Genomic DNA, 56,594 nt, shown 5'->3' on the forward strand with positions numbered 1-56,594 from the left:
ACGGCCACCGGCAGTTCGCGTTTCAACGAGATCAAGCAGATTCTGCGCGAACACAATCTGCATACGGTTTGCGAAGAAGCGAGCTGCCCGAATATCGGCGAGTGCTTCGGCAAGGGCACGGCCACGTTCATGATCATGGGCGACAAATGCACGCGCCGTTGCCCGTTCTGCGACGTGGGCCACGGCCGTCCAGACCCGCTCGATGCGGAGGAGCCGTTGAATCTCGCGCGCACCATCGGCGCGCTGAAGCTGAAGTACGTGGTGATCACGAGCGTGGATCGCGACGATCTGCGTGACGGCGGGGCGGCGCACTTCGTCGAGTGCATTCGGCAGGTGCGCGAGCATTCGCCGGAAACGCGCATCGAAATCTTGACGCCGGACTTCCGTGGCCGGCTGGATCGCGCGATCGGCATTTTGACCGCCGCGCCTCCCGACGTGATGAACCACAATCTGGAAACCGTGCCGCGTCTCTACAAGGAAGCGCGTCCGGGCTCGGATTATCATCATTCGCTCAAGCTCTTGAAGGACTTCAAGGCGCTGCATCCGGAAGTCGCGACCAAGTCCGGGCTGATGGTCGGCCTTGGCGAAACCGAGGAAGAAATTCTTCAGGTGATGCGCGATTTGCGCGCGCACGACGTCGACATGCTGACGATCGGCCAGTACCTGCAACCGTCGGAGCATCATCTGCCGGTGCGGGCTTACGTGCATCCGGACACGTTCAAGATGTACGAGGAAGAAGCGTACAAGATGGGCTTCACGCACGCGGCAGTCGGCGCGATGGTCCGTTCGAGCTATCACGCGGATTTGCAGGCGCATGGCGCTGGCGTGGTTTAAAGCTACTTACTGCCTTTTCTGCATTTCGCACGAAGAAGAAAGCCCACGGAGACCGTGGGTTTTTTTTGGCCGACAGCGCGCAAATGGCGTGAACTTCGCCCACACGAAGACGTCTTGCCAAACGGCACCGAATAGTCCGAACTCCCGGACAAGCATTTTCCGGATTTCCGGAAAGCTGGATTGGCAATCGCCAAGGTCCTAAAAATATTCAGCTAAATCAGCAGGTTACGCAGCAAAAAAACTGGCATTGCCCTTGCAATAGAAGAGTTACGGCCCGCGAAGCCGTCTATAAAAGTCAAGGAGACAAGCTGATGAATCCCTTCGCATCCATCCGTTCCTGAATCCGTCGACGTAGCGGCTCTCGCTCGAACGACGCGTTTCCGATGCTCGTCGCCAACACAACCGACACGCATCAAGCGTCAAAGCCCGCCGCTGGCTCTTTTTTCGCCAACTGCCTGACCTTTGCCTGGAACTATCGTGAAGAAACCTTTCTATAAAGTCCTGTACGTGCAGGTGCTCTTGGCCATCGCCATCGGTATCGCGCTCGGGCATTTCTATCCCGCTCTCGCCACCGACATGAAGCCGCTCGGCGATGGCTTCATCAAACTCATCAAGATGGTGATCGGGCCGATCATCTTCTGTACCGTCGTGACCGGTATTGCCGGCATGGAGGACATGAAGAAGGTCGGACGCGTCGGCGGCAAGGCGCTGCTGTATTTCGAAGTCGTCTCGACCTTCGCGCTCGTCCTCGGCCTCATCGCCACGCACGTGCTCAAGCCCGGCGTCGGCTTCAACGTCGATCCCGCGACGCTCGACCACAAGGCCGTCGAGTCGTTCGCGACCAAGGCGCACGGCCAAAGCACGGTCGATTTCTTCCTGCATATCATCCCCGACACGCTGATCTCCGCGTTCGCGCAAGGTGAAATCCTGCAGATTCTATTGATCGCGCTTCTGTTCGGCTCGGTGCTCGCGCATCTCGGCGAACGCGGCCGCGTGGTGACGAGCTTCATCGAAGGGCTGTCGAGCGTGCTGTTCGGCATGGTCGGCATCATCACGAAACTCGCGCCCATCGGTGCGTTCGGCGCGATGGCGTTCACCATCGGCAAGTACGGGATCGGCTCGCTGCTGCCCATGCTCAAGCTAATCGGCACGTTCTATCTGACGTCGATCGTCTTCGTGCTCGTGGTGCTCGGCACCATCGCGCGAATGGTGGGCTTCTCGATCCTGCGCTTCGTCGCTTACATCAAGGAAGAGATGCTGATCGTGCTCGGCACGAGTTCGTCCGAAGCCGCGTTGCCGCAACTGATGCTCAAGCTCGAAAAGCTCGGCTGCTCGCGCTCGGTCGTAGGTCTCGTCGTGCCGACGGGCTACTCGTTCAATCTCGACGGCACCAACATCTACATGACGATGGCGGTGCTGTTTATCGCGCAGGCAACCAACACGGACTTAAGCTGGGGCCAGCAGTTGACGCTGCTCGCGGTGACCATGCTCACGTCCAAGGGCGCAAGCGGCGTGACCGGCGCGGGCTTCATCACGCTGGCGGCAACCCTTGCAGTCGTGCCGACTATTCCGCTCGCCGGCATGGTGCTGATTCTCGGCATCGACCGCTTCATGAGCGAATGCCGCGCGCTGACGAATATCGTCGGCAACGGCGTGGCGACGGTGGTGGTGTCGGCGTGGGAGAACGAGCTCGATCGCAACAAGCTGCGCGACGCGCTTAAGCACGGCGCGGCCGAGCACGAACCCGAAACCGTCGCTTAAAGCCGCGGAAAGCAGCCATGCACGCGGCGAAGCATCAGCCAACCGGCGCTTCGCCGCGGCCTTACATCGAAGGCGCGTATGCCACAATGCCAGATACTCATTTGCGGGAATCTGCTCACGTGTCGCGCCGCATCCTCGTGTTCTTCGCGCTCGCCGCTCTGCTTGCGGCGTGTTGCGCGCTCACCTGGCAGATCGCGTGGCGGCGGGGTATCGACGAGCTTCGGCTCAATGCCGCGGTGCGCGTGGATCGCACTACGAACACGCTCAAAAGCACGCTCGACCGCTACGAATATCTGCCGTATCTGCTGTCGCGCCATCCGCTCGTGCAGAACGTGCTCGACACGCCCGACCGCAACAACGTCGATCGCGCGAACCAGTATCTCGAAGACCTCAACCAGCGCGCGCACGCCACCGCGACTTATCTGATCCGCAAGGACGGCTTCTGCGTCGCCGCTAGCAACTGGCGCGGACCGGACAGTTTTGTCGGCGTCGAATATCTTTTCAGACCTTATTTCGTCGATGCCGCGAAGGGCGGCGTCGGACGCTTTTTCGGGCTCGGCACCGTTTCGCTGGAACCGGGCTATTACATCTCGCAGCCGGTGTTCAAGGAAGGCACGCGCGAACTGATCGGCGTGGCGGTCGTGAAGCTCAATCTCGAATGGCTGCAAGGCGCGGATGCCACGGAGCCGCTACTCGTCACCGACGACCACGGCGTGATCTTTCTTTCCTCGGTGCCTTCGTGGAAATATCACACCGTGAGGCCGTTGCCGCAAAGCGTCGAGGCGTCCGTCTATCAGACGCGCCAGTACGCGCAACAGCCCATCACGCCCTTGCCGATGACCATCGCAAAGACGCTCGAAGGCGGCGCGCAGATCGTGCGCGTCGGCGGCGGGCGAAATGCGCCGAGCTTTCTGGCGACGCGGCGTTCTATCGGCGAACCCGACTGGCAGTTGATCACGATGGCGCCGCTCGATCCGGTCGAGAGCGCCGCGCAAAACGCGGTGGTCGTGACGGCCCTCGTATTCGTGTCGCTGTGTCTGCTGGCGTTTTACTGGCGCATGCGGCGCGCGCGCGTGCGCGAGATGATCCGCAGCCGCGAGATGCTGCAGACCGCGTATGCCGAACTGAATCAACGCGTCGCGGAACGCACAGCGGATCTGTCTGAGGCCAACGAGCAACTGACGAAGGAAGTCAACGAACGCACGCGCGCCGAACAGGACCTGCGCGCGGCGCACGACGAACTCATCCAGGCAAGCAAGCTCGCCGCGCTCGGGCAAATGGCGGCCGGCATCACGCATGAATTGAATCAGCCGCTTGCGGCTCTGCGCAGCTTTTCGGACAACACGCGCGTGTTGATCGAGCGCGGCGATCAGGCGGCGGCGCGCGAGAATCTCGAAGCGATTGCGTCGCTCACCGAGCGCATGGGCAAGATCACGAATCAGCTCAAGCTCTTCGTCGCGAAGGCGCGGCCGAAGAACGCGCGCACTGACGTCGCACGGGCGCTGCACAACACGCTCGCCATGCTGCGGCCGCGCATGAAGAACGTCGCGCTCGATATCGCGCCGGAGATCGAAGGCGAATGCGCGTCGGTCTTCGTGCGTTGCGAGGACTTGCGGCTGGAGCAAGTGCTCATCAACCTGATCGGCAACGCGCTCGATGCCGTCGCGTCCTGCGATGCCCCGCGCATCGTCATGGAACTCGACGCGCGCGAAACCGTGGTCGAGATCGTGGTGCGCGACAACGGCCCCGGCATTCCCGCCGACGTGCTCCCGCGCCTTTTCGAGCCGTTCTTCACGACGAAGGAAACGGGTCACGGGCTCGGTTTGGGACTCGCCATTTCGTCGGCGATCGCGCGAGATTATGGCGGTACGCTGATCGCGCGCAATCGCGTGGCGCCGATCGTCGCGGCCGGTCCCGAAGGCGGCACGCAAGCCGACGCCGACGGTTCCTACGGCGCCGAATTCGTACTGACGTTGCGCCGCGCCTGAAGGCCGGCGTGCATGAGGCAACACAAGGGGCAAGACCATGAGCACCGGTTCGCAGGTGATCTATATCGAAGACGACGAACTCGTGCGGCGCGCGAGCGTGCAGAGCCTGCAGCTCGCGGGCTTCGACGTGATCGGCCACGGCAGCGTCGAAGCGGCGGCGCGCGCCATCGACGCGAGTTATACGGGCGTGATCGTGAGCGATATCCGTTTGCCGGGCGCGAGCGGTCTCGACCTGCTCGCGCAATGCCGGGAGCGCGCACCCGAAGTGCCGGTGATACTCGTCACCGGGCACGGCGACATTTCGATGGCCGTACAAGCCATGCGCGACGGCGCGTACGACTTCATCGAAAAGCCGTTTGCCTCTGAGCGGCTGATCGAAGCGGTACGCCGCGCGCTGGAGCGACGCACGCTGGTGCTCGAGAACCAGGCGCTGCGGCGCGAACTGGCGGGGCAGAGCCGCATCATCGGGCGCAGTCCGGCTATCGAACAAGTGCGGCGGCTGATCGCCAACGTGGCGCCGACGGATGCGTCCGTGCTCATCAACGGCGATACCGGCGCGGGCAAGGAACTGATCGCGCGCAGTCTGCACGATCTTTCGGCGCGCCGCGACAAGCCGTTCATCGCGGTGAATTGCGGCGCGTTGCCGGAGCAGATGTTCGAATCGGAGATGTTCGGCTACGAGGCCGGCGCCTTCACCGGCGCGCAGAAACGGCGCATCGGTAGGCTGGAGGCGGCATCGGGCGGCACGCTGTTCCTCGATGAAATCGAGAGCATGCCGCTCTCGCTTCAAGTGAAACTGCTGCGGGTGCTGCAGGACGGCGTGCTGGAGCGGCTCGGCTCGAATCAGCCGGTACGCGCGAATCTGCGCGTGGTGGCCGCCGCGAAAGGCGACATGAACGAACACGTCGCGGACGGCACGTTTCGCCGCGACTTGCTGTACCGGCTCAACGTCGTAACCATTTCACTGCCGCCGCTCAACGAGCGTCGCGAGGACATCGTGCCGCTCTTCGAACACTTTTTGCTCGATGCCGCCGTGCGCTACGAACGGCCTGCGCCGCTCATCACGGACCGTCAGCGCGCCGAACTCATGCAGCGCGAATGGCCTGGCAACGTGCGCGAGCTGCGCAATGCGGCGGATCGCATGGTGCTCGGTGTCATCGACGATACGGGAGCCGCGATCGATACGTCCACGCAGCCGCTCAAGGAACGCACGGAGCAATTCGAGCGCGCGGTGATTGCACAGACGCTGGAGCAGTGCGGCGGGGCGGTGGCGGTGGCGGCTGATCGCCTGCAGCTAGGCAAGGCGACGCTCTACGAGAAGATCAAGCGATACGGGATTGCAGTGAAGGGGGATGCTGAGCGGTAGGGTGCTGGCGCGTATTGGCTGGCCGGTTCGGGCTGGCCTTTAAGCCGGGCGAAAGTCGAACGGCGGATGAACGGTTCAACGCCCGTTCCTTGAATCGCTTTTTGCGCCGCGTTACTACCTAGATCCACCGTTGAGCGCTGCTAGCCATCCTGAGCGCCTCGGTACGCCGCACGCTCAAGCCAGTCGTAAGTTGTTCCCCAACCCGACGCTGCTCAACGCGCCCGTTCCTTCAAGCCGCTCCAAGCGCCTTGTTGAGCAATGCATCCAGCTCGGCAAAAGTCGGTTCGCCGACATAGCGCTTGAGAATCTTGCCGTCCTTGTCGACCACGAACGTCGTCGGCGTCAGTTGGACGTTGCCGAACTGTTTGGCGGCGCTGCCGTCGTCCATGGCGACCTTGAACGGCAGATTGCGCGTCTGCGCATAATTGCTGACGTACATCGGCGCGTCGTAATTCATGGCGACGGCCACGAATTCGAGCCCGCGACCCTTGAACTTGTTGTACGTGTCGATCATCTGGGGCATTTCCTTCATGCAAGTCTCGCAACTCGTCGCCCAGAAGTTGATGAGATAGACCTTGCCCTTGAGATCGTTCGATGTCGAAATCTTCTGCCCTGAAAGCAGCGTGAAGGTTGCATCGGGCACCTTCTGTTGTCCGCCGAACGCGAAATACCCCGTGCACGCGATCACGCCGGCGACGAGCGCCGTTACAACGTAGCGCAACGGACTCTTGGTACGAGTCTGAGTATCTTGAGTGGCTTGGGACATGGCAACCTCGAACGGCTCGTAGTCGAGCGAAGCGCCTTGTAAGGCGCAACTGCAATGGGAAAGTGCTGGTTATTTTAGCGCCAAACGTGCGGCGCAGTCGTGACGCATCCGGTCCGCCGAACGAAATCCGGGTATCGCGGCGCGATAATGATGCTTTTCACGCAACGGTCAGCCATGAAGCGAGTTCTTTCTGCGAATACGGCCAGTCTGCGCCGGTTTCTCGTGCGCAATGTTCCGAGTCGTTCCATGCGCGCACGTTCACTGAGCGCGATGGTGTGCGCATGTGTCGCATGCGGCGCGTTGATAGCGTGCACGCCGTCGTATGACTGGCGCACGATCATGAACAACGACGACGGCTACGAAGTCACGCTGCCCGCCAAGCCGCACGCCGAGGAGCGCAAGATTCAGATCGCCGGCCAGCCGATGACCATGCGCATGCAGACCGCCGAAGCCAATGACGCGGTGTTCGCAATCGGCACGGTTGTCCTGCCCAGCGCCGATCCCGCGTTGCAACGCGCCGCGCTCGATTTCCTCCAGCAAGGCCTCGCTCGTAATGTGAATGCCCAGCCGGCCGCGCGCGCGACGCAGATCGACCTCGCTGTCGGCGGTCGAGTGCTCGGCAGCGAGATGGAAGTCAAGGGACCAAGCGGGAATCAGCGCGAGAGCCGGACGATTCACGCGCGTTTCGTGGCGCATGGCATGCATGTCTACCAAGTCGCGATTGTCTCGGACAAAGCGCCGCCTTCTGAACAGTCCGACCAATTCTTTTCTTCCTTCAAATTGTTTTAGAGGGAAACCTCGGTTTTCTGCGACTGCTCACTTAAGAGTGCTGCTCGTGAGGTTTACAAAGCCGAAGTTCATTCACAGCTTTGACGTCTAATGCCCGGATTTGTCAGGACTTTTTTCGCTATCCACAGAGTCTGTGGATAACTTTGTGGAAAACAGTGTCGGTGAGTCGCTTGAAGCCCGCTTCGTGCGGTCGGCCTTACTTTGCCTCCCTTCATGGCAAGTTAAATAGTTCAATAAAATCAATGGTCTGTGAAATACCTTCTGTCATGTAGGTTGATAGTAGGAAAAAGAAGGGCGGATCGGCTTGGTGTGCATAAGTCAAGTCTTGACAGGCAATATTTCGCGCCCGATGACCTTGAGGCTCATGCCGCAGGAAACGCGCGACGGTATTGCACGGCTTCCGCGACATGCGCCGCGGTCGGAATGTGCGCGCCGGACAGATCGGCAATGGTCCGTGTGACTTTCAAAACGCGGTAATAGCCGCGCGCCGACCAACCGAAGCGCTCGCTCGCGGCGCGCAGGAGCGCGGCGCCTTCGGCATTGGGTCGGCAGAGCGTGTCGGCATCGCGGCCATCGAGTTCGCGATTGGTCTTGCCTTGCCGCGCGAGCTGGACAGCGCGCGCCGCCTCGACGCGTGAAGCCACCGTTGCGCTGGATTCGCCATGCTTGGCGCCGCGCGCCGAGAGTTCAGCGGGCGAGAGCGCAGGCAACTCGATCTGAATATCGATGCGATCGAGCAGCGGTCCGGACAACTTGCGCAGATAGCGCGCGGCGACGTCGGGTGAGCATCGGCAACGTCCGCCTGGATCGCCACGCCATCCACACGGACACGGATTCATCGCGGCGACGAGCTGACACGCGGCAGGAAACTCCGCCTGTTGCGCCGCCCGGGACACGGTGATGCAACCCGCTTCGAGCGGCTCGCGCAGCGTTTCGAGTACCTTGCGATCGAATTCGGGCAACTCGTCGAGAAAAAGCACGCCGAGATGCGCAAGCGTGATCTCGCCCGGCTGCGGCGGATTTCTACCGCCAACCAGCGCCACCGCGCTCGATGAATGATGTGGCGCGCGAAACGGCCGCCGCCTCCATTGCGCGGGCGTAAATCCGAGCGAGCTTGCCGACAGAATGGCGGCGGAGGCGAGCGCTTCGTCGTCGGTCATTGGCGGAAGCAGGCCGGGCAAGCGCGCGGCGAGCATGGATTTGCCCGCGCCGGGCGGCCCGACCATCAGCATGGCATGTCGATAGGACCCGGGTTATACTCGGTGCCGTGGCAATCCGATAACGGCATCGCATTGAAAGCATACAGCTACCTTCGATTCTCGACCCCCGAGCAAGCCCAGGGTGATTCATTCCGCCGCCAGACTGTTCTGGCTGAGGCATACGCCCGCCAACACGGGCTTGAGCTCGACACAACGCTCCGCTTTGCGGATGAGGGCGTCTCGGCATTTCGAGGAAAAAACGCGGCGACAGGCGCGCTTTCTCGGTTCATTTCGGCTGTGCAGGTGGGAGAGATCGAGGAGGGGAGCTACCTGCTTGTCGAGTCGCTCGACCGTATATCCCGAAATGCGGTTACTCACGCTCAGGGGCTGTTTCTCCAGCTCATTGGACTTGGCATCACCCTAGTGACCCTGCAGGATGGCAAGGTGTATAGCAATGACGCTATCAACGCCAACCCTGTCGACCTTATTGTCTCCTTGCTGGTGATGATCCGCGCTCACGAAGAATCCGCCACCAAGTCCAAACGGCTGAAGCAGGCCTGGGTCGGTAAGCGGGAAAGGGTCGCAGCGGGAACTGCGATCTTGACCTCCAAGGCTCCTGGGTGGCTCCGGGTGGTCGACGGTGCCGAGGGCGGTGGCGCTCGCTGCTTCGAAGTGATCGAGGACCGCGCCGATGTGGTCCGAAGAGTCTTCGCGCTGACCCTAAAGGGCCAGGGGAAGGAGAGCATCGCACGCGGTCTTACGGAGGAAGGCGTACCCCCTTTCGGTAGGGCGGCGCAGTGGCATCCCTCGTATGTCCAAAAGGTACTGACCAATCCGGCCGTTATCGGCACGCTTGCCACGGGCACGCTGGAGCACGTCGACGGCAGGGCACAGCGCCAGCGTCTCGGCACGGTCCCGGACTACTACCCGGCTATCGTTGACGTAGAGACCTTCAACCGAGTACAGGCGCTGAAGACCACCAGCACCAAGACCAAAGGCAGGGCACCCGTCCAGAACGTCCTGGCGGGGCTTGCCGTGTGTCCCCTGTGCGGCGCTCGGATGACTCGGGTGATGAAGGGTACTGGCGCTAAGGCGGGGAAGCCTTATCTGGTCTGCTCCAAGGCCAAGGGCGGCGCAGGTTGCACGTATAAGGCGGTGCATCTCGACAATGTGGAGGCGGCCGTGCGGAGCGCCTATCCGGATATTTCCCAGGCGCTGACTTCCTACGGGTTCGAGGGGGCAGCAAGCGACCTAGCACGGCTTGAGGGGAATGAGTTGGCACTGGTCGACCAGATCGAGGAGGTGGTATCCGCCATTGCCGATTTGGGCAAGTCCAACGCCCTGACGCGGCGTCTCCGCGAGTTGGAGACTGGGCTAGCGGCCTTGCAGGCGGACATCAAGGCCAAGCGGTCGACGATGGGCACGCGGAGCCTTGCGGCTCGGCTAACAGATCTGAAGGGGGCCGTGGACGGCGAGGCGGGGACACTCAACACCGCTATGCGGGAGCTGTTTGCTTCGGTCGTGGTCGAGTACAGGGCGGGCGAATTGGAAATGCATGCCCATAGCGGGGCAGTGCTGCGGGTGACCTACCAGTGGCCTGAAGAGCGGCACTCGGCATAAACGCCTGAGGCATCGCCACCGCCAATGAATGTGAATACAATACGGGCCAATTACAATCAAGATCGCCGCAAGCGCTCAATGAGACATCCTCTTGCATTTGCCAGCCTAGCCCTAGCGGCATACTGCGTGGTGGCACCAGCTATCGCTGCGGGCACTGGCACGCTACCTACCGAAAGTGTGTTCAATCTTGTGGCTGATACAGCATCGAAGATCTGCGGTGACGTGCCTGATTCGGGCTGGAATGTTGACGCATCCGCCAATGCCGGTGTTGATGCCCCTCTCGGCGAGTTTTTTAAGAAATTGTTTGACGCGCGGGTGACGGGGAAGGTTGGCGTGGACGGGGGGAAATACGCGGGTCCGCTGCGCGACCAGCTAAAGGAAGTCCGACGCGACACACAGGACTGTAAGAAGGTGGTTGCGGACGAATTGCTGCAGTACGTGAGACAGACGCAAAAAACGGAAAACGTGCCGGAAAGCAAGCGGGTTCAGATCGGCAGCATGCGGTTGGTGCCTAATGTCGTGCGCTATCCAAAAGAGAGCGCCGAAGAGTTTGCCAACAGATTTATCAAGCTGGTCGACGCAGGAAATTACTCCGAGGCGTATCAAAATCTGGACCCCTCGGTACGCGCCATGCAGAGCCGGGAGACGTTCATAGGGAGTTTGCAGGCGCGTGGTTCGCGTTGTTACCCGGCGCAGTTTCGACGAGAGCTGGTTTCACAAGTACGAATGATCCCGGCCAATCAGAGTCTATTTCGCCGCGACGAGTACGGCTATTCATTCCGGACCAGGTTCAAGGATAGCGGCCAATCCGGAGGACGGGACCCAGACGAATTGGTCGGAGTCGTTCTTTCGGACAGCGGACTCTGGCAAGTGTTGGAATTCACCTCAACTTGCCTAGCCGAGGGCGGTGCCGATCAGTAGGGCTCTACGTACGCGGGTTGCGAGAAGCGCCATTCTATTAAGCTACGAGTATCGCCTGCCGGTATTCTGCAATGCTCGCCGCTTCCCGCGCGGACCCGAAAATCAAGCGGGTAAGCGACCCATGCACCTTGAGGTCGCGCATGTGCTTTTCGACCGCTCCCACCTGATCGCGCAGTGTGTTCACCGCGCTCCCTGTTTCGTGCTTCCATGCCTCCTGGGCTTCGCTGACGGCTTCCTCACACGCGCCGGCGACGCGTTCCTCCAGATCCGCATGGAGGGCCTCATAGCTGTCTGTCTCTTCTACAAGGTCGCGGGCCAGCTCGCCAGCACGCTCGGATGCGTAACGGATGGCCTTAGCGGCTTTCCGAAGTTTCCCGGGGGTATCCAAGGGTCCGAGGATCTCCTTCAGCTTATCGCCCATCTCACGCACCGATTTGCTGAATTCCTCTGCGTTGTGCTCATGCAGCGTAGCAATAACGTCGATCCACCGCGCTGGGACGGGCAGGTTTGCGTCGAGGAATTTTCGCCGCTGCTTTTCTATCTTCTCCGCTTTGCTGAGCGAGCACTTCGCGGCTTCTGCGCACTGCGCCAACGTCCACCGCTTTCCCGTCAGGGTGTCGGAGGGCCGTTCGCATAGCATTGTCCATAGGTACTCGGATTTCTCGGTGTTCGTAAGCTCCTTCTTCACTTTGTCGTTCTCCTTTGCTGCTTCCATCTTTGCCTCGGACGGCGTGCCGCCGAAGACATCTGCCGGGACAGTCTCGCGCCCTTCAAGCTTGTATGCGTGCGCTCGGTGGAACCCGTCGAAGACCACGAATCGACCATAGCTAATCGGTAAGACCCGAATGGGATCGAGAGCCCCTTCACGCCCTAGACGCTCGCGCAGCTTGGTAACGTGCGCAGGGTCGGAAACCCCCGTACGGCTGCGAGGATCCACGCGCCGCATCTGAAATGCCTTTGGGCAGACGACCAGCTTAGACACCGGAATCTCGCGGATGCCTGTCTCAGAAATTTTGGGTTTAGACCAGTGGAATTTAAGGGTCTCGATAGTCTCCTCTTTTGGGCGCAGGCCCGTGCCAGGATTGGGTTTCATCGATATTCGCCTCTCTCTCAGTGTTCTGGGGAAACCGTAATTACGGCCCCCTATGTGTACGGGTTCAGGGTGCAAAGGCCTTGCGGCCCCTGCGGTCCCTTGGGTCCTACGATTTCCGTCGAATGCTGCCGTCCGGGGCCTTGAACACGGTCCCCGAGGGCAGGGCGTCATAGCTCGCCTTGTCCGAGACCGCTACAGGCTGGTACGAACCGGAGCCGGTCGACTGGCCTCGGGGCATGCTGCCTGTGTTGCTGGTGCCACCGGTCGCGAAGCCCTGAGGTGCCGTGGGGTTAGCCTTGCCAACCTGGGACGCTTGGAAATTTCGGACCTTCTGCAAAATCTCTTGCTGTTGCTCCAGCCACGGAATAGTCACCTTCTCGCGGTCGGCGCTCGCGGAGGGGATATCCGAGTTGAGGAATCCTGCTTGCTCGTCTGTGATGGCCCCTTTCTTCAGGGCATCTTGGACAAGCGCCGCGTCGATGTGCGCACGTTGAATAACCAGGTTGGGAGCGGCATCATCCCATCCCAAGGTCTGTGCAATCCCCGGGACCGCGCCCGCAATCCGGGACATATTCGGCGAGTTCTGCGCCTGTCCCCTAGCTGCATCGAGCGCCCGCTGGTTTGCCGCCAGTGCCGTATCCGTCTGCGTCAGCTTGGCCTGGTACTCGTCGGCGTTCTTACGGTCATCCTTCGCCTGGTCCCTCTGGGCTTGCAGGTTCACCGTCGCGATTTCCTTCTGCATGGCGAGCTGCCCCGCGAGGACCTTCTGCCCCTGGAGGAACCCAGCGACTTGCCCATTTGGGATGACTTGGGCCTGCTGCCCTGGGAGCTGGACCATGGTGAACGCGCCATCTGCAATCGGTGTCACCTTCGGTGTGTTGAGGTCCCGCTGTTGATTCAAGGTCGCGTCAAATGTGTTGCTGAACGCGGGGCCGGCGGCCGCAAGCCCGTCCTTGAGGTCCCTACCGCCCATGAGGGCCGAGCCTGCTGCAATCATGCCGTTCGCCATGGACTGGTTAGGGTCGGTGGCTTGGATCTCAAACATCTTCATCGCTCGCGAGATGGGGGTGTCGGAGGGCGGCGGGTTCATCGCATCCGAGATGGGCGTGCGCACCCTCGGTGGATTCATGGCTTCCTCCATGGGCGACTGAAGCGGAGCTCCGCCTCCGAACATCGATTGACCAGGCTGGTTGTTCAGCGGGTAACTGAGGAAGCTAGGGAGCGGGCTGGAGTTGCCGGTGCCGTAATACTGAAGCGCCTGCCCCAGGTACGTTGGGAGACTATGGGAGCCATCGTCTCGGGGGTCGATTCCGGGGGGCATGTCGAAAGAGAAACTATCGTTGGTCATTGCTGGTTTATGTCTTGAAAGGTTAAGGGTGGTGCTACGCGGGTTAGATACGCTCGGAGAGCGCCGCCTGGTGCTGGCGGGCAATCTGGGCTTGGATGGTGCGGACGGCGGTCTCCCGGTCTTCGCCGTAGCGGAGGACCACCAAGGCGACTTGTGACCATTCCTGCTCGGTTAGCTCGGGGTCCCAAGCGCCCCCGGGGAACGCGTTGGCGGGCCGCTGGTCCCGGAAGTTGTCGGGGTCGAAGAAGGACGCCTTTTTCAGATTCAGGCGCTGGGGGACAGCTCGGATGTTGGCAAGGCTATGGAGACCGACCGCTACCAAGTTGCCGCCGATGTCTTTCGCTACCCGGGGGATTAGGTGATCGACGTGGTGACCCTCGGGACACTCGGCATACACGCGCCGAATTGCTGACTGCTCTGCGGCGTACCCAGCAGGCATTGCCTTCGCGCCGGTCATCTTTCGCCATTGGTGCGCAATCACGTGTTCCCTGGCGGCTCCTAGGAACGAAGGGTCATTGGCCTTTCGGCTTCGTTCGTAATCGCGGTGGTAGGCGTTCACAGCGTCACGAACCTCAGGATTGCTGCGGCGTTCCCGCTGCTTCTTGTTGCGGGCTTCTGGGCCTCCAGGGGTCGCCATGCGTCGCGCGTGGCCTAGCCGGTTCCGCTCGGCGCAGCACTCGACACACGCTTCGCGGGCGTTGCTGTAGTGGGCTGTTTCGCCGTGCTGCTCGCAGGCCCACATGAACCGTTTCTCGCCGGCTGCACGGGCCTGCGCGGCTGCTTCTTTCTTGGTCATCTTCATTCGTTCTCGTCAAAAGTGGCTGCGGTCGCGTCAATGGTCTGCACCACCAAGCCGGTGACGGCGTCTACAAGGCGACTGGCGGCCCAACCTGCGGCCACGGTGCCGGCCATGGATGCCGCTCCGAGTGCCAACATCAGCGCCAAGACTGCGGCCATTTGGAAGTCGCTCATTGCACGGCTCCTCGGTCCGCGAGGAGGCCACAAAGGAACGCTTCGGCCTTGGCAATGATTGCCAGCTCGTCGATGGTGGAGGCTGCGGTTCCCTTGGTGCCCTTGGGGTCTCGCCGTGCTTTCAGGCGGGCCGCGCGGTCTTTCTTGAAACGGGCGACACAGAGCCGGCATTGGCCGGATCCTGCGGTCCCGTGGAGGGTCTCGCCGTGGTGAGGGCACCGCCAGATCAGGGTCTTGAAACCGGCTTTCCGGGCTGCGGTTAGCGCTGCTGCTTTCGTGCCGCGTTTGGCGCGGGTCTTGGGCGAAGGGGGGAGAATATTGAACGTGGTCATGGTGATCGTGTGAACATGGTATTTGTTGGGCTAAAAAATTTTTCACCCATACCTGTAGGAATCCTAAGGGCGTGAATGGGCCGTGCGACTTGTCTATGGACGCCTAGAACGGGCTGCAATGAAGAGGTGAATAGGAAGGTGGCTTGAGGGGCGCCGAGGGGCTGCTAGGATGCTACGGGAGGGTGCGGTGCTGCCGGACTGGGGAGTACGAATGCGTGGGTCTTCTTTCTTAAGCGTCGACTAATTGAAATACTGCCTTCTCTAAAGCGCGGGGTAATTTGCAAAGCCCGTGCAGACATAGCGCCGGCATGGGGCGACCCGCGTGTTTCTTTCTAAAGCGTCGACTAATTGAAATACCGGTTCTTTCTAGAGGTACGGCGTAATCGTGACCTACCAGCAAGCCAGGGCGCCGTCGAGGGGGTGTCACTAGGGTTCCCATGCACACCTAGAACGGGCTGGCGGGGGAGGACTAAGGGGTTGGTAGCCTGATGAGGGCAGAGAGGCTAAACGATGTTACAGGAAAGGGTGCTTGAGATACTGCGAGATATTGCGGAGCCGCGCGGTGTTGTGCTGGACTGTGTTGTACAAAAAGTTGAGGCAGCTTCTTCATAGAGAAGTGTCGACTAAGTCAGGGCTTTTTCTTCCATGGTGTAGACCTATCCGATCTTCTTGATTTCTAAGGAGCACCGCCCCTTCCTTCGCTAGTACGGGTTAATCAGGCTCTTCTATGGGAAGGATTTCGACGATGTGCTTGATTTGTAGGCCATTAGCGGTCGGGGCACCGCGCGGCATTCTTAGGATGGTGTCGATTAATTTATCTCGCCCCTAGGGAAGGAAAAACTTTTTCCCTCACGCGTGACCCTTCTCTTCATTCGGACGTAATAATTCGAAAGCCGCGCCCAGCAAGGGTTCAAGATGGGGGCGGAGTGAAACCGTCGTTTTCTCTGTATCCAGTGATCCGGGGAATCATCTACTGAAGCGGGCAGCTCGGAGAACAAGGCTGTTTTTGCCGCTGGGCTCGTCTACCTGAGGGATGCTCGTCCCGTCCGCCTGTTGAAAAGAGTACCCGTGAAACATGCTCAACTATTTGTTCCACGGAGCAAACTGCGTTGCTGGCCTGATCCAACTCAGTCCAAGATAAACGCGACCTGGTTCTCCCATGCGGCTTCGTTGGCCTCGTCGATGATCCAAACTAGGTCGTCGTCCTGTTCCCATCCGCTCCCCGCGTCAATGACATAGGCGATTTCTTCGTTTTGGCTGGTCTCGTTCGCTGCTTTGTTCGGCATTTGCTACTTCCTCGTATGGCGGCTGCCCTCGGTGCAGGGCTTCGCGTTTGATTTGGCTATCGGCTATTTGCCGTTTTTCTGTAGTGTTGTTTGACTGCTTGCGAGACCGCCAGACCTTGAATTGCAGTATCAATGCGTCGGCCCAGCGCAGCTTGTCCTGTACGGTCCCTTGCTGCTCTTAGGCTGCCTTTGGGAAGGCTCGCCGTGCTCTGCTGACGGTGGCCTCGCTGACCCCGAAATGCTCCGCAGCCTTAGTGATGCTGCCGTTCTCCCAGGACCATGCGGCAATTGCAGCTGCGTCATGTTGGACCGGGCGGCCTAGGCTGGCCTTGCCTCGGTGGGTCCGACCAGTGGCAGCAAGGGAGCGCCTTGCCGTCTCTCTGCCAACGTCCGTCCGCGCGATGATCCGGTTCTTTTCCATCTGAGCGATCTGGGCTAGGAGCGTCACGATCAACTCGCCCGCTTCGCCGACGATAGGCCCTAGGCCATGAATGTCGACAACCACACCCTTGGCCCGAAGGTCGCGAACCGTGGTCTGCACATCAATACTGTCGCGTCCTAGGCGGTCGACTGCATACACCTGCAGGGTGTCTCCTTCGCGGAGATAGTCAGCGCAGGCCCTAAACCCGGGTCGCTCCATAGCGAGGACGGATCCGCTAATGCCTTGGTCGGAGAACTCCTTGTCGAATCCACCCCCCATAGCGGTGCGTTGGGATTCGATGGATTGGTCCCGAGTCGAGACTCGGTAGTAAGCGATGCGTGCCATGGTTGCCCCCCGTTAGGCCTTGTCATATGTTGGATCGAATAATGACAGTACTATCGCAATCCGTCAACAGGAGATTTGACAGGGGCGTTGCATCGGTTCCACGGTGCTGTCGCTACTTACACCTTGTGAGATAGCGAAGCGTGCTACGGAGAAAAGGTAGAGCTCTTTTCTTGCGGTGAGGAAGCTATCGAAAATGCTCGAACCTAGCCATTAGAAGACCCCCTGCATACCCCGGGGTCCGTGACTTCAAAAACTCCGGTAAAGCCTCGATGCCCACGTTGTTGTTGAGCCTGTGTTGTGAGAGAGGCCGCTAGAAAATTTAGATCGATCTGGCAACAGTACCCCCATCCCCCACGGGACCCTCAGCAAATCAAGGGGGCCTTCCGTTTGCGCGGATGTAACCCCCGGGGTGGGCTGCGGTTCGATACAGGCGCAGGTGCAAATCGCTACAACTACCTGTAGCAGAGAGACGGCTTTATACCTAGCAAAAATAGTCATACGAACGCAATACGTGGCAAACCTAGCAACTACGCACGGAGAGTGTTGGACTTAGGAAGTCTCTCTGACACACACTGGCAGCCGGCCTATTTACTTTGGCATCAATTGCCCCACAGCAGGAGGTACATTCGGCGCAACAATCCCCGCTGATTCGCGAGAAAGCCTTACTGAATATAAATCTTTAGAATTGCCGAAACCTGCGAAAGATTATCATTTTGGTCGCGGCAGTTAAACGTGTGCTTCAATTGCACCACGTTTTGCCCTTTCGCCTTGGCAAGCGCTGCAATATTCGGGGGTAAATAGATATTATTATGATAAGTTTCGCTGCTAGAGCCAGATACTGGAAATGAGCCACCTAGAATTCTTTGATTCCGTGAAATTGGTGTCAGCGGCTCGCCGTTAATAAGAAACCATTGGGTGTCTTCGCTATCGATCTGCACATCGATCCCCTTCGTCTCCTTGAATGGATAATCGACCGCACTGAAGCCGTTAATCGGAATTGACACGGTGTCAGGGACGGCAGCCACGCGTAACGCTGCTCTGGAAGACAAAGGTCTCGGCTTGCTACCTCCGCAATCGTCAAAACCATGTCGAGCTGCATCCAGACTTTGAGTCCTAGTAGGATAGCCGTTTCCTCCATCAACAGACCGTATGCGGCTTAGCAAATTTTCAAGGGTCGTCCAATCACCGGAGAGACGTGCAACAGCGCATCCCGCGAAACCATCTGCTTCTGTTTCTTTCTGTATGCCGGGAATTCCAGAGCGGCTTTCGAAATGCCGTCCTAGATAATGGCCCAATTCATGTCCGAGTAGAGCAATTGCCTGAACTCTATCGTTTCCGATAACTTCTTGAAACCAGATTGGATTGACTTCGATGAAGTCGCCGTCCGGTATTCCGTCTTCGCCCTTTGCAGGCCAAGCTAGGGCTTTTGTGACATAGTCACAGTAGATCACTTTAATACTTTGTTGAAATGCGATTGATCTCGCAACTTCCGCAACCATTGCTTCTGCATCGGAGGGAGCAAAGCCCAGCGAGGAGCCCTCGTTCTTAAGATTTTCTGCATACATGCGAGCGCAACGCTTGGGCGAATCAGCTCTTGCAATGGAGGAAAGGCACATTAGCGCGAGCAGAAGCACCAAGGAAGTAAGTTTCACTTTAATCCCCTATTTTTTCTCGCCTACGTCTATATCGATGAGCGATTGCGTCGACGGAGCTGCCCCAAGACTGACACATTCAACTCGTTCAAATTTTCCTTGGCGCCCCTCTAGACCGTTTGAAAACAGGGCGGCTTCGCAAGCACGACGGTCCTGTAATCCTTTGTACACTCTACCTTTAGACATTACCCACTTCGCAAATTCATTTCTAGCAATTTGCAAATCACCATCATTTATTAATTGCAACAAAGTGGATCCGGCAAAATTCTCCTTTCCAACGTTAAAAACAAAAGAAGAAAGCGCACTGAATTGGTAGTCCTCAAGTTCCCGCGTAACTAACCTTTGGACAGCTGCTCGCGATGTTCGAGTATCGATTTCTAAACGATCATTTCCTTTGTCCAACGACCATGTTCCGCGAAACTCGTCTTCTAAGGAGACTTGGGAGCATTTTTGCTTAGCGATCAAATGACCGTACCCGATTGTGCAATAACCAGCCGGGTCGTCGTATGCAATTGGTTGCCATCCTTCAAAATCTTTGATCAGCCCAATGCCCAATGGGCTTATGGGAGGTGGAGGAGATAAAGGTGCTGCGCCCAGTGGCGCTCCAAAATCTTCGACTTGGCTTCTTGGAACGAAAAACTGAGCCCTACTGCTAGCAGACTGCAAAAAAAGAATAGCAACTAAGCACGTGCCTAATACACGTGATCCCCAATGTATAACTTGCATAGATGCATCCGTGAAGAGCTGTTGACATGGGATTAGCAAACGTTGTCGTGACTCGGTAAGTGTAGGAATAATGCAATTTACACGCAAGGAAATGCATGTAGCTTTGTGTGCTTGCGCACGCTCCGATAAACTCTTGTCATCGGACCTTTAACTCGTTAAGGCGAAGTGAACATTTCTCGCAATTTCAAAAGATTTGAGCGTAGTCGCGGGATTTCGCCGATCGTCTAACCGTTTGCTTGAAAATTGAAAATGAATGTTGCGGCCAGAACGGGAACTTTTTTGCTGCAATGGCCGCCGCCGTCAAGCGTTCAAAGGTTGGATTTCCCGATGTTGGGAAAGCCAACGACGCGGCTTTAAAACCCATGGCATAGCTCAAACCGTCAAAGCGGCGCGTATTGCGCACATTTTCGTCTGATTTATTTCGAGTTGTGGTTTTGATAGTACCGGGTATGCCAGCTTTTCGAGGGCTTCAAAAAGACCGCTAAAACATATCCTGTTGTTGGTTGTTGTGACCTTGTGCATGAGAGATGCCCGCCAAAAATCTTCGAAAGTTTAAATCCGAATCCAGGTTTCACCATAGGTCCCACGGAAACAGGGCGCCTCTTTTCTAGATGGGTGACCCCCGGTGGGGGCCGGGGCTATTTTGGGAAGTTGGGCTGATTAGCGCGCGTGGGGAGACGACTATGTCCCCAGAGTTTTAAATGGAGCGCTCTGGCGTGCTTTTAAGGGTCCATCGGAGGAGGAAATAGGTTAGGAAGGAGATACGACGCTCTTCCCAAGCGCGGAGCAAAGTGGCACGTGATCTGCAGCGTTAGTTGTAACAACATGGGAGCCGGGGGGGCACATAGCAGCGAAGTAAGCGTCCCCTAGTGCACGACACCGCTTCTTAGAGAACCTTTCTGGCCCTTGGGACTTCAGTTCCTTCAACGCTACCCGTCTTTGCTTATTTTCATTCTTTTCGGCGAGAGCTCCCAGACTTGTCGGGTGAAGCGCGTTCACCATGCTTCCTAACGCAGCTTGGTCATCGTATATGTAGGCAGCAGCAGCACATCGCTCACTTGGATCGCACCCGAACGAGTCCCCCGGTCCTCGCAGCGCGTTGGCCGCATCCCGAGTAAGTTTGCCACCGCTGAAACAGGCTAAATGCTGGATGACTGAGTATTGCTTTGACTTACGGGCGTTGTTCCACAGACGTGCAATGCGAAGTGCTAGCGACTGCAACATTTCGCGCTTTAATTCGTCAAGGGTGGCTCCGGGATTACCGGGGTACACGTTGGTCAATTCGTCGATCAGCGCTTGTAACGGCACGTCTCTCCGTCGCCCCACGACCGAAGGCATCCTAGAAAAAGCGCGCAACGCCTCGGGCAATGTCTCAGCTGCTTGCAACCGATTGTGCGCGTCACATAGGTAACTCACCTTGCCCGCAAGGAGCTCCCGTAAAGCGTAAAAGGGGGCTTCTGCAGGTGTGTGTTCTTTGAGATGATCGTCGCCCCAATCAGCTGCTAGGGAGCTTTTCTCTGCAAATTCCACCACAAGTGTAGTGTCCAAAAAGCAACCTGCCACGCGAGACCCTCTCGACCCGGTTAATTTATTCTTCCGCCTTCGCGGTGTCGGCGGGCAGCTCAAGCACCTTGTCGTCCTTGTCTAGACTCAGCGCTGCCAATATTGCTTCTACGGCGGGGTGTTCGCCTCGCCAGCCTGCATCTTCGAGTCGGTCAACCATTTCGCTCGCATCATCGAGATCGATTGCTGGCGATTTTTTCAGCGCGACCAGGACTTGCACTTGGGCGTTGAGCATCGGTCGAGTGACTTCGACAGGGTCCGCCATAAGGCTTGCTCGCCGTATGAACGAAACGACAGCTCCAAAATCCTCGTTGAACGTAGTGAGCTTATGCGCTTTTTGCATCGCAACGGCGATTTGAGCCAAGCGCGAGCCCACCGCTTGCAGGTCCGATTCGCCAAAAGCAATCAGCGCATCTCGCGCATCATCGAGCGCCCCGCCCACAAGATCGAGCGCCTGTCCTGCTGTTTCCTTCGGGTCGAATAAATGCGGATAAACCTGCTCAGGCTCTGGAGCGACGGAACGCAATGGACTCGATGTTCCCCGCTCAGGTCGGACATTAGCAGTTGTGTAGACGGTCGTCGCATCTACTGCGCGATTTACCGGCACCGTCTTCCGAAAAATCACGGTTGTCGCAATATCCACGCTTGAACTGGCATGCGGCGCTGCCTCTGCGTCAGTTTGTGCGCTAGTACTGTAATTCATTTGGCCGGCCTCAAGACTTTGTCGATATCGCGGCGTAACACGTGTGAATAGCCTTTGAGCCAATCATCCATTCTAAACTTCTGTGCGTTGATGGCACCAAGGTTCCCCCTGTCGAAGTCAATGATCATCCTGAACTGGCTGCGGTTGATAGGCTCGTCAAAAAATTCGGGATCAAGCTCCGTCTCCAATTTCAACTCCTCGGCTTTCAGCCGCAGCAGCGTGAAAGACGCCTTGTCTTCGAATCGATACAGAAGCTCCGATCCGTTTCTGTCCGCCTCCATAGGCTGATCAAAAACGCGCTCGTTGGGCCACTTCACCAGCCCCAAATCAAAGACGGCTGCGTTGGCTTCTTTCAAACTTTCAAACTTGCGCACATACAACGAGCGAGCGGACACCCGTGTGAGTTCAGGAATTTCGAGTCGATCCCTAAGTAGCGCATAGGACTCTGTGAATTGGCGTATCCGTGACTGATCCAGCGCCTTCGGTCCTCGCACCGTAAAGGTGCTTGCCCGGAATCCAGTCTGGATCTGAATACCCGGCGCTCCCAAGGTCTGCTGATTCGGTTGCCCCTCAGCGACCTTCAGCCCCGGCCATATCTCGGACATTCGACGGGCAATCTCTCCAGCGCGGTCCCACAGAACGAAGGCATCCGCGTATACCGTTTGGACAATGACACTATTCAGTGTGAACTTATCCAGGATCATGTGTATTCCGCAGCTATATTCGAAGTAGGTTGAATGGCGCGATCGGTCGAGACGCTCCTTGCAACATAAACGGCCTGAGGCGACGAATCTTAACCCAGTAGGAAAAAAGGATCCATGCGCCGCGTCTCCTTTTGTAGCGATACCCTTCGCCTGGATTAGGGCAGGCGGGACTTGCGTCGCACCATGTTGGTACGCTTAATTGCTCCAGTGCGGGTCGCTACAACCTTTTTCTGCTGAAAAGTCTTCGTGATCCGTTTCGTTGGTGGTTCCGTCTGGATAAAAGAGATCGATGATCAAAATCAAAACGCCAAAAGGTACGGCTAGCGCTGTTTTTCTGACCTCCCCAGACACTCGATTCGATTCGAGGGGCACATATCGATTGGACGTTACTTTGAAGATCGACGAAGGGCGTCCGATACTCGACGTTTGCAAGAGGGAAGCGGTTAAAACACTCGGTCCTAGCAAGGCGGCAATAGCAACCTTGCCATGCCTTGAGAGCAGGGACGGCACAGTTACCCTGAAGTTCAGGAGCCGTGCTAAGCCGAAGGTGTACGACTCGCGGTCCCGCTTGCTTGCGTTAGAGACGTTTCACGCTCTGCAAATCGATACTGCCGCGACGGTTCGCGTTATCGCAGGTGCGGAGGCGTACAAGGGTTTCGGTGGCGGTGTAGCTCTTCACCTGTTCGAGGTACAGATAATTCACCTAACAAAGCACTTGAGCTTCGAGCCAGATTTAGGCGGTACATTTGTCGGTATGTAAAGAGGTAACAAGGAATACATTGGCTACATGCTGTCGGGTCCTATAGAGACACCATCAGCAGATGATGACCACCCGCCGCCGCAACCTCCAGCGCGCGACGCGCAGCCGGATGCCCGATGACATCCGCGAGATCGGGCGCGGTCGGCCGCGATGACGCATTCAATTGCGCAAAAGCCCGCGCGGGACGAAGCCGCGCATCCGGAACGCCGTTCAGATGCGCGCAGAGCGTCGGCAAATCCGCCGCGCCGAACACTTCGATGCCGGGCACCAGCGCGGCTTCGGCAGCACTTGCGAGCGGCACATAGATTTCCGGCGCACGCCCGCTCTCCGAACCGGTCGATGCATGGTGCCGCGCCGCTCCGCACACCATCGCGAATGCTCCGCGCATGGGCCGCAGCGCGCCGGTCAGCGACAGCTCCCCAGCGAACTCACGATTTTCGAGCGACGCAGCCGGAATCTGTCCGCTCGCCGCCAGAATGCCGAGCGCGATAGGCAAGTCGAAACGTCCCGACTCCTTTGGCAAATCTGCCGGAGCGAGATTGACGGTGATGCGGTTGACGGGGAATTCCAGTCCGCAATTCTGCAGCGCGGCGCGCACGCGCTCGCGGCTTTCGCGAACTTCGAGATCGGGTAAGCCGACGATGGAGAACGACGGCAATCCGTTTGCGAGATGAACTTCGACGACCACTTCCGGCGCGCGCCCAGGGGCGGGCGCGCGGCTCTTGACCACGGCAAGCGACATGATTTCACCTGAAACGGCGCGCGCTCGAAGGCGGCGCCGGCAATGAGACTAGGACTTCACGGCTCGCCGGCCGAGGTCGACAGTAGTTGAAGCAGTCAGTCCTGCGACGAGGAGCCGCCCGGCTGGTGCTGCTCCAGTTGCGCGACGCGTTTTTCCAGCTCTTCCAGCCGGGCGCGCGTACGCACGAGCACCTGAGTCTGCGTGTCGAATTCTTCGCGGGTCACGAGATCGAGCTTCGAGAAGCCCTGCGAAAGCATGGCTTTCACATTTTTCTCAACGTCTTTAGCAGGCGAATTCTTGAAGAGCTCGCTCATCTTCTGCTGCAGGTCATTGAAAACGTCGTTGGGCTGCTTCATCGTTTCTCCCTTTGCACAAAAAAAGTGCATTCATTGTTAGGTCAGTGCCCCGGCCGGTTGCATGATCGATTTTGGTGCATTCGTCACGCACTGCCGGGCACATTCGAGGCGCCGCGATTTTAGCGCTCCCGCGCTCCCGCGTTTTCCGCCTTTGCCCCTTTTTACGGGACCTTGCGAGCACTCTAGCAACGAACCCACCCCGGCGCCAGCAGGTACGGCGCGCGTTAGCCATTCGGCAGATCCCTTGCGCGCGCCTTTCGTGAAATCGTGCAAAGCCCCGTGAGCACTCGATTGGCATACGAGTTGCATAAGTGGCGCGGACCTTTTCTGCACGCTTCTTTCAGCGGCCCGACAGGATGGACGTGGGCTTGCAACCGAGGCATCCCGCTTTAGAAGGCATCGAAGGATCAGAGGCACACCACAGCGAGGGATACATGAAGCTCATTACCGCAATCATCAAGCCGTTCAAGCTCGACGAAGCGCGCGAAGCGCTCTCGGCGATCGGCGTCTCGGGCATCACGGTGACCGAGGTAAAAGGCTTCGGCCGCCAGAAAGGTCACACCGAACTTTATCGGGGCGCGGAATACGTCGTCGATTTCCTGCCGAAGGTGAAGATCGAAGCGGCCGTGTCGGACGACATCGTCGATCAGGCGATCGAAGCGGTCGAACGCGCGGCGCGCACGGGAAAAATCGGCGACGGCAAGATCTTCGTCACGGCAATCGAACAGGTCATTCGTATTCGTACCGGTGAGACCGGCGCGGACGCGCTCTAAGAAAAGAAATCGGCGATAAGAGGAAACCGAAGAATGCGTAACTTTTTGATGTCATTGCTGGTGGCGGGCGCCCTGGTCGGCGCCAATGTCGGCACCGCACTCGCCCAGGACGCGTCCGCTCCGGCCGCTGCCTCGGCACCCGCGGCCGACGCCGCATCGGCGCCTGCAAGCGCACCGGCCAGCGCCAACACGGCGATGGCTTCGTCGGCGGAAGGCGCTTCCGCAGCGGCGGCAGCTTCCGACGCCGCTCCCGCCGCGCCGACCGAACCATTCTCGGTCGATTCGTCGAAGATCAGCTCGGGTGACACCGCGTGGATGCTCACCTCGACCGCACTCGTGCTGTTCATGACGGTTCCGGGCCTCGCGCTGTTCTACGCAGGCATGGTTCGCAAGAAGAACGTGCTGGCAACGGTAATGCAGAGCTTCGCGATCTGCTGTCTCGTCACGATCATCTGGACGGTCGTGGGCTACAGCATCGCGTTCACGCCGGGCAATTCGTTCCTGGGTGGCTTCTCGCGCGTGTTCCTGCACGGCATGAACTACATCAAGGGCGACAAGGCCACGACGCTGACCGTCAGCCATCTGGCATCGACGATTCCGGAATCGGTCTACTTCGTCTACCAGATGACGTTCGCGATCATCACCCCGGCGCTCATCACCGGCGCGTTCGCCGACCGGATGAAGTTTTCCGCGATGCTCGTGTTCATGACGCTGTGGTCGATCATCGTCTACTCGCCGATCGCGCACATGGTCTGGGAACCGACCGGCTGGCTGGCAGGCGCGGGCGTGCTCGACTTCGCGGGCGGCACGGTGGTTCACATCAACGCCGGTATCGCGGGCCTGATGTGCTGTCTGGTGCTCGGCAAGCGCGTTGGCTACGGCCGTGAAGTGATGGCGCCGCACAACCTCGTGCTCTCGCTGATCGGTGCATCGATGCTGTGGGTGGGCTGGTTCGGCTTCAACGCGGGTTCGGCAGTCGCGGCTGACGGCCGTGCCGGCTTCGCCATGCTCACGACGCAGATCGCCACCGCATTCGCCGCCTTCGGCTGGATGTTCGCGGAATGGATTTCGAAGGGTAAGCCTTCGGTGCTCGGCATCATCTCGGGCGCGGTTGCAGGTCTCGTTGCAGTGACGCCGGCTTCGGGCTTCGTGGGCGTGACGGGCGCTATCGTGATCGGCATCGTGGCGGGCGTGGTCTGCTTCTGGTCGGCGACGTGGCTCAAGCACAAGTTCGGTTACGACGATTCGCTCGATGCGTTCGGCGTGCACGGCGTGGGCGGGATCATCGGCGCTTTGCTGACGGGCGTGTTCGCAGTGAAGGACATCGGCGGCTTCGATGGCAATGTCATCGTGCAGGCGAAGGGCGTGCTGGTCACGCTGGTCTATAGCGGCGTCGTCAGCTTCGTGCTGCTCAAGATCATCGACATGGTCATGGGTCTGCGCGTGACGGAAGAAGAGGAACGCGAAGGTCTCGACGTCACGCTGCATGGCGAGCACGTCGAATAAGGGATTTGAGCCGCGATCCGGCGTGCCGCGAGAGGGCGCGCCGGTTCTCCTCCGCTCGGCGCATGTCGCCGGGGCGACGGCAAACGAACGAGCGCAGCGACTTGGCCCGCCTTCATGGCGGGTTTTTTTTCGTCCGCGCGTTACGTCGGGTTTTCGTCCAGCGCGGCTCGCGCCGCAAATGCCCGGATTGCCTGTGTAGATTGCCGCGATGGGCCGCAAAGCCTTGCTAAATGGCGGTCCATACCCAGTTAGGCAGGGCAATTGCTCTACAATCTTTCGTCCCTGTATCGGCTGGAACGATCGCCTTGGCGGTTGCCCAGTCCCACGCAAAACGCTGTCCACGAGAAATCAATGGTTCCGCACTTAGTTACGGCGTTAAGTGGCCCGCTGCTCGACCTCGAGCGGAGAATTCTCGAGGCTACGCCTTCCATCGAACGGTGGTTCCGTCTCGAATGGCAGGAGCACACGCCGCCGTTTTACTGTTCCGTCGACCTGCGTAACGCCGGTTTCAAGCTCGCGCCCGTCGACACCAATCTCTTTCCCGGCGGCTTCAACAATCTGCCGCACGAAGTGCTTCCGCTTGCCGTGCAGGCGGCGATGGCGTCCATCGAAAAAATTTGTCCAGACGCGAAGAATCTGCTCGTGATTCCGGAGCGGCACACGCGTAACGCGTTTTATCTGGAGAACGTTGCGCGGCTCGCGACCATCATGCGTCAGGCGGGACTCAACGTCCGCTTCGGCACGCTCGATGAAAACATCCACGGGCCCGTGACCATTCCGCTCGCCGATGGCCAAAAGGTCGTGCTCGAACCGCTCGAACGCACGCCGCGCCGTCTCGGCCTGAAAAATTTCGATCCGTGCTCGATCCTGCTCAACAACGATCTTTCCGCCGGCATTCCGCCCGTGCTCGAAAATCTGCACGAGCAATACATCCTGCCGCCGTTGCATGCGGGCTGGGCGGTGCGCCGCAAGTCGACGCACTTCTCCTGCTATGACGATGTCGCGAAAAAGTTCGCGAAGCTCGTCGAGATCGATCCGTGGATGGTGAACCCGTACTTCGCGCACGTCGAAGGCGTGGATTACGAGGCGCGCACGGGCGAGGAAGCGCTGGCCGAGGCAATCGACGGCGTCATCAAGAAGATCGCGAAGAAGTACCGCGAGTACGGCATCAGCGAGAAGCCGTATGTCGTCATCAAGGCCGATGCCGGCACGTACGGCAAGGGCGTGATGACCGTGCACGACGCAAGCGAGGTCGCCGCATTGACCAAGCGCGAGCGCACGCGCATGAACGACGCGAAGGAAGGCCTGCAGGTGCACGATGTGATTGTGCAGGAAGGCGTGCACACATTCGAGCGCGTGGAGAATGCGGTGGCGGAGCCGGTCGTGTATATGATCGACCGGTACGTGGTCGGCGGGTTTTATCGCGTGCACGACTCGCGCGAACGCGACCAGAACCTCAACGCGCCCGGCATGCATTTCGTGCCGCTCGGCTTCGAGCACACCGCGCTGCCGGATGCGCATGCGAAGCCCGGCGCCGCGCCGCCGAACCGCTTTTACATGTATGGCGTGGTGGCCAGGCTTGGGTTGCTGGCGGCATCGGTGGAACTCGAGAAGACCGACCCGGAAGCGATTCAGGTCTGAGTGCATAATGCCCTGCTCTCGTGGCCAATACTCATGGCCACGGTCACTAGCTCAAGCGAATACACATGGACATTCTCTTCATCGCCGATCCGCTCGATCGTTTCAAGATCTATAAAGACACGACCTACGCGATGATGGCCGAAGCCGCGCGGCGCGGTCACGTGCTGTACGCATGCGAGCCGCAGCATCTGGCGTGGACTGGCACGACGGTCGACGCGAGCGTGCGACGCATTGCGATTGTCGGCGACGAAGCGAACAGCGACCGCTGGCCGTGGTTCGCGGCGGAACAGGCGGAGCATTTGCCGCTCACGCGTTTCGGCGCGGTGCTGATGCGCAAAGACCCGCCGTTCGATCTCGAATATGTCAACGCAACCTGGCTGCTCGAAATCGCGGAACGCGCCGGCGCGCGCGTTTTCAACAAGCCGCAAGCCATTCGCGATCATTCGGAGAAGCTGGCTATTGCCGAATGGCCGCAGTACGTGGCGCCCACGCTCGTCACGCGCGATGCGGCTCGCCTGCGCGGCTTTCACGCGGAACATGGCGATGTCATTCTGAAACCGCTCGATGGCATGGGCGGCATGGGCGTGTTCCGCGTGAAAGCGGACGGCATGAACCTCGGGTCCATCATCGAGATGCTGAGCGAGGACGGCGCGCGTACGGTGATGGCGCAGAAGTTCATCCCGCAGATCACGGACGGCGACAAGCGCATTCTGGTGATCGGCGGTCAGCCGGTGCCGTATTCGCTGGCGCGTGTTCCCCAGGGCAACGAGGTGCGCGGCAATCTGGCGGCGGGCGGTCTTGGCCGTGCGCAACCGCTGTCGGCGCGCGATCGCGAGATTGCCGAAACGCTCGGGCCAATTCTTGAAGCACGCGGGCTTTTGCTGGCCGGCCTCGATGCCATCGGCGATTACCTGACCGAAGTCAACGTGACGAGCCCGACATGCTTCCGCGAAATCATGGATCAGACAGGCTTCGACGTTGCTGGAATGTTCATCGACGCGCTCGAACGCGCGGTCGGCTAAACGGCCTTTCGAGCGCTAGCCAACGCTCGAATTGGCGCACTGCAAAAACATAATCGCCGACGCTGTTACAATTATTTCCCGGTTGCTTGCAAGTTTTAGGGTTGGAACGTGCTTTTTCCGGTCTTAAACTGTGTTTAAGAGTGCAAGCGTAAGCTGTGGTAATGGTGGAACGGTGTCTGGCGTAAGGCGGGTTGATTTTCGGCCCGCGTACGACCATATAGGCATCGATCCCGCGCCGCTCGCGCGTTTTCGAGCGATCTCTAGATGCCGGCAACCCTGGCGTCATTACAGAGGCAGCAATCCTTACATGGCTGGCATTCTGATCATCGCGCATGCTCCGTTCGCTACCGCGCTACGCGAGTGTGTCGCGCACATTTACGGCGGCTTGCCCGCACGCATCGGCGTTGTCGACGTAACGCCCGACTGCGATCCCGTCGAAGTCCGCGCGTTCGCGCGCTCGGAACTCGACCGTCTGCGAGAAGACAATGGCGCCATCGTGCTCACCGACGTCTTCGGCGCGACGCCCGCGAACATCGCGGCGAGTCTCGCGGAAACGGACGTGCGCGTGCTCGCAGGCGTCAATTTGCCGATGCTCGTGCGCGCCGTGTGTTATCGCGCGACTCCCATCGACACGCTTACCGAAAAAATTCTGCAAGGCGGCTCGAAAGGCATCCAGGAACTGGATTCCTCCACGCCGCTGAATCCTTGCGCGCTCGCGACGAAGGCTGCCGGTTCGCAAGATCCGGCGTGCTCCGCGAGTGCCGATCTCGTCGCCGCGAAAGCCGCGAGTCACTGACGCCGCTCAATTCATCCACTAGCGCCCGGAGCATCATGCTGCAACAGGAAACAACGATCGTAAACAAGCTGGGACTCCACGCGCGGGCATCGGCGAAGCTCACGCAACTGGCCGGTAGCTATCAGTCGGAAATCTGGATGAGCCGTAACGGTCGCCGGATCAACGCCAAGAGCATCATGGGCGTGATGATGCTGGCAGCGGGTATCGGCAGCACGGTGACCATCGAAACCGAAGGCGCCGACGAAGCCGATGCGATGAAAGCGATCCTCGCGCTTATCGCCGACAAGTTCGGGGAAGGGCAGTAAGCGCTTCATCCCGCATCGGAAGTAGCCAACGAAAAGCCGCGCTTCGACGCGGCTTTTTTGCGTCCGCGTTCTTTGCAGGACAAACGGCCGCGCCTCGCTGCGACGGCCGTTCGGCGACCGCAGCCTCATTCGAACTTATAATGCTAGCGCGGTCCTAAGCGCCTGCCGCAGGCCCCTAGAGACCGCGCAGAAACTACAGAGGAGGTGCGCGTGTCCTTCACGCTGCATGGAATTCCCGTCTCACGAGGCATCGCCATTGGGCGAGCGTATCTGATCGCGCCTGCGGCGCTCGATGTCGCTCACTATCTCATCGATCCCGACCAGATCGACGCTGAAATCGCGCGGTTTTATGCCGCGCAAGCGGGCGTGCTCGCCGAACTCGAAACGCTTCGCAACGACCTCGCCGCGGACGCGCCTGGCGAAATGACAGCGTTCATCAACGTTCACATGATGATCCTGAACGACGCCATGCTCGTGCAGGAAGTCATCGATCTGATTCGCACGCGGCGCTACAACGTCGAATGGGCGCTCACCGAACAACTCGAAATCCTGAGCCGCTACTTCGACGAAATCGAAGACGAGTATCTGCGCGAACGGAAGGCGGATATCGAGCAAGTGGTGGAACGGCTGCTCAAGGCGCTTGCAGGCGCGCCGACCACTGCATCGATGGTGGCGCATACGGTTGCGAGCAACGGCCACAACGAGATGATCGTCGTGGCGCACGACATCGCGCCGGCCGACATGCTGCAGTTCAAGACGCAAGCATTCAAAGGTTTTGTCACCGATCTCGGCGGCCGCACGTCGCATACGGCGATCGTCGCGCGTAGTCTCGGCATTCCCGCGTCGGTCGGGGTGCAGCAGGCGAGCGTGCTGATTCGTCAGAACGATCTCATCATCGTGGACGGCGATCACGGCATTGTCATCGTCGATCCCGCGCCGATCGTGCTCGAAGAGTATTCGTACCGGCAAAGCGAAAAGGTGCTGGAGCAGCGCAAGCTGCAGCGCCTCAAGTTTTCGCCGACGCAAACCTTATGCGGCACGAAGATCGAGCTGTGCGCGAACATCGAACTGCCCGAGGATGCGAAGGTCGCGGTGGAAGCGGGCGCGATGGGCGTCGGCCTCTTTCGCACCGAGTTTCTCTTTATGAATCATAAAAACCAGTTGCCGGAGGAAGAGGAGCAGTTCGAGGCCTACAAGCGCGCGATCGAACTGATGAACGGCAAGCCGGTGACCATTCGCACGATCGATGTCGGCGCGGACAAGCCACTCGATTCGATGAGCGCCGGCGACGGCTACGAAGTCGCGCCGAACCCGGCGCTCGGGCTGCGCGCCATTCGCTGGAGTCTGTCCGAGCCGCAAATGTTCATGACGCAACTGCGCGCCATCTTGCGCGCGTCCGCGTTCGGTCCGACCAAGATTCTGATTCCAATGCTCGCGCACGCGCAGGAGATCGATCAGACGCTCGATCTGATCCGCGAGGCGAAGCGTCAACTCGACGACGCGGGCATCGCCTACGACCGCCAGATTCAGGTCGGCGCGATGATCGAAATTCCCGCCGCCGCCATCGCTGTGCGGCTCTTCCTGAGCCGGCTGGATTTTCTGTCGATCGGCACCAACGATCTGATTCAATACACGCTCGCCATCGACCGCGCGGATAACGCGGTCGCGCATCTGTACGATCCGCTGCATCCGGCCGTGCTGAATCTGATCGCGTTCACGCTGCGCGAAGCGAAGCGCGCCGGCGTGCCGGTTTCGGTGTGCGGTGAGATGGCGGGCGATCCGACGGTTACGCGCTTGTTGCTCGGGCTCGGTCTGACCGAGTTTTCGATGCATCCGAGCCAGTTGCTTGTCGTGAAGCAGGAAATCTTGCGCTCGAATCTCAAGGCATTCGATAAGCCCGTAGCGGACGTGCTCGCGGCTTACGAGCCGGATGAATTGCAAGCAGCGTTGGCGCGGCTTCAGAAGATTTGAGGCTTACGAAGCACGCGCATGCCGCTCGCCGCAGACCACGCAATCGGCCTGGCGCGCGATCTTCATCGTGTTCCACTCCATGCGCAGTGAATCCAGCATCATCAGCCGGCCGGCGAGCGTTTCGCCGAAGCCGCCGATCACGCGTAGCGCCTCCGCCGCTTGCATTGCGCCAATGATGCCCACGGTCGGCGAGAACACGCCCATCGTCGAACACGCGACTTCCTCGAACGCCTGATCCGGCGGAAACACGCATGCATAACACGGCGATTGCTCCGAGCGGAAATCGAATGTGCTGATCTGCCCGTCGAAACGCAAGGCCGCGCCCGACACAAGCGGGACGCCATGCGCGACGCACGCGGCGTTGATTGCGTGACGCGTGGCGAAGTTGTCGCTGCAATCCAGCACGACCGACGCGCCCGGCACGTTGGCATCGAGCCAGGCCGCGTCGGCACGCGCGTTGACCGCTTCGATCTCGACATCCGGATTCAGCGCGTTGAGCGTCGCGCGCGCGGATTCCACTTTGGCCTCTCCGACCGAACGCGTTGCGTGCACGATCTGCCGTTGCAGATTCGTGAGGTCGACGGTATCGGCATCGACGAGGGTCAGCTTGCCGATTCCCGCTGCCGTGAGATACATCGCGGCAGGCGCGCCTAGGCCGCCCGCGCCGACGATGATCGCGTGAGCATCGAGAAAGCGCTGCTGCGCTTCGATGCCGATTTCATCGACGAGAATATGGCGGGAATAGCGGAGAAGTTGGTCGTCGTTCATCGAGCGGGCGCGTGGCAACGCGCTGTCTGTGCTGCGAAGGGAACGCCGTGGAAGCGGCGCGCTTGAGGCGGATATTCTAAGCGCGCGCGGGAGGAAAGGCTTCGCGGCGCGTGACCGCGAAGCCGTACTACTGATGTTGCCCTGCCTTTTACTTCGACTGAGCCGTGGGCGACGAAGCCGGTTCCGCGCCCGATGCCGGCGCCGAACCCGGCGTGGCCGGCAGTGCGGGCGCCGCAACCACCGGCGCCGAAGCCGAACGTCCGGGCTTGTTCTGCGCGAGCTTGCGTTCGCTGTACGACTTCGATTCGACGACCGTCTTGCCTTCCAGCTTGTTCAACGCCTGCGCAAGCATGAAGTCGTCCGAACTGCCGAACTCCACCGGCTTGCGTTCGCGATCCTTGCGACGCTGCTCCGGCGTTTTCTTGTCGTTCTGCTCTTCGAGAATGCGCAGTTGTTCCAGGCGGTCCTGCTCGCGCTGTTCGGATTCCTTCTTCTCGTTCGGGTCTTGCGTGTTGGCGAGGTGATTCGAATAATCGACTTCGCGCGTGACGAGCGCGTCGTCGGGGTCGCCATCCGCGTATTGATCCACCGGCACATCGGGGCGCACGCCCTGGTTCTGGATCGACTTGCCGCTCGGCGTGTAGTAGTACGCCGTTGTCAGACGCAGCGCGGTGTCCGCGGTCATCGGGCGAACCGTCTGCACCGAGCCCTTGCCGAAGGTCGTCTTACCGACGATCAGCGCGCGGTGATGATCCTGCAATGCGCCTGCCACGATTTCCGATGCCGACGCCGAGTAGGCGTTGGTCAGCACGACCATCGGCACCTTCTTGAAAATGTCCGGCACGCTCTTCAGCGGATCGGAATCGAAGGAGGGCAAACGATAGTTGTCGTAGGTGTCGCGGAAAGTCTGCTTCGCGTCCGCGATCTGGCCGTTGGTCGACACGACCACCGAGTTGTCCGGCAGGAATGCGCCCGCCACGCCGACCGCGCTCTGCAACAGACCGCCGCCGTTATTGCGCAGGTCGAGCACGAGGCCCTTCAGGTTCGGTTGTTGACGCGCGAGATCCTGCAGCTTGGCCGCGAGGTCCGGCACCGTGCGTTCCTGGAAGCTCGTGATGCGGATATAGCCATAGCCCGGCTCAGGCACCTTCATCTTGACCGACTGCACGCGGATGAGCGCACGCGTGACGGTGAGCGGGAACGTGCGGTCGTCGCTCTTGCGGAAGATGGTGAGCGTGACCTTGGTGCCCGGTTCGCCGCGCATTTGCTTGACGGCCTTGTCGAGCGTCATGCCGCGCACCGGCTTGTCGTTGATGCGCGTGATGAGGTCGCCCGGACGAATGCCGGCACGGAACGCAGGAGTGTCTTCGATAGGCGAGATGACCTTGATGAGACCGTCTTCCGAGGAAATCTCGATGCCGAGGCCCGCGAAACGGCCCTTGGTCTGTTCCTGAAGCTCTTCGTAATCGGTCTTGTCGAGATACGACGAGTGCGGATCGAGGCTCGACACCATGCCCTTGATGGCGGCGGTGAGGAGCTTCTTGTCATCGACGGGTTCGACGTATTCGTGCTTGATCTGCCCGAAGACTTCGGCGAAGAGCCGCAACTGATCGAGCGGCAGCGGCGATGAGGCCGCTTGCTGGGCGGACGCGGAAATCTGCAGAGTTGCAAGTGCGCCGGCAGCAACGCCCGCGGCTATGAGACCGAAGTTTTTCAGGTTCTTTCGCATAGAGGAGTGCGTTTGGAAAACGAATGGGCTGCATCGTGGGTGACGGGCCAGTATACCCGCTCACCTTCAATGACGACTTAAACGCAACTTAAATGCCCGGGCACGCAGCGCTTGAAACAGCGGGCCCTGCGACGAATGTGTCGGGCGCGACGGAAGACTGTCAGCGAGCGGACATGGGCGCGCGGACCACCGTGGTCCGCGCATGCAAAGCGCTTGTCGTGCTTATCCCGCCTTGCCCTGCTTGGCGACAGCCGCCTGCGCCGCCGCGATGGCGTCCGGATCGCCCAGGTAGTAATGCTGGATGGGCTTCAGGTTCTCGTCCAGTTCATATACGAGCGGGACGCCGTTCGGGATGTTCAGTCCGACGATGTTGTCGTCCGAAATATTGTCCAGATACTTCACGAGCGCACGGATGGAATTGCCATGCGCCGAGATCACGACCTGTTTGCCCGACTTGATGGCCGGCGCGATTGACTCGTTCCACATGGGCAGCACGCGCGCGACCGTGTCTTTCAGGCACTCGGTAAGCGGCAGTTGTTCACGCGGCACGCGGGCATAGCGCGGGTCGTTGAAGGAAGCGCGTTCGTCGTCCGGATTCAGCGCGGGCGGCGGCGTGTCGTAGCTGCGGCGCCAGACGAGCACCTGGTCATCACCGTACTTCTTCGCGGTCTCGGCCTTGTTCAGCCCGGCAAGCGCGCCATAGTGACGCTCGTTCAGACGCCACGAATGAACGACCGGAATGTACATCTGGTCCATTTCGTCCTGCACGTGCCAGAGCGTGCGGATGGCGCGCTTGAGCACGGAGGTATAAGCGATGTCGAAGGTATAGCCCGCTTCCTTCAGCAGCACGCCTGCCTGGCGTGCCTCGCGATTGCCCTGCTCGGTCAGGTCGACATCCACCCAGCCGGTGAAGCGGTTTTCCTTGTTCCACGTCGATTCGCCGTGGCGGATGAGCACTAGCTTGTACATGTTTGTAGGTCGGTCAGTTAGGAAGCGGTGCGCCGATCGCACCCCCGATATCCTGCCCACGCGCGCGGGGTGCCGCCATCGGCCGGATGGACAAGGCCATCGCGGTAGACGGTTATTTTATAATGTTCGGATTGCCCTCATTTCCCTTTCTTCCTTCATTACTACCTTTCGGCGGCCCTCGACGTGAAGTTTTTCACTGATTACACGAATCTCGCACTCATCGCGATTGCGCTCATCTCCGGCGCGCTGCTGCTTTGGCCTGTCCTCATGCGGCGCGGCCGTGGCGGCATTTCGGCCGCTGAAGCCGTCACGCTCATCAACCGGCGCAACGCGGTGGTTGTCGATTTGCGGCCCGCGTCCGAGTTCGCGCAGGGCCACTTGCCGTCGGCCCGCAATATCGAGCAGACGGAGCTCCAAGCAAAAATTGGCCAGATCGCCAAAAATAAAGGCAATCCGGTCGTGCTCGTGTGCCAGACCGGTCAACAATCGCAGCGTGCCAGCCGCGCCGTTTCGGAGGCTGGCTACGCTGAGGTCCATGTTTTGCAAGGCGGTGTGGATGCCTGGCAAAAGGCCGGAATGCCGGTCGTGAAACAAGGAGCAGTCAAGTGAACAAAGTCCTCATGTACAGCACCCAAGTGTGCCCGTATTGCCAGATGGCCGAACGTCTTTTAAAGTCCCGCGGGGTCGAAAACATCGAGAAGGTGCTGATCGACCGTGAGCCGGGCCGTCGCGAGGAAATGATGACGCGCACCGGCCGCCGGACCGTGCCGCAGGTTTATATCGGCGACACGCACGTCGGCGGATATGACGATCTTTCGGCGCTGGACCGCAAGGGCGGTCTCGTGCCGCTTCTCGAGTCGGCCTGACACCACCGCGCGCCGCTCGCGCATTGCGCCGGCGGCGAAGGCGCGCACGCCGAGAGACTGGCGCGCCGAACTTCGAATCATCTAGGAAACCATTATGTCCGACGAGAATAACCAACCGTTTTTCAACATCCAGCGCATTTATCTGAAGGATATGTCGCTCGAGCAGCCGAACTCGCCCGCCATCTTCCTCGAACAGGACATGCCCGCGGTTGAGGTCGAAGTCGATGTCAAGGCCGACCGTCTGGCTGAAAGTGTCTTCGAAGTGCTGGTAACAGGCACGGTTACGGCCAAAGTCACGGACAAGGTGGCATTCCTGATCGAAGCAAAGCAAGCAGGTATCTTCGACATTCGCAATATTCCGGCTGAACAGATCGACCCGCTCGTCGGCATTGCGTGCCCGACCATCCTGTTCCCGTATCTGCGCTCGAATATCGCCGATGCGATCACCCGCGCCGGTTTCCCGCCGATCCACCTCGCCGAAATCAACTTCCAGGCCTTGTACGAGCAGCGCCTGTCGCAACTTGCGGGCTCGCAGGAAGGCGCGGCGAACGGCGCGACGCACTGACGCTTAACGTATCAACCAGTCTGGTCTCACTCTGCCTAACCGGAGCCGAGCATGAAAGTAGCCGTCCTCGGCGCCGGCGCGTGGGGCACCGCATTAGCGGGCCACCTCGCGGCACGGCACGACACGTTGCTCTGGGCGCGCGATGGCGCGCTCATCGAATCGCTTACCCAAACGCATGAAAACGCGCGATATCTCGCGGGCGTAGGCCTGCCAGAAGCGCTGGCGTATTCCGCCGATTTCGACGCGGCCCTCGCACACGCCGCCGCTGACGACGCGTTGTGCGTCGTCGCGACGCCCGTCGCGGGCCTGCGCGCCATGTGCCGCTCGATGCGCCAGGCGGGCATCGTTCCCGCGCATATTCTCTGGCTATGCAAGGGCTTCGAAGCGGATACGCAGTGCCTTCCGAACGAGGTCGTCGCGGCCGAATTGCCTGACCATGTCAGTAACGGCACGCTGTCGGGTCCGAGTTTCGCGCGCGAAGTCGGGCGTGGTTTGCCAGTTGCGTTGACGGTCGCGAGCGCATCGGCGGCCTTGGGCACGCGCACGGTGACCGCGTTCCATCATGGCGCCATGCGCATCTATACCGGCGACGATATCGTCGGCGTCGAAGTGGGCGGCGCGGTGAAGAACGTGCTCGCCATCGCGACCGGCATCTCCGATGGCCTCGGCCTCGGCCTCAACGCGCGCGCGGCGCTCATCACGCGCGGTCTCGCGGAAATGTCGCGGCTCGGTGTCGCGTTGGGCGGGCGCGCGGAGACTTTCACCGGTCTCACGGGCCTCGGCGACCTGATTCTTACCGCAACCGGCGACCTTTCGCGCAACCGCACGGTCGGCGTGCAACTGGCGAGCGGCCGCACGCTCGACGAGATTCTCGCGGCGCTCGGGCATGTAGCTGAAGGCGTGCGCTGCGCGCGCGCGGTTCTTTCGCTTGCGCAGTCGCGTGGCATCGACATGCCTATTACACAGGCGGTATGCCGCGTACTTTTCGATAACGTCACGCCGCGCCACGCGGTGCAGGCGCTGCTCAGCCGGGACGCGAAGGCCGAGTAGCTTTTAGTCTGCGTCGCGACGCGGACCGAAGCGGTTCACGACGCTCACTCGCCGCCGTCGAATCCGGCCTGACGCCACGCCTCGAACGTGACGATTGCCACCGTGTTCGACAAATTCAGGCTGCGGTTGCCCCGACGCATGGGCAGGCGCACGCGTTGTTGCGTCGGAAAACCATCCAGCAAGTCGGCCGCGAGACCGCGTGTTTCCGCGCCGAACACAAACCAGTCGCCGGGCTGGAACGCGTGATCGAAAAAGGGCGTCGAGCCGCGCGTGGTAAAGGCAAACATGCGCGCCGGGTCGGGCGTTTCCTTTGCGAGGAAGGCGCTCCAGTTGGCGTGCACGTTCATCTCCGCGTACTCGTGATAATCGAGACCGGCGCGGCGCATTTTGGCGTCGTCGAGCGGAAAGCCGAGCGGCTCGATCAGATGCAAACGCGCGCCCGTGTTGGCGCACAGGCGGATCACATTGCCGGTGTTCGGCGGAATTTCGGGCTCGACGAGTACGACGTTGAACATGGATTGCAGTGGTGGATTGGTTAATCTTTGGGGGTGCGCAGCGCCACGAAATTGCTGACGCGCCGCGCGCCCGCCAGCTTCAATGTGCGCGCGAGGGCATCGAGCGTGGCGCCGGAGGTCATCACGTCATCGACCACGCCGACATGCTTGCCGCGCACGTCGCCCTTTACCTCGAACGCGGATGCAACGTTGCGGCGGCGCGTATCGAGATCGAGTTTGGATTGCTGCGCGGTGTCGATTCTTCGCACGACGAGCGCGGCGTCACCGTGAACGCGCATGCGACGCGCGAGCGGATGCGCAATCGCCCACGCCTGGTTGTAGCCGCGCGCGGCAAGGCGCTGGCGCGATAGCGGCACCGGCACGATCACGTCGGGTAAAGGCAGATCGCTGTCATCGAACAACGCAGCGAGATGCCGCGCGAAGGTCGCGCCTGTCGCCAGCCGCGCGCGAAACTTCAACTCGACGGCCAGTGTGTCGAGTGGCGCGCGATAGTCGGCAAGCGCGATCGTGTCATTGAACGCAGGCGGATTGTCGAGGCACGCCGCGCAGTGCATCCGCGTATCTTCGCGTTCTCTGTCCAGCGCAAACGCTGCCAGCGGAAGCGCGCAGGTCGCGCACCTCAGGCGCGACTCGTTCCAGTACTCGCCGTCACAATCGCTGCACACCACGTCTTGCGACAAATTGCCGCATAACGCGCATTGGCTGGGCAGCGCGGCATCGAGCAGCCGTTTCCCAAGTCCGCGCGCGGTTATCGCGACGCGTGCGGATGACGGGAAGAAATTGCTGAAGACATTCATGGCGGCGCGGACGAATGGTAGGCAACAGGCAACGAACTCGAACGAGCGCATGCACGTGCGGAGAAACAATCGGAACGGTTATGCCCCGTATCGGCCCTAAGCACGGGCTGATTTCAAGACGACCGAGTATACTTCGCACTCTTCGCGAATAGATCGTCATGTCCCAAACGCCCCCTCAAACTAGCCGACCGGCCTATGATTCGCGCCGTTTGCGCGCGATCTTCGACCGTCGCGCCGCGACTTTCGACGAAGTCGCGTTCCTGCCTCGCGAGATTGCCGGCCGGATGCGCGAGCGCCTCGAATACATCAAGGTCGCGCCGACGCGCGTGCTGGATGCGGCGTGCGGCATGGGCGCGGATCTGCCCGCGCTGCGCGAGCGCTTTGCGGAGGCATCGGTACTGGGTGTCGATATTTCTTCCGCGATGCTCGCGCGCGCCCGCGATGCGGAATCGGCGGAAGCCGAAAACGGCGCGGGCTGGCGGCGGTTCCTGCCGGCCACGCTCGCCAAGGCCTTCGGCGCGCGCGGACCGCAACTCGCGCAGGCGGATTTCTCCGAGCTGCCGTTCGCATCGGGCGCGTTCGAGATGCTCTGGTCGAACCTCGCGCTGCACTGGCACTCGCGGCCCGACCTCGTTTTCCCTGAGTGGCAACGCGTGCTGAAGGTCAACGGCCTTCTCATGTTCAGCACCTTCGGCCCAGACACGCTGCGTGAGCTCGCCGCGGCGTATCGCGAGGCCGAGCGCGCGCTGGGCTTGCCGCCGCAGCCGCATACGATCGATTTCGTCGACATGCACGACTTGGGCGACATGCTGGTGGAAAGCGGCTTCGAGATTCCCGTGATGGATCAGGAGGTGCTCACCATCACTTACCGTTCGCCGGAATCCTTGCTTGCCGATGTCACGCGCTGGGGTGCTTATCCGTTCGAACGAAGCGCGGCCGCAGACTCGCAAATCGACGCGAAAGCCAGACGCAGCGCGGTTCACAGCGCGCTCGAAGCCTTGCGTCGCGACGACGGAACGATCCCGCTCACGTTCGAAGTGATCTACGGTCACGCATGGAAAGCGGTGCCGCGCACGACCGCCGAAGGTCACGGAATCATTCGGCTAGAAGATATAGGACGAGGCCCAAAACGGAATCGGTGACGGGGTAAAGAGGGCGTCAGTTATGTCTGAAATTTGCGGGCAAAAGCAGCGCCAAAAGGTGCGTCAAAAGGGCGCAGAAGCTTGTGGCGCTTGGGTTTCAGAGGTTACGACCCTTGCTTGTGGATACTACCCGACGCGCCTATAATGCGTCAGTTTGTCGCCCGGGCTGTGACAAATTTGGGCGAAATCCGAGCAAAAGTATGTGATTGCATGCGGATGGGAAGGAGGCGGCGATGCAAGCAAGCCACGCGCTGACAGACGACGAGCCAGTCATCAAAGACTGGCTGATGAAACGGAACTGCTCCGCTTCGCCGCGTCAGTTCGTGGTCTTTTATCTGTCGCTGGCGCTGTTTTCCTTTCTCATCGCAACGCTCTTGTTTCTGAACGGCGCCTGGCTGGTGCTGCCGTTCACCGGGATCGAGCTGACCGTGGTCGGCGTCGCGTTTCTCATCTACGCGCGGCACGCAGTCGACTACGAACGAATCCGGTTGTTTGAAAACCGCTTGTTGATCGAGCAGATGAACGCCGAGGAACTGACGCAGTTCGAATTCAATCCGCGCTGGGTGCGGGTCGAAACGGGCGCGACGCCGAGAGAGCCGCTCACGATCGTGTCGCGCGGTCAATCGGTGAAAATCGGACAACACCTTGCACAGCATCGTCGCAAACAATTTGCTGCCGAGTTGCGAGCGTCGCTGAGACGCTCTGCTTAAGAGGCATGATGTGGCCTGACGGCTCGGCGCGATGCCCACGGGGGTCGAGGGTTTGAATGGAAATTTTGGGTAAGGATGCTATGAAAACAATCAAGCGAGCCCTCTCGGGCGTGCTGGCGGCAGGCGCACTGCTGAACGCCGGCGTAGCCCTGGCGGTCAACGACAGTCCTGGCGGCCCAGCTGTAAACGAGCTGAACTTTCAGCCGCCAGTGACGAAGATCGCCGAGGAGCTCTACGGCCTCCATACGTTCATGCTCATCATCTGTCTCGTCATTTTTCTTGGCGTGTTCGGGGTGATGTTCTATTCGCTCATTGCGCACCGCAAGTCCAAAGGCCACAAGCCCGCTAATTTCCACGAAAGCACCACGGTCGAAATCATCTGGACGATCGTGCCGTTCGTCATCGTCGTGTTGATGGCGCTGCCGGCCACCAAGGCCGTCGTCGCAATGAAGGACACCAGCAACGCCGACCTCACCGTCAAAGTCACCGGCTACCAATGGAAATGGGGCTACGACTACGTGAAGGGTCCGGGCGAGGGCATCAGCTTCCTCTCCACGCTCACCACGCCGCGTAGCGAAGTGAACGGCCAGAAGCCGATTTCCGAGCTGTACCTGCAGGAAGTGGACAATCCGCTCGTCGTGCCGGTCGACAAGAAAATTCGCATCATCACCACCGCGAACGACGTCGTTCACTCGTGGTACGTGCCGGCCTTCGGCGTGAAGCAGGACGCCATTCCCGGCTTCGTGCGCGACACCTGGTTCAAGGCCGAGAAAATCGGCACTTTCCGTGGCTTCTGTACCGAACTCTGCGGCAAGGAACACGCGTACATGCCGGTGGTCGTCGAAGTGCTTTCCGCCGACGACTACGCGAAGTGGGTCGACACGCAAAAGAAGAAACTGGCCGCATCCGCCGACGATCCCAACAAGACCTACACGATGGACGAGCTGAAGACGCGCGGCGCGGCAGTCTACGCGTCGAACTGCGCGGTTTGCCACCAGCCGACCGGCAAGGGCGGCGGTCCGTTCCCGGCGCTCGACGGCAGCAAGGTTGCCAACGGCCCGATCGCGGACCACGTGAGCATCGTGCTGCACGGCAAGGGCGCCATGCCGCCGTGGCAGAGTACGCTCAACGATGTCGAGATCGCATCGGTCATCACTTACGAGCGCAATACCTGGGGCAACCATACGGGCGACATTCTGCAGCCGAAGCAAGTTGCCGACGCGCGCAATGGCAAGATGCCCGAAGGCGGCGGTCAAAAGACAGCGGCTGCGGCAACGCCCGAAGCCGCAAGCGCGGCGCCGGCTGCGGCGGCGTCCGGTGCCGAGGCAACGGCGAGCGCCAATCTGCCCGCGAGCATCTATTTCGAAACGGGCAAGAGCACGCTGCCCGCGGAAGCCAACGACGCGGTTCAGGCCGCAGCGGCCTATGCCAAGGCGCATCCCGAAGCGAAGCTCGCTATATCCGGCTTCACGGATGCCTCCGGCGGCGCAGACCTGAACGCGGAACTCGCCAAGCAACGCGCGCAAGCCGTGCGCGACGCGTTGAAGGCAGCAGGTGTATCGGAAGATCGTATCGTGTTGAAAAAGCCCGAGTCCGTCACGGGCGGCACGGATGCGAAGGAAGCCCGTCGCGTAGAAATCAGTCCGGCTGCTTGACCTGACGAGCGCACCTTTCCCTCATCGCAACACTGCGAGCCACGGAAAGGTCCGCTTCATAGCCAAGTGCCCCGAGTATTTGCTTTAGGAGATGATTGTCATGTCTAGCATCGGACACGATGTAGCCGCGGGTCACGACCACGCGCACGACGACCATGCGCACGAGTTGCCGCATGGCTGGCGCCGGTGGCTTTTCGCCACCAACCACAAGGACATCGGGACGCTGTACCTGTTGTTCTCCTTCATCATGTTCCTCTCCGGAGGCGTGATGGCGCTTGGCATTCGTGCCGAGCTGTTCGAGCCGGGACTGCAGATCATGCGTCCCGAGTTCTTCAACCAGTTGACCACCATGCACGGCCTCATCATGGTGTTCGGCGCGATCATGCCGGCATTCGTCGGCTTCGCGAACTGGATGGTGCCGCTGCAGATCGGCGCGTCGGACATGGCGTTCGCGCGCATGAACAACTTCAGCTTCTGGCTCCTGCCGGTCGCCGCGGTTCTGCTGGTCGGCTCGTTCTTCGTGCCGGGCGGCGCGACCGCAGCGGGCTGGACGCTTTACGCGCCGCTTTCCACGCAGATGGGCCCGGGCATGGACTTCGCCATTTTCGCGGTCCACATCATGGGTGCGTCGTCGATCATGGGCGGCATCAACATCGTCGTGACGATCCTGAACATGCGCGCGCCCGGCATGACGCTCATGAAGATGCCGATGTTCGCGTGGACGTGGCTCATCACCGCGTACCTGCTGATCGCCGTGATGCCGGTTCTGGCAGGCGCCATCACCATGGTGCTGTTCGACCGTCACTTCGGCACGTCGTTCTTCAATGCAGCGGGCGGCGGCGATCCGGTCATGTACCAGCATATCTTCTGGTTCTTCGGACACCCCGAGGTCTACATCATGATCTTGCCGGCGTTCGGGATCGTCTCGCAGGTGATTCCGGCGTTTTCGCGCAAGCCGCTTTTCGGCTATAGCTCGATGGTGTACGCCACTTCGTCGATCGCGATTCTCTCGTTCATGGTCTGGGCGCACCACATGTTCGCCACGGGCATGCCGGTGACGGGCCAGCTGTTCTTCATGTACGCGACCATGCTGATCGCCGTTCCGACGGGCGTGAAGGTGTTCAACTGGGTCGCCACGATGTGGCGCGGCGCGCTGACCTTCGAGACGCCGATGCTCTTTGCAATCGGCTTCCTGTTCGTGTTCACGATGGGCGGCTTCACGGGCCTGATCCTCTCCATGGCCCCGCTCGACATCCAGATGCACGGCACTTACTACGTGGTGGCGCACTTCCACTACGTGCTGGTGGCGGGTTCGCTCTTCGCGCTGTTCGCGGGCTGGTACTACTGGGCGCCTAAGTGGACTGGCTGGATGTATAACGAGATGCGCGGCAAGATCCACTTCTGGGCGTCGCTGATCTTCTTCAACATCACCTTCTTCCCGATGCACTTCCTGGGTCTCGCGGGCATGCCGCGTCGCTATGCGGATTACCCGGCGCAGTTCACGGACTTCAACCAGGTTGCGACCATCGGTGCGTTCGGATTCGGTCTCGCGCAGGTGTACTTCCTGTTCGCGGTGGCGCTGCCGACGTATCGCGGCGGTGGTGAGCTGGAAAAGGCAGGCGACAAGCCGTGGGATGGCGCGGAAGGACTGGAATGGACCGTGCCGAGCCCGGCGCCGTTCCATACCTTCGAGCAACCGCCGACGGTCGAATAATAGTCTGGTTTCGAAGGCTGCAAGGCTTCGCTCCGAAGCCTTGCAGTCACAAAGATCAAAGGAAGCATGGCCCCGAATCCACAAAAAAGACGTTCGCCCGAAGAAATCCGCGCGGGCAACAAGCGGCTCGGTTTGATCATGATGTTGATTGCCGCCGTCTTCTTTCTGGGTATCGTCGTCAGGCAATACCTGTTGTCGCGAGGGTAGGAAAGCCAAGTGTCCACTCAGGATGATTCTCAAGTCGACCGGTCGTTCAATCGGTCGATGCTGGTGAAGCTCTTCGTCGTGGCCGCGATGATGTTCGGCTTCGGCTTCGCCCTGGTGCCGATGTATAAGGCAATCTGCCAGATCACCGGCATCAACAATCTCGTGCAGCGCGATGCGAGCGCGCGCGAGGCGAAGAACACGCAGGTCGACGCGAGCCGTACGATTTCCATCGAGTTCGATGCGAACGCGCGCGGTCCGCTGCAGTTCAAGCCGGAGCAGAACAGTCTCGACATTCACCCCGGCGAAGTGATGACGGTGATGTACCAGGTGACCAACGAGCAAGGCCGCACCGTGAAGGCGCAAGCCATTCCGAGCTATGCGCCGAAGCAGGCCACCGAGTACTTCAAGAAGATCGAATGCTTCTGCTTCACGCAGCAGACGCTCGGGCCCAACGAGACGAAGCGCATGCCGGTGGTGTTCGTCGTGGACCCGAAGCTGCCGAAGGACGTCAAGACGATCACGCTGTCGTACACGTTCTTCGAACTCGACACACCGAAACCCGCGGCCAAGGGAACGTGATGATCATGAACCCAGAAGCACGAAATGGACGCAATGGACGTGACGGACGCAATGGCGGCGGTTTCCTGAAGCTCGTGAAGGCGGTGTTCTGGTCGTTCTTCGGCGTGCGCCGCCGGGCGGATCTGGAAAACGACGCGGCGCAGTTGAAGCCGCTGCATCTGATCGCGGCGGGGGTGATCGGCGCGGTGGTGTTCATCGTCGTGTTGCTGCTGGTGGTGCGCGCGGTAGTCGGATAGACAAAACGTCGGGCGAGCGGTCGAACGCGCGGCGATACAAGAAAACTCAAGCAACTGGATCGAAGTGGAGAATCAAATGAGCGGTCAAAACGAGAGCCCGTACTATTTCGTGCCGCATCCGTCACGCCATCCGATCATGGCTGCGTGCGGTTTGCTGGTGATGCTGTCCTCGTTGGCGGCGTGGGTGAACGGTCATTCGTGGGCGCCTGCCACCACGTTCGTCGGCCTGCTGTTTCTGCTGTTCGTTCTGTGGCACTGGTTCGGCGACGCCATCTCCGAATCCGAAGGCGGCATGTACGGCAAGAACGTCGACGTGTCGTATCGCTGGAGCATGAGCTGGTTCATCTTCTCCGAAGTCATGTTCTTCGCGGCGTTTTTCGGCGCGCTGTTCTACGCGCGCGCCATTGCCATGCACGAACTCGGCAGCCTCGATTACAAGCTGATCTGGCCGGACTTCACCGCCGTGTGGCCGAACAACGGCCCCGCCGCGCTGGTGCCGCATTTCCGTTCGATGGTGCCGTGGCCGCTGCCGACCATCAACACGGCGCTCTTGCTTTCCTCGGGCGCGACGCTCACGGTGGCTCACCATGCGCTGCGTGAAGATCATCGCCGAAAGGCCATCATCTGGCTGGCCGCGACAGTCGCGCTGGGCGTGATCTTCCTGTTCTGTCAGGGCTACGAGTACTTCCACGCCTACAACGAACTGAACCTGACGCTTTCGTCGGGTGTGTACGGCTCGACGTTTTTCCTGCTCACCGGCTTCCACGGTTTTCACGTGTTCCTTGGCGGCACCATGCTCGCGGTCGTATGCGTGCGCCTGATTCGCGGCCACTTCACGGCGGAACACCACTTCGCCTTCGAGGGCGCCGCGTGGTACTGGCACTTCGTCGACGTCGTGTGGCTCGGGCTGTACGTCGTCGTCTACTGGCTGTAAGCGTTTGCTTCGAGCGAGGACGCGCCAATTCGGCGCGCACGCAGTCACGCAAGACATGCCACGCCGCCCTCGACCTTCGCGGGCGGCGTTTTGTTTTGGGAAGTGAGTGAATGCGCGCGATTGTGTCGCGCCGCGACAATCGGTCCCGCGTGGGAAACCTTCGAGACGCGTTATCGTCCGAGCGGAATACCGGCCGATTGAATCCAGCCCATCCAGTGCGCAAACAGGATGAACAGGAAGAGCGAAATGGACAGCCCGACGCGCGTGGCGAGCGACCACACCATGCGCTTCGTCTGACCTTTATCGGTCATCATGAAGTACAGGGCCGAGCCCAGGCTGCCAATGATGAGGATGAATGCAATAGCAACGATGATGTGCATGAAACCAGCCTGCAATAGTTGCATCGACCGCTCGCGAAACGCCGTGAGCAATATGAAAACGAGTCATCTCATTATCGCACTCGATGAATCGGTGCGTGCGGCGTCGGTTCCGGAGCGTGCGGCATGAAAATCCGCCTCTGGCCCACGGTGCTGATACTGATCGTCGTCGCAATCACTCTGCGGCTCGGCTTCTGGCAGCGCGACCGCGCGCATCAGAAGGAAGCGCTGAACGCGCAGATCGTCGCGTTCGAAAATGCGCCCGCACGACGCGTGAGCGTCGATCCGTTGCCGCTCAAGTCGATCGAATTCCATCGCGTCGAGGCGCGCGGCGAGTTCATGCCGGAGCGCGTCGTCTATTTGGACAATCGTCCGTATAACGACCAGCCGGGCTTTTATGTCGTGATGCCGCTTAAACTCGAGGGCGGCGGCTACGTGCTCGTGAATCGCGGATGGCTGCCGCGCAACATGGCGGACCGTACGGGCATCGAGCCCTATGAGACGCCGAAAGGCATCGTGGACGTGAAGGGCATCGCGCGCTCGAATGCATCGGAGGCGTTCGAGCTCGGCAGCGGCGGCTCCGCTGCGCGTCAGCAGATCCGGCAAAACCTGAACGTCGCCTCGTATGCGGCGGAAACCGGGCTCGCGTTTCAGCCGTTCGTGATCCAACAGACGAGCGCCACCGCCGACAAGCTCGTGCGCGACTGGCCGGCGGCCTCGCTTGGCGTCGATCGCAACTACGGCTACATGTTCCAGTGGTGGGGCATGGCGGCAGCGGCCATCGCCTTCGGCTTGTATGCCGCACGGCGCGCCGCGAGGAAAGACAGCGACCCGGCCGCCGCCGACGAAGCCGCCGACGACGAGGCCGCGAAAGAAGCATGAACCCATGATGCCGCGTCCAATGGAAGTGGCATCGACCGAATAGAGAATCCATGCAAGCTCAACGCACCACTACAACCCGACCGCCCGCGAAAAAAGGCTCCTGGATCAGCGGCCGGTGGATGCTGGTACTGCTCGCGCTGGTCTGCGCGGCGCCGGTGATCGCCTCGTATCTGATGTACTACGTCGTCAAGCCCGCGGGCGGCACGACGAGCTACGGCACGTTGATCGAACCGCAACGGCCGATTCCGGAACAGATCGTCGTCACCGATGAAAAAGGTCAGCCGGTGCCACTCAAGTCGCTCGAAGGCAAGTGGCTGATGATCACCGTCAACGGCAGCGATTGCGACGAAGTCTGCGTGAAGCGCCTTTATTTCATGCGCCAGGTGCGCGCGCTACAGTCGGGCGAGCGCGAGCGCGTGCTGAACGTCTGGCTGCGCACGGACGACAAGCCCGTCGCGAATGTCATCAAGACCGCGTATCCGCAACCGGACACACGCATGCTCGTGACGCACGAACAAGCCCTCTCGGGTTGGCTGCCGGTGGACGCCGGCACGAAGCTTTCGGATCACATTTATCTCGTCGATCCGAACGGCAACCTGATGATGCGCTTCCCAAAAGACCCCGATCCCAAGAAGATCAACACGGACGTGGCGAAGCTATTGAAGTGGTCGCGCATCGGCTGATACGCCGAGACGCCACGACCAAAACGAAGGTGAAAGTATGTTTGTATTAGAACTCGGTCTGATCGGCCTATGCATTGCGCTGCTGCCGCTCTCGTTCGTCTGGGTCAAGGCCGATGACAACAAGTTCAGGAAGCTCGTCTGGCTAACCACTTTTCTGACGCTCGATCTGATCATGTTCGGCGGCTTCACGCGCCTGACCGATTCCGGCCTTGGCTGTCCCGACTGGCCGGGCTGTTATGGCACGGCGTCGCCGTTCATCGCGCACGCGCAGATCGCGGCCGCGCATCAGGCCATGCCCACCGGTCCGGTCAGCCCGATGAAGGCGTGGATCGAGATGCTGCATCGCTACTTTGCGATGGCGATCGGCGTGCTGATCATCGCGCAGGTCGTCATTGCGTGGACCGCGCGCATCAGACGAAAGGCGCTGCATGTTTCGCCGTGGTGGCCGACGGGCATCCTCGCGCTCATTCTGCTGCAAGGCGCTTTTGGCGCGTGGACCGTCACGCTCAAGTTGCAGCCGGTCATCGTCACGACGCATCTATTGCTCGGGCTTGCGTTGCTGGCCGCGCTCGGCTGGCTCGCCGCGCGGCAAACGCCGATTCCCTCGCTCGACCCGGCCGCCGCGCGATGGATGCCGGCCGCGATCGTCGGCATCGTGTTGCTCGTCGTGCAGATTGCGCTGGGTGGCTGGGTCAGTACGAACTACGCGGTGCTCGCCTGCACGGACTTTCCGCTCTGCAATGGCCAATGGATTCCGCCGATGAACTTCGAACACGGTTTCCACTTGTGGCGCGCGCTCGGCATGACCGGCGACGGCGACGTCATCTCGCAGGACGCGTTGGTGGCAATCCATTGGACGCATCGCACGTTTGCGATAGTGGTCGTGCTTTATCTGCTCTGGCTCGCCGCGATGCTGCGCCGTTTCGAGTCCCTACGCACGCCCGCTACCGCCGTGCTCGTCGTCATCCTGATTCAATTTTTCACAGGTTTGTCCAATATCGTGTTGCAGTGGCCGCTGCCTATCGCAGTGGCGCACAATGGCGGGGCTGCCATCCTGTTGCTACTACTCGTTATGCTAAACTTTCGAATCTCTTCCAGCCGTCCCGGCCGCGCCGCGGTTCCCGCGCGCGACGTCGTTTCAGCGTGACTCCACATCATGGATAGCACGACACTTCACTCCCCGCTTGGCAGCCGCGTATCGCAATACATTGCGCTGACCAAGCCGCGCGTCACGCAGCTTGCCGTGTTCTGCGCCGTCATCGGCATGTTCCTCGCCACGCCCGGCATGGTGCCGTGGACCGTTTTGATTGGTGGCGCGGTCGGCATCTGGCTGCTGGCGGGCGCTGCATTCGCCATCAACTGCCTCGTCGAACAGAAGATCGATGCCAAGATGCGTCGCACCGCGTGGCGTCCTTCGGCGCGCGGGCAAATCACGAGCGCGCAGATTCTCACGTTCTCGGCGGTGCTCGGCGGTATCGGCATGTGGACGCTTTATACGTTCACCAATCCGCTCACGATGTGGCTGACGGTTGCCACGTTCGTGGGATACGCCGTCATCTACACGTTGCTGCTCAAGCCTTATACGCCGCAGAACATCGTCATTGGTGGCGCTTCGGGTGCCATGCCGCCGGCGCTCGGTTGGGCGGCCGTTACGGGTGCGGTTCCCGGCGACGCGTGGATTCTCGTGCTCATCATCTTCGTCTGGACGCCGCCGCATTTCTGGGCGCTCGCGCTGTATCGCAAGAAGGATTACGAAAACGCCGGTCTGCCCATGCTGCCTATTACGCATGGCGAGCAGTACACGCGTCTGCATATCTTCCTGTACACGGTCATCCTGTTCGCGGTCACGCTGATGCCGTTCATCTCGGGCATGAGCGGCGTGATCTATCTGGCGAGCGCGGTTGCGCTGGGCGCGGTGTTTCTCGGTTACGCGTGGAAGATTTATCGCGATTACTCGGACGCGCTGGCGCGCAAGACCTTCCGTTATTCGATCGTGTATCTGTCGCTCTTGTTCGGCGCGCTTCTGGTCGATCATTACGTTCGCACGGTGATCGGTGCATGAGGGCTTTCTTTCGCAAGATCCTCGCTCCGCTTTTGCTCGCGCTGGCGAGCATGGCGTTGCTCTCTGCATGCGAGAAGGCGCCCGATTTCAAGAACCTCGACATCACGGGCAACAAGCAGTTTGGCAGCGACTTCTCGTTGCCCGACACCAGCGGCAAGACGCGCACGCTCGGTGACTTCAAAGGCAAGGCCGTGGTTCTGTTTTTCGGCTATACGCATTGCCCGGATGTCTGCCCGACCACGCTCGCCGAACTCTCGCAAGCATTGCAGCAACTCGGCGGTAAAGCGAAGGACGTGCAGGTGCTCATGGTCACGGTCGATCCCGCGCGCGACACGCCCGATCTTCTCGGTCAATACGTGACGGCGTTCAACCCGGCGTATGTCGGCTTGCGGCCGGCAAACGACGCCGAGCTTGCCAAAATCGCGAAGGATTTCCGCGTGTACTACGCGAAGTCCAACGGCAAGACGGCGGACGACTACACGATGGATCACACCGCCGCGAGCTACGTGTTCGACAAGGACGGCAAACTGCGTCTTTTCGCGCGCGACGGTCAGGGCGTCGAGGCGTGGGTGCATGACTTGAAGCTGCTGATCGACTGAGATCGGCGCATCGTTGGTTTGGAGAAAGCGGCCTGCGGGCCGCTTTCTTCATTCCGCGGCAGGCTCCGGCAACTTCAGTCCGGGCGCAAGACGTGTCGCCTTGAACTCGGTGACATCGTAGTGAGCCAAGTTCTGCTGCGCGAACGGATCTTCCGCGATGATCGCGTCGAGCCGCTCACGCTCGATAGCCGACGCCAGAATGATGCCGCCTTCGCGCGGCACTTTCGGACCCGCGATCACGAAGACACCAGCGGCGAAGTAGCGCTGCAGATACTCGCGATGGGCTTCGAGCGCATCGTCGATCTCCGCAAGAGCGCCGGTATAACGCAGATTGATCATGTACATGATGGTGTCTCAGAAATCGGTCTGTAGCGATTCTAGACGTCAAAGCGCGAGCCGGATATCGACATGAACATTCTGTCTTTTCCGTCGCACCAAAGCCGTGCGAACATTCGTTTCCCGGTTGGCATCGACCGAGGGCGATGAATCCATCGCGGGCACTCAAGCGGCAATTTTGCAGCAACCTCGCATTGAACCAGGAACACCATGCAGCGCAGAAATTTGCTTAAAGCTCTTACCGTCGTCGCGGCGTCTGCCGCTTATCTCATTAGCGTCACCGCGCATGCCGATGACAAGGTCATCAAGGTCGGCACCATCAGCGGACCCGACGCGCAAATCTGGCAAGTCGTGCAGAAGGTCGCGAAGCGAGAAGGCCTCAACGTCAAGGTGATCGAGTTCAACGATTACGTTCAGCCGAACGCCGCACTCGATGCTGGCGACCTCGACGCCAACAGCTTCCAGCATCAGCCGTATCTCGACAGTCAGGTGAAGCAGCGCGGCTATAAGATCGTGAATGCGGGACTGACCTATATCTCGCCGCTTGGCGTGTATTCGAAGAAGCTGAAGTCGCTGAAGGATCTGCCGCAAGGCGCGAAGGTCGCGGTGCCGAACGATCCGTCGAACGAAAACCGAGCGCTACTTTTGCTGCAAGCGCAGGGCGTGATCAAGCTCAAGGCCGGCGCTGGCGTGAACGGAAACAGCGCGACGCCGCTAGATGTCGCCGAGAACCCGAAGAAAGTCAAGCTACTCGAACTCGACGCCGCGCAACTGCCGCGCACGCTCGCAGACGTCGATGCCGCCGCCATTAATACGAACTTCGCGCTGGCGGCGGGCTTGCAGCCGACCAAGGACGCTATCGCGCTAGAGGACGTGCACAGCCCTTACGCGAACTTGATTGCCGTGCGCGCCAAGGACAAAGACCAGCCGTGGGTGAAGAAGCTGGTCGCGGCGTATCAGTCCGAAGACGTGCGCCAGTTCATGAAGAGCGAGTTCAAAGGCTCGGTTGTACCTTCGTTCTGATCGAGAACGCACGGTTTGCCAACGGCGTCCCTTGGGACGCCGTTTTGCTGTCCGACGCCTTTGGGACCGAGGGCTAAGTCAGCACTCGGTCCACGCAAACATCTCGAAGCATTACCACGCCGATCACGTGCGTATCGCCTTCTTTCACATGGCGCGACGTGACTGAATGCTCGCTGCCGTCTCTCTTCATCTGAAGCGACACGACGAGCGAGCGAAATCAGCACTCAGTCCGCATAAACACGCCGAAGCTCGCGATGCCAGATCACACCCGAATCGCCATCCTGCTTCGCCGTGAAGCCAGTGCGTTTGAATAGCGCGCACAGGTCCTCATGCACCATTGGCATCCGGCAGATCACGTTATCGTAGCCCGCGCCATGCGCGAAGTTCGTACAGGCGGATACGAGTTGCACGCCCAAGCCCCGCCGACGCGCGCCCGGTTCGACGAACAACAACTCGATGCGCGCCTCTTTCTCCGACTGCGCGCTTAAGAGCGCCGCGCCGACGCGCGCGGCGCCTTCACGTTCCGCCACCCAGCAAGCGATGCGTGGCGTTCCACTCTGCACGGCGCCGAGAAAACGCGCGACGACTTTCGCCGAATAGGCTTCGTTGGAATGGGCCGCACGGTCGGATGATTCCAGATGCGCGTGACGCTCGACGATCCAGCCGAAGTCGCCACGGCGAGGGCTGCGCAAACGCGTGTTGTGGCCTTCGCCATGATGAGGACTGAGCAGCCGCTCGATGTCGATCATTGCATTGGATAACTGCTCGATCTCGCCGGCTGTGAGCCGACTGAGCAGAGTGGCCGCTTCGGCCGAGACATGCAGGTCGATCTCGTCGACCTTGGCTCGCGCGTCCGCTGTAATGGTGAGCAAATGCGCGCGGCCGTCGGATTCGTTCCTGCCGCGCACAATAAGCCCGAGCTTCTGGAAGTTGGTGAGCAGCCTGCTCAGGTAGCCTGTGTCCAGGCCCAGATTGCGCGATAAGTCGGCTGCGGTGCGTGCGCGATCGTGCGCAAGTTCGTGGAGGATGCGCACCTCCGTTAGGGAAAAGTGGCTTTTGTGAAGCCGCTCGTGCAAGGCGCCCGCATGGCGAGCGAAGAAGCGATTAAAGCGTCTGACGACGTCTACCGCTCGACTCGGATCTGAAGAGCCCATCGACTTTTATCTCTCTCAATAATCAGTTTTATTATTTAATTAGTTGCGATTCCGAACCAATTGCACCATTGTGCCAAAGAAAGAACGATCGTGCTATTGCCAATTGGCCTGATTTTAAGCGCCCGTCGATATGTAGACCATTTTGTAGTTTTGGGCTTGACATGAGGGTAAATCCCGATGGCTGTCGTCTCCAAGTTGTTCAAGTTATTGTTGTTATAAATCATTGATTTTGCGATGTTATTGCCTGTTGGCATCAAGTGACGCAGAAGGTTTGACTGGTATTATGTTGGTTATATAATGGGCTCCAATTCGAGCCCTGCAGAGACCTCCATGAATGGACGCTTGCGGGAGTTAGCGCCCGACGCGTCGAGTCCCACGCCGCTGTATCTGCAGCTCGCCACGCGTCTTGCTGCAGCTATTCAGCGCGGCGCCTGGAATGCAGGTGAGGCGTTGCCAGCCGAGCGCATGTTGTCGGAAGCGGTCGGGGTTTCGCGTATCACCGCGCGCAAGGCGTTGGCTTTGCTAGTCGAGCGCGGGCTCATTCGGCGAGTACGCGGCGCAGGCAGTTTCATCACGCCGCGCACGCAGGATCCACTGTCGGTGCTGACGGGCTTCACGAAGAAGATGGAACAGCGCGGTTTCGCACCTGACTCGGTGTGGCTCCAGCGCGACGTGCGCGTAGCGAGTCGCGATGAAACCGTCCGTCTCGGGCTCGCGCCGGGCGCATCGGTCGCGAGTCTCGGCAGACTTCGCCGCGCGAACGGCATCGTCATGGCGGTCGAACATTCGGCGTTACCGGTGTCCGTCGTTCCGGAGCCGTTCGAGATCGGCGCGTCGCTGTATTGCTATCTCGAAGCGCGCGGGCAGTCGGTGGTGCGCGCGTTGCAGCACTTTCGCGCGGTCAACGCCGGAGCCGAGATTGCGCGGCTGATGGGCATTGCGCCACGCGCGGCGCTGCTCGTGATCACCCGTATCGGCTACTCGGCGGAGCAGCGCGCCATCGAACTGACGGACACGTATTGCCGCGACGACTACTACGACTTCGTCGCGGAATTGCATCGATAAAAAGCGGGAAAGCAGAAGCAGCAAGATCAGAACGAGAGGACCCGAAAGCCGCCACCGCACGTTCGCCGGTCACACGGGGCCAGCGAACAGGCCTGCTCGCAGCAAGGCGCGGATGGCACTGAACCTCATCATGCATAGCGCACTTCCAGAGAACTTCATGCTGAAAGGAAACATACTCACGACCGATGGCTGGATCAACGGTTCGCTTCGCTTCGAAAACGGTCGGGTGACGGCGCTGGAAGGTCATATCGCCGATCCCTCCACGAACGACGCGCCGTATATCCTGCCCGGCTTCATCGACCTGCACGTGCATGGCGGCGGCGGGCGCGACATCATGGAAGGCGGCGACGCAGCCGATACCGTCGCGCGGCAACACGCTCAACACGGCACCACGGGCCTGCTCGCCACCACGATGACCGCGCCGCGCGACGAACTCCTGCAAGTTCTCGCGGGCTTGGGCGAGCAGGCGAAGCGCCGTGCCGCAAGCGGCGCGCGCGTGCTCGGCGTGCATCTCGAAGGGCCGTATATCAATCCCGGCAAGCTCGGCGCGCAGCCGGACGCCGCGGCCGTCGCGGTGCGCGATGAAGTGCTCGAATATCTGTCGCTCGCGCCCATTCGCGTCGTGACCATCGCGCCGGAAATCTCCGGGCATCTAGAGATCATTTCCGAACTCGCCTCGCGCGGCGTGCGCGTGCAGCTCGGTCATTCGCTCGGCACTTACGATGACGCCGTCAATGCGCTCAAGCACGGCGCGCGCGGTTTCACGCATCTCTTCAACGCGATGTCGCCGCTGCATCATCGCGATCCGGGCATGGTCGGCGCCGCGCTCGCGCACGCCGAGTACGCGGAACTGATCCCGGATTTGCTGCACGTTCATCCGGGCGCGATTCGCGCCGCGATGCGCGCAATTCCGCGCCTTTACATCGTTACCGACAGCACCTCGGCGGCCGGCATGCCGGACGGCGAATACCGCCTTGGCAGCCAGCACGTCACCAAGTGCATGGGCGGCGTGCGTCTCGCGGACGGCACGCTCGCCGGCAGCACGCTGACCATGGATCAGGCGCTGCGCAATCTCGTCTCGCTGGGCATTCCGCTCGCGGACGTCTCGAACCGTTTGTCACGCTTTCCCGCCGATTACCTCGGACTCGAAGATCGCGGCCGCATCGCGCGTGGCGCATGGGCCGATCTCGTCGTGCTCGACCGGGAACTCGCGCTGAGCGCCACGTATGTCGAAGGAGAATCAATTGTCGAATATGCTTAACGAGGCCCTGGAGTCCGCCGACGTCGTCGCGGCCCAGCTCGCCGATACCTCGCGCATCGAAGCGCTCGCGGTCAAGCTCGCCGAGCAGCCGCGCCATGTCGCGCTCACCGTTGCGCGCGGCAGTTCGGACCACGCCGCCAGTTATTTCGCAAGCCTGACGATGAGCCGCATCGGCGTGCCGGTTGCTTCGCTGCCCATGTCCGTGGCGACGCTTCAACAAGCACCGCTGCGCGTGTCGGGCCAGCTCGCGGTCGCGTTCTCGCAGTCGGGCAAGAGCCCCGATCTCGTCGGCACGATGCAGGCGTTGCGCGATGCGGGCGCGTTCACCGTTGCTGCCGTCAATGTCGCGAACTCCCCGCTGGAAAAGGCGTGCGAGTGGTACCTGCCGCTTTTCGCCGGGCCGGAATTGTCGGTGGCGGCGACCAAGAGCTATATCGCCATGCTGTCGCTCTCGG

The 56,594-nt window shown here is 60.4% G+C and carries 57 protein-coding genes and 2 pseudogenes (2 of these 59 only partly in view); 35 read left to right on the forward strand and 24 right to left on the reverse strand.

Annotated elements, in window-relative coordinates; genetic code table 11:
- From lipA to P9250_RS19655, 4 genes are all read left to right on the forward strand, one after another.
- Positions 1-834: the 3' portion of a lipoyl synthase gene (gene lipA / locus P9250_RS19640; protein WP_244826855.1), read on the forward strand. It extends 171 nt beyond the left edge of the window; the window shows 834 of its 1,005 coding nt (coding positions 172-1,005); the start codon falls outside the window, past its left edge; the stop codon is at positions 832-834.
- Positions 835-1,311: 477 nt separating this feature from the next.
- Positions 1,312-2,595 (forward strand): dicarboxylate/amino acid:cation symporter, encoded by a 1,284-nt coding sequence (locus tag P9250_RS19645; RefSeq protein ID WP_244826856.1) that lies wholly within the window; start codon positions 1,312-1,314, stop codon positions 2,593-2,595.
- 17 nt (positions 2,596-2,612) lie between these two features.
- Positions 2,613-4,583, forward strand: coding sequence for an ATP-binding protein (locus P9250_RS19650; protein WP_310394693.1), 1,971 nt, complete (start codon positions 2,613-2,615; stop codon positions 4,581-4,583).
- Positions 4,584-4,620: 37 nt separating this feature from the next.
- A complete protein-coding gene (locus tag P9250_RS19655; protein WP_310394695.1) occupies positions 4,621-5,949 on the forward strand; it encodes a sigma-54 dependent transcriptional regulator in 1,329 nt (442 codons plus the stop codon).
- Positions 5,950-6,178: 229 nt separating this feature from the next.
- Here the strand turns inward: P9250_RS19655 and P9250_RS19660 are convergent, their stop codons facing one another.
- Positions 6,179-6,715, reverse strand: a complete 537-nt coding sequence (locus P9250_RS19660; protein WP_310394697.1) for a TlpA disulfide reductase family protein — start codon at positions 6,713-6,715, stop codon at positions 6,179-6,181.
- A gap of 246 nt (positions 6,716-6,961) precedes the next feature.
- On the opposite strand from P9250_RS19660, the gene P9250_RS19665 reads away from it, so the two are divergent.
- Positions 6,962-7,504, forward strand: a complete 543-nt coding sequence (locus P9250_RS19665; protein ID WP_250491713.1) for a hypothetical protein — start codon at positions 6,962-6,964, stop codon at positions 7,502-7,504.
- Positions 7,505-7,866: 362 nt separating this feature from the next.
- Here the strand turns inward: P9250_RS19665 and P9250_RS19670 are convergent.
- A pseudogene (locus P9250_RS19670) lies at positions 7,867-8,742 on the reverse strand (YifB family Mg chelatase-like AAA ATPase); the annotation flags it as partial.
- 24 nt (positions 8,743-8,766) lie between these two features.
- Here P9250_RS19670 and P9250_RS19675 point away from each other — a divergent pair.
- Positions 8,767-10,323, forward strand: a complete 1,557-nt coding sequence (locus tag P9250_RS19675; RefSeq protein WP_310394699.1) for a recombinase family protein — start codon at positions 8,767-8,769, stop codon at positions 10,321-10,323.
- A gap of 24 nt (positions 10,324-10,347) precedes the next feature.
- The gene (locus P9250_RS19680; RefSeq protein WP_310394701.1) at positions 10,348-11,244 is read left to right on the forward strand and encodes a hypothetical protein; all 897 of its coding nucleotides are present in this window, start codon (positions 10,348-10,350) and stop codon (positions 11,242-11,244) included.
- A gap of 37 nt (positions 11,245-11,281) precedes the next feature.
- Here P9250_RS19680 and P9250_RS19685 read toward each other — a convergent pair whose 3' ends face one another.
- The 14 genes and pseudogenes from P9250_RS19685 to P9250_RS19750 form a co-directional block, all read right to left on the reverse strand.
- Positions 11,282-12,337, reverse strand: a complete 1,056-nt coding sequence (locus P9250_RS19685) for a ParB/RepB/Spo0J family partition protein (RefSeq protein ID WP_310394703.1) — start codon at positions 12,335-12,337, stop codon at positions 11,282-11,284.
- A 106-nt stretch (positions 12,338-12,443) separates the two neighbouring features.
- Entirely contained in the window at positions 12,444-13,466 is a 1,023-nt protein-coding gene (locus tag P9250_RS19690; protein ID WP_310394705.1) for a hypothetical protein, read from the reverse strand.
- Between the two features lie 262 nt (positions 13,467-13,728).
- Entirely contained in the window at positions 13,729-14,487 is a 759-nt protein-coding gene (locus tag P9250_RS19695; RefSeq protein WP_310394706.1) for a hypothetical protein, read from the reverse strand.
- A complete protein-coding gene (locus tag P9250_RS19700; protein ID WP_310394709.1) occupies positions 14,484-14,657 on the reverse strand; it encodes a hypothetical protein in 174 nt (57 codons plus the stop codon). Before P9250_RS19700 ends, P9250_RS19695 begins: the two co-directional genes overlap by 4 nt.
- Positions 14,654-14,989, reverse strand: a complete 336-nt coding sequence (locus tag P9250_RS19705; protein WP_310394711.1) for a hypothetical protein — start codon at positions 14,987-14,989, stop codon at positions 14,654-14,656. Before P9250_RS19705 ends, P9250_RS19700 begins: the two co-directional genes overlap by 4 nt.
- Positions 14,990-16,116: 1,127 nt before the next feature.
- Positions 16,117-16,275: a hypothetical protein gene (locus P9250_RS19710; RefSeq protein ID WP_310394713.1), complete on the reverse strand. Its 159-nt coding sequence runs from the start codon at positions 16,273-16,275 to the stop codon at positions 16,117-16,119.
- A gap of 178 nt (positions 16,276-16,453) precedes the next feature.
- A complete protein-coding gene (locus tag P9250_RS19715) occupies positions 16,454-17,041 on the reverse strand; it encodes a recombinase family protein (protein ID WP_310394714.1) in 588 nt (195 codons plus the stop codon).
- Positions 17,042-17,703: 662 nt separating this feature from the next.
- Positions 17,704-18,693 (reverse strand): hypothetical protein, encoded by a 990-nt coding sequence (locus P9250_RS19720; RefSeq protein ID WP_310394716.1) that lies wholly within the window; start codon positions 18,691-18,693, stop codon positions 17,704-17,706.
- 9 nt (positions 18,694-18,702) lie between these two features.
- The gene (locus P9250_RS19725; RefSeq protein WP_310394719.1) at positions 18,703-19,419 is read right to left on the reverse strand and encodes a lysozyme; all 717 of its coding nucleotides are present in this window, start codon (positions 19,417-19,419) and stop codon (positions 18,703-18,705) included.
- Between the two features lie 184 nt (positions 19,420-19,603).
- Entirely contained in the window at positions 19,604-19,822 is a 219-nt protein-coding gene (locus P9250_RS19730; protein ID WP_310394721.1) for a hypothetical protein, read from the reverse strand.
- 1,185 nt (positions 19,823-21,007) lie between these two features.
- Entirely contained in the window at positions 21,008-21,685 is a 678-nt protein-coding gene (locus P9250_RS19735; RefSeq protein WP_310394723.1) for a hypothetical protein, read from the reverse strand.
- On the reverse strand, positions 21,682-22,389 hold the full coding sequence (locus P9250_RS19740; RefSeq protein ID WP_310394725.1) for a hypothetical protein: 708 nt from the start codon (positions 22,387-22,389) through the stop codon (positions 21,682-21,684). The genes P9250_RS19735 and P9250_RS19740 overlap by 4 nt, the downstream gene beginning before the upstream one ends.
- 809 nt (positions 22,390-23,198) lie before the next feature.
- Positions 23,199-23,891: pseudogene (locus P9250_RS19745) on the reverse strand (magnesium chelatase domain-containing protein); the annotation flags it as partial.
- A 95-nt stretch (positions 23,892-23,986) separates the two neighbouring features.
- Complete coding sequence (locus tag P9250_RS19750; protein ID WP_244826861.1) at positions 23,987-24,247, reverse strand: accessory factor UbiK family protein; 261 nt, start codon at positions 24,245-24,247, stop codon at positions 23,987-23,989.
- A gap of 434 nt (positions 24,248-24,681) precedes the next feature.
- On the opposite strand from P9250_RS19750, the gene P9250_RS19755 reads away from it, so the two are divergent.
- From P9250_RS19755 to ptsP, 7 genes are all read left to right on the forward strand, one after another.
- The gene (locus P9250_RS19755; RefSeq protein ID WP_014190273.1) at positions 24,682-25,020 is read left to right on the forward strand and encodes a P-II family nitrogen regulator; all 339 of its coding nucleotides are present in this window, start codon (positions 24,682-24,684) and stop codon (positions 25,018-25,020) included.
- 33 nt (positions 25,021-25,053) lie between these two features.
- Positions 25,054-26,526, forward strand: a complete 1,473-nt coding sequence (locus tag P9250_RS19760; protein ID WP_244826862.1) for an ammonium transporter — start codon at positions 25,054-25,056, stop codon at positions 26,524-26,526.
- A 351-nt stretch (positions 26,527-26,877) separates the two neighbouring features.
- A complete protein-coding gene (gene gshA / locus P9250_RS19765; protein WP_310394728.1) occupies positions 26,878-28,167 on the forward strand; it encodes a glutamate--cysteine ligase in 1,290 nt (429 codons plus the stop codon).
- Positions 28,168-28,232: 65 nt separating this feature from the next.
- Entirely contained in the window at positions 28,233-29,189 is a 957-nt protein-coding gene (gshB, locus tag P9250_RS19770) for a glutathione synthase (RefSeq protein WP_310394730.1), read from the forward strand.
- 307 nt (positions 29,190-29,496) lie between these two features.
- A complete protein-coding gene (locus tag P9250_RS19775; protein WP_244826865.1) occupies positions 29,497-29,985 on the forward strand; it encodes a PTS sugar transporter subunit IIA in 489 nt (162 codons plus the stop codon).
- A 35-nt stretch (positions 29,986-30,020) separates the two neighbouring features.
- Complete coding sequence (locus tag P9250_RS19780; protein ID WP_244826866.1) at positions 30,021-30,290, forward strand: HPr family phosphocarrier protein; 270 nt, start codon at positions 30,021-30,023, stop codon at positions 30,288-30,290.
- A gap of 210 nt (positions 30,291-30,500) precedes the next feature.
- On the forward strand, positions 30,501-32,261 hold the full coding sequence (ptsP, locus tag P9250_RS19785) for a phosphoenolpyruvate--protein phosphotransferase (protein ID WP_244826867.1): 1,761 nt from the start codon (positions 30,501-30,503) through the stop codon (positions 32,259-32,261).
- 3 nt (positions 32,262-32,264) lie between these two features.
- Here the strand turns inward: ptsP and P9250_RS19790 are convergent, their stop codons facing one another.
- The 3 genes from P9250_RS19790 to gpmA form a co-directional block, all read right to left on the reverse strand.
- A complete protein-coding gene (locus tag P9250_RS19790; protein WP_244826868.1) occupies positions 32,265-33,029 on the reverse strand; it encodes a molybdopterin-synthase adenylyltransferase MoeB in 765 nt (254 codons plus the stop codon).
- Between the two features lie 148 nt (positions 33,030-33,177).
- Positions 33,178-34,758, reverse strand: a complete 1,581-nt coding sequence (locus tag P9250_RS19795; RefSeq protein WP_244826869.1) for a S41 family peptidase — start codon at positions 34,756-34,758, stop codon at positions 33,178-33,180.
- 222 nt (positions 34,759-34,980) lie between these two features.
- Complete coding sequence (gene gpmA / locus P9250_RS19800) at positions 34,981-35,727, reverse strand: 2,3-diphosphoglycerate-dependent phosphoglycerate mutase (RefSeq protein ID WP_310394733.1); 747 nt, start codon at positions 35,725-35,727, stop codon at positions 34,981-34,983.
- A 183-nt stretch (positions 35,728-35,910) separates the two neighbouring features.
- Here gpmA and P9250_RS19805 point away from each other — a divergent pair, with 183 nt between their 5' ends.
- The 4 genes from P9250_RS19805 (at position 35,911) to P9250_RS19820 (ending at position 38,208) form a co-directional block, all read left to right on the forward strand.
- Positions 35,911-36,336 (forward strand): rhodanese-like domain-containing protein, encoded by a 426-nt coding sequence (locus tag P9250_RS19805; RefSeq protein WP_244826871.1) that lies wholly within the window; start codon positions 35,911-35,913, stop codon positions 36,334-36,336.
- The gene (gene grxC, locus P9250_RS19810) at positions 36,333-36,593 is read left to right on the forward strand and encodes a glutaredoxin 3 (protein ID WP_244826872.1); all 261 of its coding nucleotides are present in this window, start codon (positions 36,333-36,335) and stop codon (positions 36,591-36,593) included. Before P9250_RS19805 ends, grxC begins: the two co-directional genes overlap by 4 nt.
- Positions 36,594-36,687: 94 nt before the next feature.
- Complete coding sequence (gene secB, locus P9250_RS19815; RefSeq protein ID WP_244826873.1) at positions 36,688-37,158, forward strand: protein-export chaperone SecB; 471 nt, start codon at positions 36,688-36,690, stop codon at positions 37,156-37,158.
- Positions 37,159-37,209: 51 nt separating this feature from the next.
- Positions 37,210-38,208 carry an NAD(P)H-dependent glycerol-3-phosphate dehydrogenase gene (locus P9250_RS19820; RefSeq protein ID WP_310394735.1) on the forward strand — a complete coding sequence of 333 codons (999 nt, stop codon included), beginning with the start codon at positions 37,210-37,212 and terminating at the stop codon, positions 38,206-38,208.
- 44 nt (positions 38,209-38,252) lie between these two features.
- Here P9250_RS19820 and trmL read toward each other — a convergent pair whose 3' ends face one another.
- Both trmL and P9250_RS19830 read right to left on the reverse strand, forming a co-directional pair.
- Positions 38,253-38,723, reverse strand: a complete 471-nt coding sequence (gene trmL, locus P9250_RS19825) for a tRNA (uridine(34)/cytosine(34)/5-carboxymethylaminomethyluridine(34)-2'-O)-methyltransferase TrmL (RefSeq protein WP_310394737.1) — start codon at positions 38,721-38,723, stop codon at positions 38,253-38,255.
- A gap of 20 nt (positions 38,724-38,743) precedes the next feature.
- Positions 38,744-39,520 carry a ComF family protein gene (locus P9250_RS19830; RefSeq protein ID WP_310394739.1) on the reverse strand — a complete coding sequence of 259 codons (777 nt, stop codon included), beginning with the start codon at positions 39,518-39,520 and terminating at the stop codon, positions 38,744-38,746.
- A gap of 158 nt (positions 39,521-39,678) precedes the next feature.
- Here P9250_RS19830 and P9250_RS19835 point away from each other — a divergent pair, with 158 nt between their 5' ends.
- The 8 genes from P9250_RS19835 (at position 39,679) to P9250_RS19870 (ending at position 46,697) form a co-directional block, all read left to right on the forward strand.
- Positions 39,679-40,662: a methyltransferase domain-containing protein gene (locus P9250_RS19835; protein ID WP_310394740.1), complete on the forward strand. Its 984-nt coding sequence runs from the start codon at positions 39,679-39,681 to the stop codon at positions 40,660-40,662.
- Positions 40,663-40,895: 233 nt separating this feature from the next.
- On the forward strand, positions 40,896-41,372 hold the full coding sequence (locus tag P9250_RS19840; protein ID WP_244827953.1) for a DUF2244 domain-containing protein: 477 nt from the start codon (positions 40,896-40,898) through the stop codon (positions 41,370-41,372).
- Between the two features lie 56 nt (positions 41,373-41,428).
- On the forward strand, positions 41,429-43,027 hold the full coding sequence (gene coxB, locus P9250_RS19845) for a cytochrome c oxidase subunit II (protein WP_244826877.1): 1,599 nt from the start codon (positions 41,429-41,431) through the stop codon (positions 43,025-43,027).
- A 100-nt stretch (positions 43,028-43,127) separates the two neighbouring features.
- Positions 43,128-44,741 (forward strand): cytochrome c oxidase subunit I, encoded by a 1,614-nt coding sequence (ctaD, locus tag P9250_RS19850; RefSeq protein ID WP_244826878.1) that lies wholly within the window; start codon positions 43,128-43,130, stop codon positions 44,739-44,741.
- Between the two features lie 66 nt (positions 44,742-44,807).
- Positions 44,808-44,948 carry a cytochrome oxidase small assembly protein gene (locus P9250_RS19855; protein WP_244826879.1) on the forward strand — a complete coding sequence of 47 codons (141 nt, stop codon included), beginning with the start codon at positions 44,808-44,810 and terminating at the stop codon, positions 44,946-44,948.
- Between the two features lie 9 nt (positions 44,949-44,957).
- Entirely contained in the window at positions 44,958-45,527 is a 570-nt protein-coding gene (locus tag P9250_RS19860) for a cytochrome c oxidase assembly protein (protein ID WP_244826880.1), read from the forward strand.
- A gap of 5 nt (positions 45,528-45,532) precedes the next feature.
- Positions 45,533-45,763, forward strand: a complete 231-nt coding sequence (locus tag P9250_RS19865; protein WP_244826881.1) for a DUF2970 domain-containing protein — start codon at positions 45,533-45,535, stop codon at positions 45,761-45,763.
- Between the two features lie 76 nt (positions 45,764-45,839).
- Positions 45,840-46,697, forward strand: a complete 858-nt coding sequence (locus P9250_RS19870) for a cytochrome c oxidase subunit 3 (protein ID WP_244826882.1) — start codon at positions 45,840-45,842, stop codon at positions 46,695-46,697.
- 170 nt (positions 46,698-46,867) lie between these two features.
- On the opposite strand, the gene P9250_RS19875 is transcribed toward P9250_RS19870, so the two are convergent.
- Positions 46,868-47,077: a twin transmembrane helix small protein gene (locus tag P9250_RS19875; RefSeq protein WP_310394744.1), complete on the reverse strand. Its 210-nt coding sequence runs from the start codon at positions 47,075-47,077 to the stop codon at positions 46,868-46,870.
- A 123-nt stretch (positions 47,078-47,200) separates the two neighbouring features.
- Between P9250_RS19875 and P9250_RS19880 the strand changes: the two genes are divergently transcribed.
- The 5 genes from P9250_RS19880 to P9250_RS19900 are packed head-to-tail and all read left to right on the forward strand — an operon-like array spanning position 47,201 to position 51,300.
- A complete protein-coding gene (locus P9250_RS19880) occupies positions 47,201-47,956 on the forward strand; it encodes an SURF1 family protein (RefSeq protein ID WP_310394746.1) in 756 nt (251 codons plus the stop codon).
- A gap of 50 nt (positions 47,957-48,006) precedes the next feature.
- On the forward strand, positions 48,007-48,639 hold the full coding sequence (locus tag P9250_RS19885) for a cytochrome C oxidase subunit I (protein WP_310394748.1): 633 nt from the start codon (positions 48,007-48,009) through the stop codon (positions 48,637-48,639).
- Positions 48,640-48,676: 37 nt separating this feature from the next.
- Positions 48,677-49,786, forward strand: coding sequence for a COX15/CtaA family protein (locus P9250_RS19890; protein ID WP_310394750.1), 1,110 nt, complete (start codon positions 48,677-48,679; stop codon positions 49,784-49,786).
- A gap of 9 nt (positions 49,787-49,795) precedes the next feature.
- Entirely contained in the window at positions 49,796-50,701 is a 906-nt protein-coding gene (gene cyoE / locus P9250_RS19895; protein ID WP_244826887.1) for a heme o synthase, read from the forward strand.
- The gene (locus P9250_RS19900) at positions 50,698-51,300 is read left to right on the forward strand and encodes an SCO family protein (RefSeq protein WP_310394752.1); all 603 of its coding nucleotides are present in this window, start codon (positions 50,698-50,700) and stop codon (positions 51,298-51,300) included. Before cyoE ends, P9250_RS19900 begins: the two co-directional genes overlap by 4 nt.
- A 48-nt stretch (positions 51,301-51,348) precedes the next feature.
- Here P9250_RS19900 and P9250_RS19905 read toward each other — a convergent pair whose 3' ends face one another.
- Complete coding sequence (locus tag P9250_RS19905) at positions 51,349-51,645, reverse strand: YciI family protein (protein WP_244826889.1); 297 nt, start codon at positions 51,643-51,645, stop codon at positions 51,349-51,351.
- Positions 51,646-51,846: 201 nt separating this feature from the next.
- On the opposite strand from P9250_RS19905, the gene P9250_RS19910 reads away from it, so the two are divergent.
- Positions 51,847-52,659 (forward strand): MetQ/NlpA family ABC transporter substrate-binding protein, encoded by an 813-nt coding sequence (locus P9250_RS19910; RefSeq protein WP_250462812.1) that lies wholly within the window; start codon positions 51,847-51,849, stop codon positions 52,657-52,659.
- A 224-nt stretch (positions 52,660-52,883) separates the two neighbouring features.
- Here the strand turns inward: P9250_RS19910 and P9250_RS19915 are convergent, their stop codons facing one another.
- Positions 52,884-53,813: a bifunctional helix-turn-helix transcriptional regulator/GNAT family N-acetyltransferase gene (locus tag P9250_RS19915; RefSeq protein ID WP_284502947.1), complete on the reverse strand. Its 930-nt coding sequence runs from the start codon at positions 53,811-53,813 to the stop codon at positions 52,884-52,886.
- Between the two features lie 330 nt (positions 53,814-54,143).
- Between P9250_RS19915 and P9250_RS19920 the strand changes: the two genes are divergently transcribed.
- The 3 genes from P9250_RS19920 to P9250_RS19930 form a co-directional block, all read left to right on the forward strand.
- Positions 54,144-54,878 (forward strand): GntR family transcriptional regulator, encoded by a 735-nt coding sequence (locus P9250_RS19920; protein WP_250462817.1) that lies wholly within the window; start codon positions 54,144-54,146, stop codon positions 54,876-54,878.
- 157 nt (positions 54,879-55,035) lie between these two features.
- On the forward strand, positions 55,036-56,139 hold the full coding sequence (nagA, locus tag P9250_RS19925; protein ID WP_310394755.1) for an N-acetylglucosamine-6-phosphate deacetylase: 1,104 nt from the start codon (positions 55,036-55,038) through the stop codon (positions 56,137-56,139).
- Positions 56,132-56,594, forward strand: partial view of an SIS domain-containing protein gene (locus tag P9250_RS19930; protein WP_244827954.1) — the 5' portion only. Its footprint extends 545 nt past the window's final position; 463 of the gene's 1,008 nt are visible here — the first part of the coding sequence; it begins with the start codon at positions 56,132-56,134; the stop codon falls past the right edge of the window. The genes nagA and P9250_RS19930 overlap by 8 nt, the downstream gene beginning before the upstream one ends.

Source organism: Caballeronia sp. LP006 (genome assembly GCF_031450995.1).
In the GTDB taxonomy this organism is placed as follows: Bacteria; Pseudomonadota; Gammaproteobacteria; order Burkholderiales; family Burkholderiaceae; genus Caballeronia.

Coding starts and splice junctions, on each gene's coding strand:
- P9250_RS19650 (WP_310394693.1), top strand. CDS start 2,613: ATGCACGCGGCGAAGCATCAGCCAACCGGCGCTTCGCCGCGGCCTTAC.
- P9250_RS19655 (WP_310394695.1), top strand. CDS start 4,621: ATGAGCACCGGTTCGCAGGTGATCTATATCGAAGACGACGAACTCGTG.
- P9250_RS19660 (WP_310394697.1), bottom strand. CDS start 6,715: ATGTCCCAAGCCACTCAAGATACTCAGACTCGTACCAAGAGTCCGTTG.
- P9250_RS19665 (WP_250491713.1), top strand. CDS start 6,962: ATGCGCGCACGTTCACTGAGCGCGATGGTGTGCGCATGTGTCGCATGC.
- P9250_RS19680 (WP_310394701.1), top strand. CDS start 10,348: ATGAATGTGAATACAATACGGGCCAATTACAATCAAGATCGCCGCAAG.
- P9250_RS19685 (WP_310394703.1), bottom strand. CDS start 12,337: ATGAAACCCAATCCTGGCACGGGCCTGCGCCCAAAAGAGGAGACTATC.
- P9250_RS19690 (WP_310394705.1), bottom strand. CDS start 13,466: ATGAATCCACCGAGGGTGCGCACGCCCATCTCGGATGCGATGAACCCG.
- P9250_RS19695 (WP_310394706.1), bottom strand. CDS start 14,487: ATGAAGATGACCAAGAAAGAAGCAGCCGCGCAGGCCCGTGCAGCCGGC.
- P9250_RS19700 (WP_310394709.1), bottom strand. CDS start 14,657: ATGAGCGACTTCCAAATGGCCGCAGTCTTGGCGCTGATGTTGGCACTC.
- P9250_RS19705 (WP_310394711.1), bottom strand. CDS start 14,989: ATGACCACGTTCAATATTCTCCCCCCTTCGCCCAAGACCCGCGCCAAA.
- P9250_RS19710 (WP_310394713.1), bottom strand. CDS start 16,275: ATGCCGAACAAAGCAGCGAACGAGACCAGCCAAAACGAAGAAATCGCC.
- P9250_RS19715 (WP_310394714.1), bottom strand. CDS start 17,041: ATGGCACGCATCGCTTACTACCGAGTCTCGACTCGGGACCAATCCATC.
- P9250_RS19725 (WP_310394719.1), bottom strand. CDS start 19,419: ATGCAAGTTATACATTGGGGATCACGTGTATTAGGCACGTGCTTAGTT.
- P9250_RS19735 (WP_310394723.1), bottom strand. CDS start 21,685: ATGAATTACAGTACTAGCGCACAAACTGACGCAGAGGCAGCGCCGCAT.
- P9250_RS19740 (WP_310394725.1), bottom strand. CDS start 22,389: ATGATCCTGGATAAGTTCACACTGAATAGTGTCATTGTCCAAACGGTA.
- P9250_RS19750 (WP_244826861.1), bottom strand. CDS start 24,247: ATGAAGCAGCCCAACGACGTTTTCAATGACCTGCAGCAGAAGATGAGC.
- P9250_RS19755 (WP_014190273.1), top strand. CDS start 24,682: ATGAAGCTCATTACCGCAATCATCAAGCCGTTCAAGCTCGACGAAGCG.
- P9250_RS19760 (WP_244826862.1), top strand. CDS start 25,054: ATGCGTAACTTTTTGATGTCATTGCTGGTGGCGGGCGCCCTGGTCGGC.
- gshA (WP_310394728.1), top strand. CDS start 26,878: ATGGTTCCGCACTTAGTTACGGCGTTAAGTGGCCCGCTGCTCGACCTC.
- gshB (WP_310394730.1), top strand. CDS start 28,233: ATGGACATTCTCTTCATCGCCGATCCGCTCGATCGTTTCAAGATCTAT.
- P9250_RS19775 (WP_244826865.1), top strand. CDS start 29,497: ATGGCTGGCATTCTGATCATCGCGCATGCTCCGTTCGCTACCGCGCTA.
- P9250_RS19780 (WP_244826866.1), top strand. CDS start 30,021: ATGCTGCAACAGGAAACAACGATCGTAAACAAGCTGGGACTCCACGCG.
- P9250_RS19790 (WP_244826868.1), bottom strand. CDS start 33,029: ATGAACGACGACCAACTTCTCCGCTATTCCCGCCATATTCTCGTCGAT.
- P9250_RS19795 (WP_244826869.1), bottom strand. CDS start 34,758: ATGCGAAAGAACCTGAAAAACTTCGGTCTCATAGCCGCGGGCGTTGCT.
- gpmA (WP_310394733.1), bottom strand. CDS start 35,727: ATGTACAAGCTAGTGCTCATCCGCCACGGCGAATCGACGTGGAACAAG.
- secB (WP_244826873.1), top strand. CDS start 36,688: ATGTCCGACGAGAATAACCAACCGTTTTTCAACATCCAGCGCATTTAT.
- P9250_RS19820 (WP_310394735.1), top strand. CDS start 37,210: ATGAAAGTAGCCGTCCTCGGCGCCGGCGCGTGGGGCACCGCATTAGCG.
- trmL (WP_310394737.1), bottom strand. CDS start 38,723: ATGTTCAACGTCGTACTCGTCGAGCCCGAAATTCCGCCGAACACCGGC.
- P9250_RS19830 (WP_310394739.1), bottom strand. CDS start 39,520: ATGAATGTCTTCAGCAATTTCTTCCCGTCATCCGCACGCGTCGCGATA.
- P9250_RS19835 (WP_310394740.1), top strand. CDS start 39,679: ATGTCCCAAACGCCCCCTCAAACTAGCCGACCGGCCTATGATTCGCGC.
- P9250_RS19840 (WP_244827953.1), top strand. CDS start 40,896: ATGCAAGCAAGCCACGCGCTGACAGACGACGAGCCAGTCATCAAAGAC.
- coxB (WP_244826877.1), top strand. CDS start 41,429: ATGGAAATTTTGGGTAAGGATGCTATGAAAACAATCAAGCGAGCCCTC.
- ctaD (WP_244826878.1), top strand. CDS start 43,128: ATGTCTAGCATCGGACACGATGTAGCCGCGGGTCACGACCACGCGCAC.
- P9250_RS19855 (WP_244826879.1), top strand. CDS start 44,808: ATGGCCCCGAATCCACAAAAAAGACGTTCGCCCGAAGAAATCCGCGCG.
- P9250_RS19865 (WP_244826881.1), top strand. CDS start 45,533: ATGAACCCAGAAGCACGAAATGGACGCAATGGACGTGACGGACGCAAT.
- P9250_RS19870 (WP_244826882.1), top strand. CDS start 45,840: ATGAGCGGTCAAAACGAGAGCCCGTACTATTTCGTGCCGCATCCGTCA.
- P9250_RS19875 (WP_310394744.1), bottom strand. CDS start 47,077: ATGCACATCATCGTTGCTATTGCATTCATCCTCATCATTGGCAGCCTG.
- P9250_RS19880 (WP_310394746.1), top strand. CDS start 47,201: ATGAAAATCCGCCTCTGGCCCACGGTGCTGATACTGATCGTCGTCGCA.
- P9250_RS19885 (WP_310394748.1), top strand. CDS start 48,007: ATGCAAGCTCAACGCACCACTACAACCCGACCGCCCGCGAAAAAAGGC.
- P9250_RS19890 (WP_310394750.1), top strand. CDS start 48,677: ATGTTTGTATTAGAACTCGGTCTGATCGGCCTATGCATTGCGCTGCTG.
- cyoE (WP_244826887.1), top strand. CDS start 49,796: ATGGATAGCACGACACTTCACTCCCCGCTTGGCAGCCGCGTATCGCAA.
- P9250_RS19900 (WP_310394752.1), top strand. CDS start 50,698: ATGAGGGCTTTCTTTCGCAAGATCCTCGCTCCGCTTTTGCTCGCGCTG.
- P9250_RS19905 (WP_244826889.1), bottom strand. CDS start 51,645: ATGTACATGATCAATCTGCGTTATACCGGCGCTCTTGCGGAGATCGAC.
- P9250_RS19910 (WP_250462812.1), top strand. CDS start 51,847: ATGCAGCGCAGAAATTTGCTTAAAGCTCTTACCGTCGTCGCGGCGTCT.
- P9250_RS19915 (WP_284502947.1), bottom strand. CDS start 53,813: ATGGGCTCTTCAGATCCGAGTCGAGCGGTAGACGTCGTCAGACGCTTT.
- P9250_RS19920 (WP_250462817.1), top strand. CDS start 54,144: ATGAATGGACGCTTGCGGGAGTTAGCGCCCGACGCGTCGAGTCCCACG.
- nagA (WP_310394755.1), top strand. CDS start 55,036: ATGCTGAAAGGAAACATACTCACGACCGATGGCTGGATCAACGGTTCG.